Annotated in this window: 50 protein-coding genes (2 of these 50 cut by a window edge); 13 read left to right on the top strand and 37 right to left on the bottom strand. The window is 63.0% G+C overall.

Annotated elements, in window-relative coordinates; translation table 11 throughout:
* Positions 1–500 carry the 3' portion of a hypothetical protein gene (locus tag G365_RS0109510; RefSeq protein ID WP_019645292.1) on the top strand. The gene continues 550 nt to the left of window position 1, outside the view, so the window shows 500 of its 1,050 coding nt (coding positions 551–1,050); the start codon falls outside the window, past its left edge; the stop codon is at positions 498–500.
* Positions 501–585: 85 nt separating this feature from the next.
* Here the strand turns inward: G365_RS0109510 and G365_RS0109505 are convergent, their stop codons facing one another.
* Entirely contained in the window at positions 586–1,545 is a 960-nt protein-coding gene (locus G365_RS0109505) for an NAD(P)H-dependent flavin oxidoreductase (RefSeq protein ID WP_019645291.1), read from the bottom strand.
* Positions 1,546–1,747: 202 nt separating this feature from the next.
* Between G365_RS0109505 and G365_RS0109500 the strand changes: the two genes are divergently transcribed.
* Entirely contained in the window at positions 1,748–3,388 is a 1,641-nt protein-coding gene (locus tag G365_RS0109500) for an acyl-CoA synthetase (protein WP_019645290.1), read from the top strand.
* A gap of 54 nt (positions 3,389–3,442) precedes the next feature.
* Here G365_RS0109500 and der read toward each other — a convergent pair whose 3' ends face one another.
* The 3 genes from der to G365_RS20960 form a co-directional block, all read right to left on the bottom strand.
* Complete coding sequence (gene der / locus G365_RS0109495) at positions 3,443–4,990, bottom strand: ribosome biogenesis GTPase Der (RefSeq protein ID WP_019645289.1); 1,548 nt, start codon at positions 4,988–4,990, stop codon at positions 3,443–3,445.
* 117 nt (positions 4,991–5,107) lie between these two features.
* Entirely contained in the window at positions 5,108–6,517 is a 1,410-nt protein-coding gene (locus G365_RS0109490; protein WP_019645288.1) for an outer membrane protein assembly factor BamB family protein, read from the bottom strand.
* A gap of 55 nt (positions 6,518–6,572) precedes the next feature.
* Complete coding sequence (locus G365_RS20960; protein WP_043741936.1) at positions 6,573–7,259, bottom strand: tetratricopeptide repeat protein; 687 nt, start codon at positions 7,257–7,259, stop codon at positions 6,573–6,575.
* Positions 7,260–7,636: 377 nt separating this feature from the next.
* Between G365_RS20960 and G365_RS22870 the strand changes: the two genes are divergently transcribed.
* Positions 7,637–8,038 (top strand): hypothetical protein, encoded by a 402-nt coding sequence (locus tag G365_RS22870; RefSeq protein WP_019645286.1) that lies wholly within the window; start codon positions 7,637–7,639, stop codon positions 8,036–8,038.
* Between the two features lie 73 nt (positions 8,039–8,111).
* Here G365_RS22870 and G365_RS0109475 read toward each other — a convergent pair whose 3' ends face one another.
* A complete protein-coding gene (locus G365_RS0109475) occupies positions 8,112–8,618 on the bottom strand; it encodes a bacteriohemerythrin (protein ID WP_019645285.1) in 507 nt (168 codons plus the stop codon).
* Between the two features lie 398 nt (positions 8,619–9,016).
* Between G365_RS0109475 and G365_RS0109470 the strand changes: the two genes are divergently transcribed.
* Together G365_RS0109470 and G365_RS0109465 are read left to right on the top strand one after the other, a co-directional pair.
* A complete protein-coding gene (locus tag G365_RS0109470; RefSeq protein WP_019645284.1) occupies positions 9,017–9,202 on the top strand; it encodes a hypothetical protein in 186 nt (61 codons plus the stop codon).
* A 407-nt stretch (positions 9,203–9,609) separates the two neighbouring features.
* Positions 9,610–12,069, top strand: a complete 2,460-nt coding sequence (locus G365_RS0109465; RefSeq protein WP_043741934.1) for a sensor domain-containing protein — start codon at positions 9,610–9,612, stop codon at positions 12,067–12,069.
* Between the two features lie 2 nt (positions 12,070–12,071).
* On the opposite strand, the gene G365_RS0109460 is transcribed toward G365_RS0109465, so the two are convergent.
* Genes G365_RS0109460 through G365_RS0109450 form a run of 3 tightly spaced genes read right to left on the bottom strand, consistent with a single transcriptional unit; the run spans position 12,072 to position 13,581 of the window.
* Positions 12,072–12,824, bottom strand: coding sequence for an SDR family NAD(P)-dependent oxidoreductase (locus G365_RS0109460; RefSeq protein WP_019645282.1), 753 nt, complete (start codon positions 12,822–12,824; stop codon positions 12,072–12,074).
* 12 nt (positions 12,825–12,836) lie between these two features.
* Complete coding sequence (locus tag G365_RS0109455; protein ID WP_019645281.1) at positions 12,837–13,208, bottom strand: HepT-like ribonuclease domain-containing protein; 372 nt, start codon at positions 13,206–13,208, stop codon at positions 12,837–12,839.
* Positions 13,198–13,581: a nucleotidyltransferase family protein gene (locus tag G365_RS0109450; RefSeq protein WP_019645280.1), complete on the bottom strand. Its 384-nt coding sequence runs from the start codon at positions 13,579–13,581 to the stop codon at positions 13,198–13,200. Before G365_RS0109450 ends, G365_RS0109455 begins: the two co-directional genes overlap by 11 nt.
* Positions 13,582–13,784: 203 nt before the next feature.
* Between G365_RS0109450 and G365_RS0109445 the strand changes: the two genes are divergently transcribed.
* Positions 13,785–14,684 carry a YicC/YloC family endoribonuclease gene (locus G365_RS0109445; RefSeq protein WP_019645279.1) on the top strand — a complete coding sequence of 300 codons (900 nt, stop codon included), beginning with the start codon at positions 13,785–13,787 and terminating at the stop codon, positions 14,682–14,684.
* A gap of 16 nt (positions 14,685–14,700) precedes the next feature.
* A complete protein-coding gene (gmk, locus tag G365_RS0109440) occupies positions 14,701–15,345 on the top strand; it encodes a guanylate kinase (RefSeq protein WP_019645278.1) in 645 nt (214 codons plus the stop codon).
* A gap of 58 nt (positions 15,346–15,403) precedes the next feature.
* Here the strand turns inward: gmk and G365_RS0109435 are convergent, their stop codons facing one another.
* From G365_RS0109435 to lptF, 6 genes are all read right to left on the bottom strand, one after another.
* Positions 15,404–16,351, bottom strand: coding sequence for a hypothetical protein (locus G365_RS0109435; protein WP_155976208.1), 948 nt, complete (start codon positions 16,349–16,351; stop codon positions 15,404–15,406).
* A gap of 279 nt (positions 16,352–16,630) precedes the next feature.
* Positions 16,631–17,506 (bottom strand): 16S rRNA (adenine(1518)-N(6)/adenine(1519)-N(6))-dimethyltransferase RsmA, encoded by an 876-nt coding sequence (rsmA, locus tag G365_RS0109430; protein WP_019645276.1) that lies wholly within the window; start codon positions 17,504–17,506, stop codon positions 16,631–16,633.
* Between the two features lie 57 nt (positions 17,507–17,563).
* The gene (gene pdxA, locus G365_RS0109425; RefSeq protein WP_019645275.1) at positions 17,564–18,571 is read right to left on the bottom strand and encodes a 4-hydroxythreonine-4-phosphate dehydrogenase PdxA; all 1,008 of its coding nucleotides are present in this window, start codon (positions 18,569–18,571) and stop codon (positions 17,564–17,566) included.
* Between the two features lie 6 nt (positions 18,572–18,577).
* Positions 18,578–19,864 (bottom strand): peptidylprolyl isomerase, encoded by a 1,287-nt coding sequence (locus G365_RS0109420; protein ID WP_169545104.1) that lies wholly within the window; start codon positions 19,862–19,864, stop codon positions 18,578–18,580.
* An 87-nt stretch (positions 19,865–19,951) separates the two neighbouring features.
* Positions 19,952–22,204 (bottom strand): LPS-assembly protein LptD, encoded by a 2,253-nt coding sequence (locus G365_RS20950; protein ID WP_019645273.1) that lies wholly within the window; start codon positions 22,202–22,204, stop codon positions 19,952–19,954.
* Positions 22,204–23,340, bottom strand: coding sequence for an LPS export ABC transporter permease LptF (lptF, locus tag G365_RS0109410; protein ID WP_245554730.1), 1,137 nt, complete (start codon positions 23,338–23,340; stop codon positions 22,204–22,206). Before lptF ends, G365_RS20950 begins: the two co-directional genes overlap by 1 nt.
* Positions 23,341–23,706: 366 nt before the next feature.
* On the opposite strand from lptF, the gene G365_RS23800 reads away from it, so the two are divergent.
* A complete protein-coding gene (locus G365_RS23800) occupies positions 23,707–23,937 on the top strand; it encodes a hypothetical protein (protein WP_155976207.1) in 231 nt (76 codons plus the stop codon).
* The gene (locus G365_RS23795) at positions 23,937–24,281 is read left to right on the top strand and encodes a hypothetical protein (protein WP_155976206.1); all 345 of its coding nucleotides are present in this window, start codon (positions 23,937–23,939) and stop codon (positions 24,279–24,281) included. The genes G365_RS23800 and G365_RS23795 overlap by 1 nt, the downstream gene beginning before the upstream one ends.
* An 88-nt stretch (positions 24,282–24,369) precedes the next feature.
* Here G365_RS23795 and rpoH read toward each other — a convergent pair whose 3' ends face one another.
* Together rpoH and G365_RS0109395 are read right to left on the bottom strand one after the other, a co-directional pair.
* Complete coding sequence (gene rpoH / locus G365_RS0109400) at positions 24,370–25,329, bottom strand: RNA polymerase sigma factor RpoH (protein ID WP_019645271.1); 960 nt, start codon at positions 25,327–25,329, stop codon at positions 24,370–24,372.
* Positions 25,330–25,446: 117 nt separating this feature from the next.
* A complete protein-coding gene (locus G365_RS0109395; protein WP_019645270.1) occupies positions 25,447–25,962 on the bottom strand; it encodes an Hsp20 family protein in 516 nt (171 codons plus the stop codon).
* 699 nt (positions 25,963–26,661) lie between these two features.
* Here G365_RS0109395 and G365_RS0109390 point away from each other — a divergent pair.
* From G365_RS0109390 to G365_RS20945, 3 genes are all read left to right on the top strand, one after another.
* The gene (locus G365_RS0109390) at positions 26,662–27,369 is read left to right on the top strand and encodes a cytochrome b/b6 domain-containing protein (RefSeq protein WP_019645269.1); all 708 of its coding nucleotides are present in this window, start codon (positions 26,662–26,664) and stop codon (positions 27,367–27,369) included.
* 129 nt (positions 27,370–27,498) lie between these two features.
* A complete protein-coding gene (locus tag G365_RS0109385) occupies positions 27,499–28,548 on the top strand; it encodes a GlxA family transcriptional regulator (RefSeq protein ID WP_019645268.1) in 1,050 nt (349 codons plus the stop codon).
* A 70-nt stretch (positions 28,549–28,618) separates the two neighbouring features.
* On the top strand, positions 28,619–29,803 hold the full coding sequence (locus G365_RS20945; RefSeq protein WP_245554729.1) for an MFS transporter: 1,185 nt from the start codon (positions 28,619–28,621) through the stop codon (positions 29,801–29,803).
* A gap of 14 nt (positions 29,804–29,817) precedes the next feature.
* Here the strand turns inward: G365_RS20945 and G365_RS0109375 are convergent, their stop codons facing one another.
* The 21 genes from G365_RS0109375 to mraZ all read right to left on the bottom strand — a co-directional run bounded on the left by G365_RS0109375 (position 29,818) and on the right by mraZ (position 56,191).
* Positions 29,818–30,552, bottom strand: coding sequence for a DUF599 domain-containing protein (locus G365_RS0109375; protein ID WP_019645266.1), 735 nt, complete (start codon positions 30,550–30,552; stop codon positions 29,818–29,820).
* Between the two features lie 4 nt (positions 30,553–30,556).
* Positions 30,557–32,665, bottom strand: coding sequence for an NAD-dependent DNA ligase LigA (gene ligA / locus G365_RS0109370; RefSeq protein WP_019645265.1), 2,109 nt, complete (start codon positions 32,663–32,665; stop codon positions 30,557–30,559).
* Positions 32,666–32,714: 49 nt separating this feature from the next.
* On the bottom strand, positions 32,715–34,376 hold the full coding sequence (gene recN, locus G365_RS0109365; RefSeq protein WP_019645264.1) for a DNA repair protein RecN: 1,662 nt from the start codon (positions 34,374–34,376) through the stop codon (positions 32,715–32,717).
* 56 nt (positions 34,377–34,432) lie between these two features.
* Positions 34,433–35,281 carry an outer membrane protein assembly factor BamD gene (locus G365_RS0109360; protein WP_019645263.1) on the bottom strand — a complete coding sequence of 283 codons (849 nt, stop codon included), beginning with the start codon at positions 35,279–35,281 and terminating at the stop codon, positions 34,433–34,435.
* 162 nt (positions 35,282–35,443) lie between these two features.
* Positions 35,444–36,463 (bottom strand): UDP-3-O-acyl-N-acetylglucosamine deacetylase, encoded by a 1,020-nt coding sequence (gene lpxC / locus G365_RS0109355; RefSeq protein WP_019645262.1) that lies wholly within the window; start codon positions 36,461–36,463, stop codon positions 35,444–35,446.
* Positions 36,464–37,017: 554 nt separating this feature from the next.
* The gene (ftsZ, locus tag G365_RS0109350) at positions 37,018–38,829 is read right to left on the bottom strand and encodes a cell division protein FtsZ (protein WP_019645261.1); all 1,812 of its coding nucleotides are present in this window, start codon (positions 38,827–38,829) and stop codon (positions 37,018–37,020) included.
* 173 nt (positions 38,830–39,002) lie between these two features.
* Complete coding sequence (gene ftsA / locus G365_RS0109345; protein WP_019645260.1) at positions 39,003–40,277, bottom strand: cell division protein FtsA; 1,275 nt, start codon at positions 40,275–40,277, stop codon at positions 39,003–39,005.
* 23 nt (positions 40,278–40,300) lie between these two features.
* Positions 40,301–41,212, bottom strand: a complete 912-nt coding sequence (locus G365_RS20940; protein ID WP_019645259.1) for a cell division protein FtsQ/DivIB — start codon at positions 41,210–41,212, stop codon at positions 40,301–40,303.
* Positions 41,200–42,081 carry a D-alanine--D-alanine ligase gene (locus G365_RS0109335; protein WP_043741987.1) on the bottom strand — a complete coding sequence of 294 codons (882 nt, stop codon included), beginning with the start codon at positions 42,079–42,081 and terminating at the stop codon, positions 41,200–41,202. Before G365_RS0109335 ends, G365_RS20940 begins: the two co-directional genes overlap by 13 nt.
* A gap of 110 nt (positions 42,082–42,191) precedes the next feature.
* Entirely contained in the window at positions 42,192–43,148 is a 957-nt protein-coding gene (gene murB, locus G365_RS0109330) for a UDP-N-acetylmuramate dehydrogenase (RefSeq protein WP_019645257.1), read from the bottom strand.
* Positions 43,145–44,605, bottom strand: a complete 1,461-nt coding sequence (gene murC / locus G365_RS0109325) for a UDP-N-acetylmuramate--L-alanine ligase (protein WP_019645256.1) — start codon at positions 44,603–44,605, stop codon at positions 43,145–43,147. The genes murB and murC overlap by 4 nt, the downstream gene beginning before the upstream one ends.
* Before the next feature lie 15 nt (positions 44,606–44,620).
* Complete coding sequence (gene murG, locus G365_RS0109320; protein WP_026345219.1) at positions 44,621–45,715, bottom strand: undecaprenyldiphospho-muramoylpentapeptide beta-N-acetylglucosaminyltransferase; 1,095 nt, start codon at positions 45,713–45,715, stop codon at positions 44,621–44,623.
* 1 nt (position 45,716) lies between these two features.
* Positions 45,717–46,853, bottom strand: a complete 1,137-nt coding sequence (locus G365_RS0109315) for an FtsW/RodA/SpoVE family cell cycle protein (RefSeq protein WP_019645254.1) — start codon at positions 46,851–46,853, stop codon at positions 45,717–45,719.
* Positions 46,850–48,268: a UDP-N-acetylmuramoyl-L-alanine--D-glutamate ligase gene (gene murD, locus G365_RS20935; RefSeq protein WP_019645253.1), complete on the bottom strand. Its 1,419-nt coding sequence runs from the start codon at positions 48,266–48,268 to the stop codon at positions 46,850–46,852. The genes G365_RS0109315 and murD overlap by 4 nt, the downstream gene beginning before the upstream one ends.
* 93 nt (positions 48,269–48,361) lie before the next feature.
* Positions 48,362–49,447 (bottom strand): phospho-N-acetylmuramoyl-pentapeptide-transferase, encoded by a 1,086-nt coding sequence (gene mraY, locus G365_RS0109305; RefSeq protein WP_019645252.1) that lies wholly within the window; start codon positions 49,445–49,447, stop codon positions 48,362–48,364.
* Between the two features lie 156 nt (positions 49,448–49,603).
* The gene (locus tag G365_RS20930; RefSeq protein ID WP_019645251.1) at positions 49,604–51,022 is read right to left on the bottom strand and encodes a UDP-N-acetylmuramoyl-tripeptide--D-alanyl-D-alanine ligase; all 1,419 of its coding nucleotides are present in this window, start codon (positions 51,020–51,022) and stop codon (positions 49,604–49,606) included.
* Positions 51,019–52,482, bottom strand: coding sequence for a UDP-N-acetylmuramoyl-L-alanyl-D-glutamate--2,6-diaminopimelate ligase (locus G365_RS0109295; protein ID WP_019645250.1), 1,464 nt, complete (start codon positions 52,480–52,482; stop codon positions 51,019–51,021). Before G365_RS0109295 ends, G365_RS20930 begins: the two co-directional genes overlap by 4 nt.
* Positions 52,469–54,331 (bottom strand): peptidoglycan D,D-transpeptidase FtsI family protein, encoded by a 1,863-nt coding sequence (locus tag G365_RS0109290; protein ID WP_019645249.1) that lies wholly within the window; start codon positions 54,329–54,331, stop codon positions 52,469–52,471. Before G365_RS0109290 ends, G365_RS0109295 begins: the two co-directional genes overlap by 14 nt.
* Entirely contained in the window at positions 54,331–54,735 is a 405-nt protein-coding gene (ftsL, locus tag G365_RS22865; RefSeq protein WP_019645248.1) for a cell division protein FtsL, read from the bottom strand. Before ftsL ends, G365_RS0109290 begins: the two co-directional genes overlap by 1 nt.
* A complete protein-coding gene (gene rsmH / locus G365_RS20920; protein WP_019645247.1) occupies positions 54,732–55,736 on the bottom strand; it encodes a 16S rRNA (cytosine(1402)-N(4))-methyltransferase RsmH in 1,005 nt (334 codons plus the stop codon). Before rsmH ends, ftsL begins: the two co-directional genes overlap by 4 nt.
* A complete protein-coding gene (gene mraZ / locus G365_RS0109275) occupies positions 55,736–56,191 on the bottom strand; it encodes a division/cell wall cluster transcriptional repressor MraZ (RefSeq protein ID WP_019645246.1) in 456 nt (151 codons plus the stop codon). Before mraZ ends, rsmH begins: the two co-directional genes overlap by 1 nt.
* Positions 56,192–56,778: 587 nt before the next feature.
* On the opposite strand from mraZ, the gene G365_RS0109270 reads away from it, so the two are divergent.
* Positions 56,779–57,671: the 5' portion of a metallophosphoesterase gene (locus tag G365_RS0109270; protein WP_019645245.1), read on the top strand. The gene runs 112 nt beyond the window's last position; only the first 893 of its 1,005 coding nucleotides appear in the window; it begins with the start codon at positions 56,779–56,781; its stop codon lies off the right edge, out of view.

Genomic DNA, 57,671 nt, shown 5'->3' with positions numbered 1-57,671 from the left:
TGTCGATGGCGGCGGTGATCAACGAAAACGCTGATAACGTGGTCACGCTGGCCGATGGCCGCAACTTCCTGCTGCTGGACAGCAACAGCGGGGCCCCGAGCAAGAAGCATTGGCTCGATCAACTGCAGGCCACCAATTTCGACATCATCGCCATTGATCCTTTCTACCGGGATGTCGAGCCGTTGACCCCGGCAGAGGTGCGGGCGCTGAAGTTCAAGAAGCTGGGGGCCCGGCGTCTGGTTCTGGCGCGGATGGACATTACCCACGCCTTTGATACCAAATATTACTGGAAGAGTGACTGGAAGGTCGGAGAGCCGCGTTGGCTGGAGCTGCCGATTCTGTCGCAGCCCGGTGCCTTTGAGGTTCAGTACTGGAATCCTGAGTGGCAGGCGATCCTCGGGAAAACGTTTGCCGGGATCATGGATCTCGGCTTTGACGGGGTGGTGCTGGAAGGACTGGATGTCTACCGGGCGCGCGAGGCGGCCGCCCCGATCAAATAAAACGCCAGCAGGTCATACCGTGTGCAGGGCAACCGGGCCGGAGAGGGGATCTCCGGCCCGGTTTTTTGTGTAGAGGGGGAACAGGTCAGGCCGGAACCGCTGTTTCTTCCAGCAGGGTGGCTGCCCTGCCAAGGGTTGAGCGGTATTCCCGTTCCAGCCGCGTGACCAGATCGGCAACGGTGGGCTGATCGTGGATGGCGGCGACCCCCTGACCGGCAGACCAGATGGTCTTCCAGGCCTTGGCTTCACTGTTCAGCTCGGTATGCAGGTCAATATCGGGGCGCTCGGCCAGACGGGCGGCGTCGATCCCGGCATTCTCAAGGCTCTGGCGCAGGAAGCTGGCGGGAATGCCGGAAATCGCCGGGGTATAAACGATGTCAGACGCCCCGGCGCTGATCAGCATGTCTTTGTAATCCTGCTGGGCCGCACATTCCTGCGTGGCGATGAAGCGGGTGCCCATATAGGCCAGATCTGCCCCCAGCAGTCGGGCAGCGGCAATCTGATCCCCGGTGGACAGGGTGCCCGCCAGCAGGATCGTGCCGTCGAATTCCGCCCGGATTTCACTGAGCAGAGCGAAGGGATTCAGGGTTCCGGCATGGCCCCCGGCTCCGGCACACACCAGAATCAGTCCATCCACTCCGGCGGCGATGGCTTTGCGGGCATGCTTCAGATTGGTTACGTCATGAAACACCGCCCCCCCGTAGGAGTGGACCGCATCCACCACGTCCTTCACCGCCCCAAGGCTGGTGATCACCAGCGGTACCCGGTGGCGCACGATCACTTCCAGATCCGCCTGAACACGGGGATTGGTCTTATGGACGATCAGGTTGACGCCAAAGGGGGCATCCTGCGGGGTCAGCGCCGCTTCAATCGTCTTCAGCCAGTCTTCAAAGCCGTCCGTGGTCCGCTGGTTCAGGGCCGGAAAGGTGCCGACCACCCCGGCCCGGCAACAGGCGGTGACCAGATCGGGGCCCGAGGCAAGAAACATCGGGGCGACAACAACGGGCAGGCGCAGACGGCCATCAAGGGCTTTGGGCAGCGGCATCGGATCCCTCTGGGTTTGAGTGACTGGGGGCATTGTTTCAGGACGCTTGGTGGTCCTCCCTGTTCTGCCGTACTTTACTGTATGCGGTCACCTGCCGCCAATCTGATTTACCTATAGGTCACCAAAATAACGAAAAGGTAATGTGGCGGGCTTCCCGCTGCAGGCACCGGCTCCCCCACAAAAAGAAACCGAGGAAACGTCAATGCTTGAACGGGTTGAGACCTGGGCCGCCGGGCGGGCAGGGTTCCGCTGGGCCATTCCACACCGCTATAACATCGGTGTCGATATCTGCGACCGCCACGCGCTGGTGCGGCCGCAGGCCCCGGCCGTGATTATTGAAGAGGCCGACGGCACGGTCCGGGTCCATGATTTTGCCAGTCTGAAGGCTGACTCTGACCGGCTGGCCGCCGTGCTGCGGGGTAAGGGGATACAGGCCGGGGACCGGATCGGTATTTTTCTGCCACAGTCTTACGAAACGGTGGTCAGTCATATCGCGACCTACAAGCTTGGGGCGATTGCGGTTCCGCTGTTTACGCTTTTCGGCCCGGAAGCCCTGTCTTACCGGCTGAACGACTGCGGAGCAGCGGCGCTGATCACTGATGCCGCAAACCGTGACCGGGTACTTGATCTGCGGGCGGATCTGCCGGGTCTGCGCAGTGTTCTCTGTGTCGGCGGCGGGGCTGGCACCACAGATTTCTGGGATGCCGTCGGACAGGCTGCCGGTGGTTTTGTGCCGGTGGAGACGCTGGCGGATGATCCGGCGATCATCATCTATACCTCAGGGACCACCGGCAAGCCGAAGGGGGCGCTGCACGCCCATCGGGTGTTGCTGGGGCATCTGCCGGGGGTGGAGCTGCCGCACGAGTTCTTCCCGCAGCCGGATGATCTGTTCTGGACCCCGGCAGACTGGGCATGGATCGGCGGCCTGATTGATGTTCTGCTGCCGAGTCTGCATCACGGGGTACCGGTGCTGGCACACCGGGCCCGCAAGTTTGACCCGGAAGAGGCCTTTGCCCTGATGGCCCGCCACCGGGTGCGCAATGTCTTTATGCCGCCGACCGCCCTGAAACTGATGCGGCAGGTGGAGGCTCCGCGCGGGCGGTTTGGTTATCATCTGCGTTCGATCGGCTCAGGTGGGGAAACTCTGGGGGCGGAACTGATCGACTGGGCACAGGATACCTTCGGCCTGACACTCAACGAGTTCTACGGCCAGACCGAATGCAATCTGATTGTCGGCAACTGTGCCTCTGTGGCGCCGGTCAAACCGGGCTCAATGGGGCAGCCGATCTTTGGTCATGAGGTGGCGGTGATTGATGCCGGCGGGACTCCGCTGCCCGCCGGGCAGACCGGCAGTATTGCCGTGCAGGCACCGGACCCGGTGATGTTCCTGCGGTACTGGAACAATCCGCAGGCGACCGAGGACAAGTTCGTCACCGCTGCTGACGGGCGCCGCTGGCTGCTGACCGGTGATCTGGGGCAGCAGGATGGCGACGGCTATCTGTGGTTTCTGGGCCGGGATGATGATGTCATCACCTCTGCCGGATACCGCATCGGCCCGGGCGAGGTGGAGGATGCCCTGATGAAGCACCCGGCTGTGGCGATGGCTGCGGCGGTCGGGGTGCCCGACCCGGTCCGGACTGAAATCGTGAAGGCCTTTATTGTTCTGAAGGACGGACTGCAGGGGGATCCGGCGCTGGCGGAAGAGATCCAGATGTTTGTGAAAACTCGGATGGCGGCCCATGCCTATCCCCGGGCCGTTGAGTTCATGGACAGTCTGCCGATGACGCCGACCGGGAAAATCCGCCGTAAGGATCTGCGGGAGCGGGAAACCGCCCCCCTCTGAGCCGGGCACGGACAGCAGAACGGGGAAGACCCTGCGATCTTCCCCGTTCAGACCTTACTTATTGGCGTAAGGATTCTTCGGCTTGCGGATGTAGATGCGGATCGGCACCCCATCCATGCTGAAGGTATCGCGCAGGCCGTTGACCAGATAGCGCATATAGCTGTCCGGCAGCTCATCGGGCTTAGATGCGAAGATGGCGAATGTCGGCGGACGGGTCTTGACCTGCGTCATGTAACGCAGACGGATCCGGCGGCCCAGCTTCGACAGCGGGGTCGGGTGCCGCTCGGTCATTTCGTTCAGCCAGCGGTTCAGCTTGCTGGTCCCGACGCGGCTGTTCCAGACGCGATGAATGGCAAAGGTGCTTTCCAGCAGCCGGTCCAGTCCGTGGCCCTTCAGGCCGGAAATGGTAACGGTCGGAATCCCGCGCACCTGCGGCAGCGAGGTTTGCAGACGGTCGTTCAGGCGCTGGATGGTTTCGCCCCGGTTGTCGGCTGCATCCCACTTGTTGACGGCGATCACCAGCGCGCGCCCTTCGTCGATCACCATGCGGGCGATGGTCAGGTCCTGCTTTTCCATCACCATATTGGCGTCAAGCATCAGGACCACCACTTCCGCCATGCGGATGGCGTTCAGGGTCTCGGCGACCATCAGCTTTTCAAGGCTGTCATCAATGCGGGCACGGCGGCGCAGACCGGCGGTGTCAACCAGACGGATCCGCCGGCCCCGCCATTCCCAGTCCACTTCAATGGCATCGCGGGTGATCCCGGCCTCGGGGCCGGTCAGCAGGCGGTCTTCGCCCAGCAGGCGGTTGATCAGCGTCGATTTCCCGGTGTTCGGGCGACCGACGATCGCCAGCTGCAGCGGGCGTTCCGGGCGGCCGGGCTCTTCATAAGGCGGGAACTCTTCGTCCTCCTCCTCATAGTCGCCGGGGCCTTCCCAGTCGTCATCGTCATCATCATCGCTGCTTCCGGCCGCCGCGACCGGGCGGTCGTCATCGGCACCGTCGCCGGTTTCCCGCACCACCGAAGCGCCGACCGGGGCGTCTTCCCCGTCATCGGGGAAGGGCTCGAACTCTTGCTTTTCCTGCTCTTCTTCTTCCACGCCAGCGGCGCGGGCAAACGGGAGCAGAGCCTGAAACAGGTCCATCATCCCTTCGCCGTGTTCGGCAGAAATCGGGACCGGCTCGCCCAGACCCAGACCATAGGATTCAAACAGCCCCGGTGCCCCGGCCCGGCCTTCGCACTTGTTGGCGCACAGGATCACCGGGGTCGGGTGGCGGCGCAGCAGGTCTGCGAAGTGGGCGTCCAGCGGGGTGACCCCGGCACGGGCGTCGATCAGGAACAGGACGACGTCAGCTTCATCCAGTGCCGCTTCCGTCTGCTGGCGCATCCGGCCTTCCAGCGAGTCGTCCAGCGTGTCTTCCAGACCAGCCGTATCGATCACGGTGAACTCCATGCCAGCCAGAACGGCCTTGTGGGTCTTACGGTCCCGCGTCACGCCCGGCATATCGTGAACGATGGCCAGACGCCGCCCGACCAGACGGTTGAACAGCGTGGATTTGCCGACATTGGGACGGCCGATGATGGCGACGGTGAAACTCATGGGAGGCGATACTCTGGAAAAAAGAACAGCCCCCCGGGCAGGGCGCACCGGGAGGAACAGGGGGGTATCAGGAGCAGACCTGCGGCGGCAGGGAAACCCCGCCGCCGCCAGCCGCAGTTAACGCAACGAGACGATATCGCCGTTGTTGCTGAGGAAGTAAAGGGCTTTCCCGGCGATGGCCGGTGGCAGGTTGATGCCATCGGGCATATCCATGCGGCCGATGACCTTGCCGGTATAGGGATCGACCGACATCGCTTCCCCATGGGATCCGGTGACAATCAGCCGGTCAGAGGCAAGGACAGGGCCGGTCCACAGGATGCGGCCGGTTTTGTCTTCGTCGTCCTGCCACAGGGGCAGGGCGGTCACCCACAGAATTTTGCCATTGCGGGCATCAACCGCCACCAGCTGGGCATCGACGGAGACAGCGAACAGATAGTCCCCGGCAATCCACGGCTGGGACAGGCCCGACAGCTCCAGATCCCACGACCGGTCGCCGGTCCGCATATCAATCCCGACCATCAGGCCGGAGTGACCGATGACGAACAGCCGGTTGTTGTCGATCACCGGGCGGGCGGCAATAGAGGCCAGCGTGCCGGTCGCATCGGTGCGGCGGGCGGCGATGATGCTGTCGTTCCACAGGGGTGCCCCGGTATCGACCCGCAGGGCGACCACTTCGCCGGAGGAGAACGGGAACACCACCACGCCGTTGTCAACCGCCGGGGCTGCGGCGGCAAGAACGGTCGCGCCTTCTTCGTTCCCGGAGTAGGTCCACAGGATGCGCCCGTCATCGGCAGCCAGTGCCAGCCCCTTGTTATCAAGGGTGGCAACGAACACGCGCCCGCCATTGATTGTCGGGGCGGCGCGGACCGGGGCGGTCACTTTCTGCCGCCACTGTTCTTTGCCGGTGGCGGCATCCAGCGCGACGACCTCGGCATAGGCAGTGGTGACAAAGACCCGGCCATCGTCATAGGCGATGCCGCCGCCGATGATGGCGTTGTCGTCCTCGTCATCCGGGGCCAGATCGACGGACCACAGGGTGGATCCGCGTTTGGCGTCCAGCGCCGTTGCCCGGCCCTGGGCGTCAACCGCGTAGACCCGGCCCTCACCGACCACCGGTTCGGCCATGACGGCGCTGCGCTTGGCATTGCCGGTTCCGACACTGGTGGTCCAGTCCTCACGGGGGGCGGCGCCGATTTCCATGTGCTGCATGGAATGGTGGCTGTATCCACCGGCCTGCGGCCAGTCCTCGTTGGGTTCCGGGGCAGGAAGGCGGATTTCCACCGGGCCACCGCCCTGTGTCGGCTTCAGGCTGTTTTCATGCTGAAGGACAGAGATCCGGTTGCCCGGCAGGGGCGGCTTGGTGTCTCCACCTAACCACGAATCGCCACAGGCAGACAGGATGAGCGGGGCAACAAGGGCAACCGCAGCGGCGGACAGGCGGCGGCCCCGGTGCGGGGCCACCCCATGCCGGGTTTCTCCCGAAAGCCGGGTCTGACCGGAAACAGGCAGCAAACGACGGACCGTCATTCTTCTACTCCACATACCCGTGACGGGTGCCCCAGACCATATCAACCGAGATGACTTAACCCTGCGCCGGTTCCGCACCAAGTGCGGACAGCAGGTCGCGGGCCCGGCTGCGGACCCCCGCCGGGGTGGTGCGGTCAGCGAACAGGGCATTCAGCTGGGTTTTGGCATCCTCAACGCGCTTGTCCTGCAGCGCCAGCAGGGCCTTGGCTTCCGCGGCCAGATGACGGAACGGGCTGGCGGGATCCAGCAGCGGAGTCAGCACCGATTCCAGTGCCTTCACATCAGCCCCCGGCAGGTCCATGCCATGCTGTACGGCCAGAATGCGGGACAGATCGGCAAAGACCTTATCCGTCTTGCTGTCAGCATACAGTGCCTGATAGGCGGCGACAGCCTCAGTCCCTTTGCCCTGTTTCAGGAGCAGGGCCGCTTCCTGCAGGCGGGCCAGATCACGGTGGCCGGTGGTGCCGGTCTTGCCGATGGCGGTAAGGGCGGCAGAGGCATCTTCCCCGGCCTGAAGTCTGCTCAGGGCCTGTTCATAGGTGCGGGCCTCGTCATTGCGGACTGACCGCTGCCACGCCTGCCAGCCTTCGTGTCCCGCGACGACCGCGACAATAAGAACCGCAGCGGTGATGATCCACGACCCATAAGCCTTCCACAGCTTATTGATCTGCTCATGCCGCAGATCATCATCCACTTCGCGGAAGAGGGCGTCTTGCTGGTGATCGGGAGTCCTGTCAGCCACGGATCGGGGTCCTCATCAATGGTCAGTCTTCAAAACACAGGGGTGTGCGTTGCATGCGGGGGTCTGCGTCGGGTCAGGCTTCTGGCAATCAGGGCCAGCCCTGCAGCCCGCAGCGGTTCCTCCGCACGGAAGGTGCCCACCATAGTGCGTGTGGGCAGAGGAGGCAATCTGTAGTGTATCAGCGGTTCATGCCGAGGCTGCGGGAGTTTCAGGGTTCCTTAACTTTACCGTGCCAGACTGTGGTTGCTTACACTGCTTAAAGCGCCCGGTTGCGGTGCTGAACGCATAAGGCTCTTGTATAGGTCCCCCGCCCGGCTTTCCGGGCAGGCTGCCACAGCGGCACGGGGCCGGACGCAGTTTACGGAGAACGGCAGGCAATGCAGGACCGTCCGCAGAAGATCATGAGCATCGGGCCGGGATCCTTCCCGGGGGGGCGCCATTCCGCCCCGGTTCTGGGTCTTCTGGCGCTGCTGGTATTGTCCGGCTGTGCATCGCACATTCCTCCGGGGGTGGCGGCGATTGATCCGGTGACGGTGATTGCCACTGATAAAACCGTGATTGACCATGTGACCGGCTGGGCGACCGGCGAGGACTGTTCCAGTGTCCGCGCCGAACAGGGCGGTCACTGGTGTGTTCAGCCTTACGAGAACGATCCGGTCACGCAGCCGCTGTATTGTTACCGGACTTTGGGGAATGTCTCCTGCTATGCCCAGCCCAGCAATCACCCGGCTGATAAGCTGATCGGCGTGCAGGACGGGGGCCGTCAGCGCACCTGGTAACAGGCTGTCGCAGTCTGTTCTCCGCCGGACATTACCTGTTCGGCCAATGCCGGGAACTTGATGGGTGCGGGGATCAGAACGACAGCTTCAGATCCGGCCCGCCTCGGCACAGAAACAAGGCCAGTTCAGCATCCTGATGGCGTGAATGCGCGATCAGCCAGCTCTGCAGTGTCTGACACAGGGGATCGCCCTGTACTGGCTTGCCCCGCAGCAGGGCATCCATTTCCATCTGGATCAGCGTCAGGAAAAAGCGGTGGGTCTGCCGGTGTTCATCGGTCTGATCGAAGCCGGTGTCTTCCATCAGTTTTTCTTCGTGTGCAAAGTGTTCGGCTGCGGCTTCTTTCACGCCGGACAGGGCGCTGATCAGGTCGGGTGCCGGGAGATCCGGCCCCTCTGCCGATTCGCTGCAGAACGTCAGGCTGGCCTGCTGCAGATAATGCAGGGCCCGGTCAATCTGCTGGTGATGACCGATAAAAGAGGCATCCGCCAGAGGTGCCGGAGATGAAAGGTGCGAGGTCCCGCCGGTCGGCTGTGCCTGCGGAAGGCTGCTCTGTCGGTCCGGGTGCGGGGGGCGGGTCATACAGGATAATCCGGTGGCGTTGAGGGGGGCAGGTGTTCCTAAGTTAGCCATGCCGGGATGTTCCGGGTCAAAGCCTCCTCTTGCGGAAAAGGGTGGTGGATCGATACTTCGGCCTAAATCAAGGGGTTTAGCTTCAGGGTGTATGTCGGGCTAGACACACGGTGCCTCTCTGTGCCCCGGGTGCTGTAATATTCTGGAGTCCTTCCAGTCTGTGCCCGGTAATGATGGACAGTGTGTCGCGATTCCACTAAAAATTTACGGGTAATGCTGGCGCGGCTTTTAAAGCTGTGTTGCAGCACATGGCATGTCACGCAGGACTGCGTCATAAGGGGTGCCGGGGGCTGGGCCGAGGGGGCTGAGCGGCCTGCGGCAGACAGACTTCAAAGGAGAATGTCGTCATGTCGGTTACCGGGAAGACATTTGGAATCGTCCTGATCGGTCTGGTCGGGCTTCTGGTGTATCTGTCGATCTATATCGGCTCTGTTTATGGTGTGGGCATTGCTCATGCCGTTATTTACTTCGGCCTGTTCATGACGGCTGTCATGCTGCTGGTGACCACCGCGCTGGCCAGCGGCCGGGACTGACGGCCTGCCGTCTTTAGCGATCCAGATGATGGGCTGAAAAAAGGCGCCTGCCGGTTGGGAGGCGCCTTTTTGTCTTTCTATCATGCCTTCCGGGATAGCCCGGAGGGGTGCGCGAATGAGAAGTGCGGGATTCTTAGCCGGATGATCACCTAAGGGGTGTTTTGTCTGCGAAGGTGCCGAGAAACTGCTGTTTTGAAATTATTATTATATATCAATAAAATGATGTTGATTTCTTCCGGTTTCGGCGATGACGGAAGATTTAAGACTTAGCTTTGTATAATATACCTATTCTCAGGTGCGATATGCGCTCTTTACGTTGCGTACGGGGAAAGGCTTGCCGTAAACTCTCCTTCTAATACGCATCCCGGAGAGGGTGCGGGCGCAAAGACGCGTGGGGGACAAGTGGGGTGAGCGTTTACGGAGACTCCTCCGGGAGGCTGCTGTCAGACCTCCTGTTGAATGTGCTCCCCGATGGAATGATGATTCTGTCGGGGGCCGTTGTCGTTCAGGCCAATGCGTCCTGCTGCGAGCTGCTCGGCTTTCCCCTGACGGATCTGATTGGGCAGAATGCGGAAAGTCTGTTTGAGGCATTCCCGGATCTGACCGCCGTCGAGGGAGACAGCCTGCCGCCGGAAACCGGCAAAAGTCTGGCCTTGCGGGTGGCCTCCGGCCCCAAGGTGGGGCAAATCCTGTGCCTGTCGCTGCGCCTGCTGGCGGGGGAAGACTGCACCACAAAGCAGGGATGCGGGCAGTATATCGTTTCCCTGCGGGCGGCTTCCTCGCTGACGGCCTATCTGTCGGAGCAGCTGCGGGAGTCTGAGGCCCAGTACCGCAGTATCTTCGAGAATGCGCAGGAAGGGATCTATCAGACCACACCGGACGGGCGCTATCTGCGGGTTAACCCGGCGCTGGCGCGGATCTATGGGTATCCATCGGTCAATGCATTGATGGCGGGGCTGACGGATATTGCCAGCCAGCTCTATGTGGACCCTCACCGCCGCGCGGTTTTTCTCGAGCTGATGGAACGCAACGGGGTCGTCCACAATTTCGAGGCCCAGATTTTCCGCCAGGACGGATCGCAGATCTGGATTACCGAAAATGCCCGCTGTGTCCGCGATTCCAGCGGGCAGATCCGGTATTACGAAGGAACCGTTGAGGATATTTCCGACCGCCGCCGCCGGGAGGAAGAGATCCGCCTTCTGGCCAAGGTGTTTGACAGCACGGCGGAAGGGATTGCCGTACTGGATACCGAAGGGCGGGTCTATGCCGTTAACCCGGCCTTTGCGGCAGTCACCGGGCAGGATGCCGCAGCCCTGACCGGGCAACCGCTGCCGCTGGTCGCCGACGGGCTGCATGAACGCAGTTATCTGACCACGATTCTGGAGCGGGTCAGTCAGTCCGGTACCTATAACGGTGAGATTTTTGCCACCCGCCGCGGGGGTGAGGTGTTTCCGGCAGAGCTTTCAGTGGCCCCGGTCCGCCTGCCGGACGGACAGATCAGCCATTTTGTGCTGCACGTCGCCGATATCACCAGCCGGAAGAGTGACGAGGCCTACGTCCGCTTCCATGCCAATTATGATATGCTGACCCGGTTGCCGAACCGGCGTCTGGTGATCGAGCGTCTGGAGCAGGCCCTGGAAAAATGTCTGGCAGAGGGCCGGAAGGGCTGTGTTCTGTTCCTCGATCTCGACCGTTTCAAGGTTATTAACGATACCTACGGCCACGCTGTCGGGGATGAGCTGCTGCGGATGGTGGCCAAGCGTCTGCGCCATTGCACCAAGCCCGATGATACCATTGGCCGTCTGGGGGGGGATGAGTTTCTGATCCTGATGACGGATGTGGCGCAGGATCAGGACGGCATTGATATGGCCGATAAGGTCCTCTACAGCCTGTCAGAGCCGTTTTCCCTGCTGGGGACAGAGCAGTTCTGTCTGCCGTCGATCGGGATTTCTTACTTCCCTGATCATGGCACCACGGTCAGCGATGTGCTGCGCACGGCTGATATCGCCATGTATCAGTCCAAGAAGAACGCGGTCCGCCGCTACACCATTTATGATCCGTCGCTGTCGCAGGCGACTCCGGAGCTGCTGAGCCTCGAAAACGATCTGCGGCTGGCGGCGGCGCGCGGAGAGCTGGAGCTGTTCTATCAGCCGAAGGTCTGCGCCCATTCAATGGATGTGCAGGGGGCCGAGGCTCTGGTGCGCTGGCGCCATCCGGTGATGGGGATGGTCAGCCCGGCGGAGTTTATACCGATTGCCGAAGAAACCGGCCTGATCGTGCCGATTGGCCGCTGGGTGTTGCGGCGTGCCTGTCTGCAGATGGTCCGCTGGCTGCGCAATGGCATGGATATTCCCAGCGTTTCGGTCAACGTTTCGGTCCGCCAGTTTCAGGATCCGGCTTTTGTGGTCAGTGTGGCGCAGATTCTTGAAGAGACCGATCTGCCGCCGTCACGGCTGGATCTTGAGATCACCGAAAGTGTCATGTCCGGCGATGTGACGCGGGCCGTTGCAATCCTGCATGAGCTGAAAGAGCTGGGGGTCACCCTGTCGATGGATGACTTCGGGACGGGGTATTCTTCGCTCAATTATCTCAAGACCTTCCCGATTGATACCCTGAAGATCGACCAGACCTTTGTGCGTGATGCCGCCCGGAACCCCAAGGATGCGGCCATTGTCACCACGATTGTCACGCTGGCTCAGAATCTGGGCTTCAGCGTGGTCGCGGAAGGGGTGGAGACGCTGGATCATGCCACCCTGCTGCGCGAAATGGGCTGCAATACTTTTCAGGGGTACTGGATTGCCAAGCCGCTGCCCGCCGCTGATTTCAGCGGCTTCTGGAATGACCGGCTGACCCTGAAGGGAAAGTGACCTCAGGTCTCTTTGGCGGGCAGGCGGCGGACCAGACGGTCGCACAGCCAGCCGGGCAGGGCTGACAGCAGCCAGCCCGCAAGTGCCATTTGCCACGGGAAAGCAATGCGTGCCCGGTTGCGGCCCAGCCGCCTGCGGATCAGGGCGGCAGCCTTGTCTGCGGGCATCAGGAAGGGCATCGGAAACGTGTTGCGGTCGGTGATCCGGCTGACGACGAAGCCCGGCAGAATGGTGGACACTCCGATTCCATAGGGGGCAAGGCTGCCACGCAAGGCTTCCCCCCATGCCCTGACGGCGGCTTTGCTGGCGCTGTAGGCAGCGGCCCCCGGCAGGCCACGGTATCCGGCAAGTGACGACACCAGTGCAATCTGGCCGCTGCGCCGCTGTTTCATCCGTTCAATCACGGGCAGAACGGTGTTCACCACCCCAAGAACATTCACCTCGAACACCCGGCGCGGATCGGCGGCGCTTTCGGCAATGCCAGCGTTGGCAATCACCAGATCCAGCGGCTGTAAGTCGTCGGCGGCAGTCAGCAGAACTGCCATAGCGTCGGTATCGGTGACATCGACAATCACGCTTTCCACGATTGCCCCGCGCTGACGGCAGGCCTCGGCGATGGCTTTGCAGCGGATCTGGTTCTGGCCGGTCAGCAGCAGCCGGACCCCCGGTTCGGCATAGGTCAGGGCCAAGGCTTCCCCGATGCCGGACGACGCACCGGTGATACAGATATGGCGGGGGGCGGGCAGGGGGGCCATCGGGATCTCCCGTCAGGGGGCAGCGGGGGGATGCGGATGTTCCGGCCCCAATACAGCCATCAGCAGCGGCTGCAGCGGGGGCAGGTCATTGCGCACCGTGCGGTACAGCAGCGACGCATCGACTGAATGGTATTCATGAATCAGAATGTGGCGAATTTCCGCCAGAGCAGCCCACGGGATCATCGGATGGGCCGCAGTGATATCATCGGGGACCTTATTCGCCGCTTCGCCGATGATTTCCAGATTGCGGGCGACGGCATCAATGGTGCGTGAGTCCGCGATAAAACTCAGTTCGTTCATCCCCTCGGTATAGCGCTGACACCGGCTCAGGGCTTCCAGCATGTCATCAATTCTGACCCGCCAGTCCTTGTCCTTAAAAGACATGAATGGCCTCCTGCAGGATGCGGTCGCGGATCCGGGGCTTGATATTGTCCGGGGTGATCAGGTCGACCGGCCGGTCGAGCAGGCTTTCCAGCCAGCCCTTCAGGGCGACGAATTCCAGCATGCCGTCAGGGCGGCCGGGCAGAAACTCGACCAGCAGATCGACATCGCTCTCGCGGCGGCTTTCATTGTGGGCCACGCTGCCGAACAGGGCGAGAGAGCGGACCCCAAACCTAGCCTGAAACTCCCGCGCATGGTGTCGCAGCTGTTGCAGCACCTCTTCCCGCCGGGCCGGACGGTTGCGGCTGATGCGCTGGGCGTAGTGCTTGACCTGCCCCGCCCGGTCACGGGGAACCAGAACCGTCAGAGAGACCATATCCGGTCTGTCTGGATGCTTATGGTCTGGCCTGCGGGGACCATTGCGGGTCGGTTTGGCGGAATGTCTGGTCATGTCATGAGTTTAGCCGGGATTTCCGGCGGCGGCTCGGCTTTTTTGGTGGACTGGCCTTTGCGGTCGTCCGGCGGTATAACTCGCTCCGGCGACAGAACCACAGCCCCTGTGGACAGGAGACCTGACAGATGAAGACGATTGCCAGCATGACCGGCTTTGCCCGTTCCGGGGGGCAGCGGCCCGAGATGGGCCTGTCGTGGACCTGGGAGGCCCGTAGTGTCAACGGCAAGGGGCTTGATGTCCGTGTCCGCTGGCCGAACGGGTTCGACGCGCTGGAGGCCCCGGCGAAGGAACTGGTCGCCAGACATCTGACCCGTGGCAGTGTGACCGTCAGCCTGCAGACCCGGACCGATGCTGCTGCCGGAGGCGGGCAGGTGCGGATCAATCAGGCCCTGCTGGCCCAGCTGATGGATCTGGCCCGCGATCTGCCGCTGCATGTGCAGCCGCCGAGCTTTGATGGCCTGTTGCAGGTGCGCGGTGTGCTGGAAACCGTCGAGGCGGAGGAGCCTGATGACGAGGCCCGTAAGGCACTGGAAACAGAGATGCTGGCGAGCCTCGATCAGGCGCTGACCGGGCTGAAGGCCGCCCGTCACGAGGAAGGGGCGCGCCTGAACACCATTTTGCGGGCGCATCTGGCGACGATCGCTGATCTGGTCAGCCGTGCCGGGCAGACGGCATCGGCCCGCCCTGACGCGATGCAGGACCGCCTGCGGGCTGCCCTCAGTCAACTTCTTGAGGCGAAGGTGCCAGTCAGTGAAGACCGTCTGGCGCAGGAGCTGGCCCTGATTGCCACCCGGCAGGACGTGCGGGAAGAGCTGGACCGTCTGGTTGCGCATATTGCGCAGGCGATGGAGCTTCTCGATGCCGGTGGGCCGGTGGGGCGGCGGCTCGATTTCCTCTGTCAGGAATTCAACCGCGAGGCCAACACCCTGTGCTCCAAGGCGCAGGACACGGCCCTGACGCGGATCGGGCTGGAGCTGAAGACGGTGATCGATCAACTCCGGGAGCAGGTGCAGAATGTCGAATAAACAAGGGGGACAGGACATGAACGGGCAGGCTGTGCCGGTGCGGAGCCGTGGGGTGATGCTGGTGCTGTCATCGCCGTCGGGGGCTGGTAAGTCGACCATTTCCCGGGCTCTGCTGGAACGGGACCCGCGTTTGTCGATGTCAGTGTCGATGACCACCCGCCCGCCGCGCCCCGGCGAAGTTGATGGCGTTGATTATTTCTTCCGGTCGATCCCCGATGTACAGGCGATGGTCGCGCAGGGCGGCATGCTGGAGCATGCCAAGGTGTTTGACAATTATTACGGTACGCCCCGCCAGCCGGTTGAAGAGGCCCTGCGGGACGGGCGTGACGTTCTGTTTGATATCGACTGGCAGGGGACCCAGCAGCTGGCCCAGAACGCGCGGGAAGATCTCGTCAGCGTCTTTATCCTGCCGCCGTCTCTTGAGGAGCTGGAGCGCCGCCTGCGTGGCCGCGCGCAGGACCCGGAAGAGGTGGTGCGTAAGCGTATGTCGAAGGCCAGCGATGAGATGAGTCACTGGCCGGAATACGACTACGTGGTGGTTAATGTCGATATTGAAGACAGTATTCTGGCGGTGCAGGCAATTCTGCGGGCGGAGCGCCTGAAGCGGACCCGGCAGATGGGGCTGGCGCAGTTCGTTAACGGGATGCGGCAGGATGGTTGAAGGCAGAACGGGGGCGATCCTGTCGCCCCCGTCTGTCTGTCAGGTTTGCCCCGTGCCCTTAGTTCTGTAAGGCAGTGGTATCTGCGGTGGAGCCAAAGCGGTTCAGGTACTGGCGTGCTGCCACCTGCAGCGCTTTCGGGTCGGGATGTTCCGTCCCTTCATGCGACAGGGCCATCACCAGCCGGGCCAGCCGGATGGTTTCATTAGCGGCTGAAGCGCTCCAGCGGGCCGGACCGTCAAGGCGGCTGGCAAGGCTGTTGATAGTGGTTGAGGCTGCGATGATGCGCTTATCGTCCTGCGTCAGCGGCATCACCATGCCATCGCGCGGGGCCAGGGTTGTCTCGCGGATATCCATGACACAGCGGGCCAGATAGAGGCCGAGGCGGCCCATCCGTTCTGCCAGCATCTGGTCGCGGGCAACCTCGATCTGCGCAATCAGGTCATCGGTGCTGATGCCGTCAACCGCTTTGGCTTTGACCGGATTGGGCACATCGAACAACGGCTCCGGCTGATCCCCGGGGCGTGGGGTGCGGCGACGGTCCGGACCGACATAGGCGGATGTGATAACGAATTTTTTCCGTTTTAAGGCCAGATGGACCAGCCGTTCCCGCACATAATGCTGGGGCCAGTGGTAGGGCAGGATATCATCCGCCCCGGCATCGACCATGGTCTCAAGAACCGGCGACTGCGGATAGCGTGTGACGACGTCCAGCGCCAGAAACGGATTGCTGCCGACATCCCCGGTACGGATGGCGCGGAACAGCTCAGCAATCTGCGGCAGTGTTGCCGGGCTGACCAGTGCATACAGCACATCCGGGTGGCCTGTTGACAGGATTGTCTGCAGATGGGCCCAGCTTTGCGGCTTTATCGGGGCGGTCACCCCTTCCGCAGTCAGGGATGCCATCAGGGCTTCCTCCACCAGCGGATCCGGACACCAGACGCAGACCGTCAGCAACGACAGGTCGGCGGCTTCTACTGTTTCAGTCGACTGAACCGACGGCATCATCGTGCTCCTCGAATGCCATCAACGCTATCGGCGGCAGACCCTTCTGTTCCTTATGGGGAAAAAGTGTCCGCAATCCACACTGCGGACGCAGATCAGATCCTGCCCGCCTGATCCCTCCCCGGATCTTCTTTATGTGTACACCAGGCAGCGTAATGTTGCAGCGCTTTGCGAGCGGTTATCCCCAAAAAAACCGCTTTACCCTATAGATTTTATAAGAACTTCATCAAATTTTATGAAGGCATCCATGGGGGCCGCTGGTAATGGCCCGAAAAGGCACTCTCAGGTCCCGGGGGCGTTGCACAGGCGGGCAAGGGTGCAGAACTGCTCGACGCTCAGTTCTTCCGCCCGTGCTGTCGGCGGAATGTCGGCAGCAGCGCACAGGGCTTCAGCATCCATGCCGTCGGGCAGCATGCGGCCCAGCCCTTTCAGGCTGGCCCGCAGCATTTTGCGCCGCTGGTTGAAGGCTGCGGCCGTCACGGCTTCCAGCGCTTTGAAGTCGCAGGGGGCCAGGGGGGCAGGGCGGGGCGTCAGCCGCACCACCGTCGATGTCACTTTCGGCGGGGGAACAAAGGCCCGGGGATTGACGTCAAACAGCGGCTCCACCGTACACAGCCACTGGGTGATGACGGACAGTCTGCCGTAGTCTTTGGTGCGGGGTGCCGCCGCCAGACGGTCTACGACTTCTTTCTGGAGCATGACCACAATACAGGCGAAGCTGTTGATGGAGGCCAGCCAGCGCAGGATCAGCGGGGTGGCGACATTATAAGGCAGGTTGGCGACAATCCGGCGCGGGGCCTCACCCAGCGTGGTCAGATCGATTTCCAGAGCATCGGCCTGCACGACGGTCAGCCGGTCCGGATAGGCGGCGGCGATTTCGGCCTGAATCGGCAGCATGCGCGGATCACGCTCAATCGCGATCACCTGCCGGGCCCCTTCTTCCAGCAGGGCCCGTGTCAGTCCACCCGGGCCGGGCCCGATCTCAAAGGTCGTGCCGGTTCCCAGATCCCCGCCGCCACGGGCAATCCGGCCGGTCAGGTTCAGGTCAAACAGAAAGTTTTGCCCAAGGCTCTTCTTCGCCTGCAGATCATGCTGAGCGATCACCTCGCGCAGCGGCGGCAGGGGATGGACCGGGTGATCCGGGAAAGCGGAGGGCATGGGCAGTTCTTTCGGCAGGGTGATGATCGGGGGGGGAGGGATACGGGGGCGGTCGGTTCAGCAACGATGGCTGGCCATGGCCGCCGCCAGCGTCAGGGCTGCAAAAAAGCTGGATGGGTTGGCAGACCCCGTTCCGGCCAGAGCATAGGCCGTGCCATGATCCGGCGAGGTGCGGATGAAGGGCAGGCCAAGGGTGACGTTGACGCCCCCATGGAAATCCAGCGTTTTGATCGGAATCAGGGCCTGATCGTGATACATGCACAGGGCCGCATCATAGGTTGCCCTGGCCTCGGCATGAAACATCGTGTCGGCAGGCAGCGGGCCGATGGCTTTGATCCCCATCGCCTGCAGCCGGGCAACTGCCGGGGCGACAATCGCCTGATCCTCGTGTCCCATCGCCCCGTTTTCGCCGGCATGGGGGTTTAGCCCGGCAACGCCAAGCCGGGGCGCGGGGATGCCGAACTGATGGCGCAGGGCTTCCGCAGTGATCTGGCCACGGGCAACGATCAGATCCGTTGTCAGACTGTCGGGCACGCTGCGCAGGGATTGATGAATGGTCACCGGAACCACCCGCAGGGCCGGGCAGGCCAGCATCATCACCGGCAGCGGATCCGGTTCGCCGGGGGCAGCCGCCAGATGGGCCAGATATTCGGTATGGCCGGGGAAGCTGAAGCCGCCGTCCTGCAGGACCTTTTTATTGATGGGTTGCGTCACCACCGCACCGGCGGCTCCGCTGCGGCTGAAGGCGACAGCCTGTTGAATGGAAGACAGGACTGCCGCTGTGTGTCCGGGGGCGGGATTACCCGGCCGGGCTGGCGTCGGCAGGTGCACCGGCAGCACCGGCAGGGCGGTCGGGAAAACGGCTGGTGCCTGTTCCGGGCTGCTGACCTCAATCACCGGCACCGCAACGCCCAGCCGTGTAGCAAGGGATCGCAGACGGTCAGGATCGTCCAGCGCGACAAAGGCGGGCAGGGCGGCAGTGGTCCGCTGCTGCCACGCCATCAGGGTCAGATCACCCCCGACCCCGGCCGGGTCGCCCATAGTGACGGCAAGCGGAGCAGTCATGGCCGGTCAGATCCGGATATCGATCAGGGCTTTACGGCGCAGATCCCGCAGGGTCCGCTGTGCCAGCCGTTCCAGCTTTTCGGCTTCCAGTTTCCGTTCGATGTCCTCACGGCTGGGCATGCCATCGGCATCCTTCCGTTCGCAGACCATCGCCACCACGGTCCCGGAAGGCAGCTCAATCGGAGCACTGAGTGTATTTTCCTTCAGGGTGGCAACCACCGATCCGACGGCAGGGGGCAGATCTGCGGGCTTCATGGTCCCGATACTGCCGGAGTTTGGCAGGCGGACCTGATCGGCCAGCCGGTCGACATCCTCGCAGCCTTTGGCGGTTTCAGCGAGGGTGGCGATGATGTCGTCGCGGCTTTCTGCCGGGATCGCCGCACCACCCTTCGAGGGGAAAAACAGCTGGCTCAGCCGGACCGGGGTGGCTTCCGGCGGCAGGCGCTTGGTTTCCCGCACATCACGCAGAACAATCAGATGCAGACTGCCACCGCTGACCACCGGGCCAGCCATCATCCCGGGTTTCAGGGTGCTGACGGCCTCTTCCAGTTCCGGATCAAGCTGTCCTTCCGTGACCCAGCCCAGATCGCCGCCGACGGCAGCGGTCGATGAGCCGGAGAACTGGCGGGCCAGTGCTGAAAACGCCGCACCCTGCTTCAGCTGCTCGCCAAGGCGGTCTGCAAGGGCCCGGGCCTGCTGTTCTTCAGCCTCATCATTGAAAGGCAGAACAATTTCACCCAGCAGGCGCTGGGGTTTGCCAAGATTTTCCCGCAGGGTGGAAAGGACGGCTGCGACTTCCTCCTGCTCGACGGAGACCTGACGGCGCAGCGAATTCTGGACCACTTTTGCCCAGGCAATGTCAGACCGCAGCTGTTTGTCCAGCGATGCCGGGTCAACGCCTTTCTGACGCATGCTGGCGGCCAGAGACCCCGGAGGCATACGGTTGTTGGTCTCAATCTGGCGGCGTGCTGAGTCCAGATCCGCTTCGGTGATGGCGATGTTGAGCCTCTTGGCTTCCTGCAGCTTCAGCCGCTCTTCGATCAGAATTTGCAGGACACGCGGCATCAGACGCCGACGGGTGTCGGGAGAGTCGGGCAGGCTGGACGTGCCGATCAGCATATTCATGCGGTCTTCGACATCCCGCACGGTGACTGCATCATCGTTGACGACGGCGGCAATCCGCTGCACCTGCATCTGCTGGGCCTGCGCCACCGGCGACAGCGTGCCGTAGACCGGCAGAGCCAGTGCGGTCAGCCCGACAGACAGCAGGGCAGACCGCGTGGTGGCCTTCAACCGGTCTGCACCGCGATGGCGGGGAAAGAGGCGCTTGCACTGCATTGTGTCTGGTCCCTTATCTGGCAGCCTAATCATCAGGTGCTGTTAAAATCCAAGCCCGCTTGATGATGTCGAAAAGTCACCCAGTGTCTTGAAGGCAAAGCGCAGGCCGACACTAAAGCTGCCATCATAGTCAACATCATAGGTATAACTGCGGTTGACAGACAGAGCGAGCCCGAAGCATTCGTCTTCATAGGCAAGAGTTCCGCCGACTTCGAGCGGGCCGCCGTTATCCGCCAGATCATAGCGAAGGCCAACCTGACTGAGCCAATATTGACTGAACTGTGATTGCACGGTGACCGACGCTTCCTGACGCTTCTGTAGGATAGCGGAGGAATCTTCTGCCCGGTCGAGCTGGGCGTAGGCGGTATAGAGGCTGAGGGCCCGCGGACCGACCCGCACGGCTGCTTCACTGCGGTGCAGATCAAGGGTTTCGCCGTCTGCACGGAAGCGATAGATCAGATCCAGATTTGATGACGGTCGAAGCACCATGCGGCCGACAACGTCTGACAGGTCTTTATCAAGCCCTGAGTTGACCGGAAAAGCGGAGTGACCGGTACCGCTAAGACGGTAAGATTGACCGACCAAGGCGTTGATCGCTCCGACCCGGGCATGGGACGCAGTGTATTCCATGCCGTAACTGACCCGAGTGCCCGACTCAATACGATCCCGTCCGCCGAAACGGTTGGGGGAAAACAGATTTGTATCGTCAAATTCAACAGCATAGCTGTCTTCATTCGGGATTTCAGAGGGATTTGTTGAGCCCTGTGTGCTGACGCCCTGTACAATCGGGCGGATGACCTCTGTCCACTGTCCGTTTCGGCGTTCGAGCGGCAGGCTCCAGGTCAGGGCCGCCAGAGGTGTAACCCTGCCCTTGGCCCCGGTGTAATATTCACCACTGCCGGTCATCACATCTTCGACGTGATAGGCATCGCCGCTCATGCCGACATCAAGGCGGTACACGTCGCCGATCGGCCCGATGTAGGGCAGATGCCAGCCATATTCAGCGCTGACGCGACGGCTGCTTGTCCCGCTCATCCGGGTGACGGCCGCCGATGTTATATCGACGGTCGTATAGGCTCCGCGGGTACCGGGTTCGCTGGAATAGTTCCAGCTGGCAACCGGGGCTGCAATCGGCAGGTCGCCCCGGGTGGTGGCCAGTGAACTGAGATTCTGAAAATACAGGGCCTCGGCAGAGGCGTAAGAACGCCGGCTGAAGCCCTCGATATAGCCGCGACTGGTCAGATAGCTTTGATTGCCAAAGCGGTAACGTCGCATATAGGTGCGGTCTGAGGTGAGGTTGACATCGGCGCCGACTCGATAAGCATTATCCAGATTCGCAACGGCTTTGCCTTTGAAGTGATTGCGGATCTGGTCGTCTTTATCCTGTGTGACAGACCCGGACATTGCCAGTGAGGCTTTCCGGCTGACCCCACGGTATTCACCGCTCAGTACCGGATTTTCATTGGTACTGGGCATGATTGCCAGCGTGGCATCCTGCTGGTCATCAATCACGAAGAAGTAGGGGATGTTGACGCCGACCCCTAACTGATTATTGACCCGGTAAGACGGTGGCAGAAAACCGGAGCGCCGCTTAACGCTGGGGTCTGGGTGAGACATGTACGGGGTGTAGGCCACCGGCATCCCGAACAGTTCAAACCACATGTCGTTATAGGTGATATCTCCTGCCTTCTGGTCATGGACCACCCGTTTGGATTTGATCTGCCAGATGCGGGTATCGCTGCCCGGGGTGTCGGAGCAGACATCGCAGGGAGAATAGATGGCATTTTCCATCTCGGTGATGGCGTTACCACTGGCATCGGTCTTCCGGGTGGCGGTCCTGGCTGCTGCCCGCGACCCGTCAGTCAGCAGGAACTTGACTTCCCGGACGAAACCTTCCTTGAGGTCCCCGCTCAGCTCGGCAAAGTCGGCAAAGGTGGTGGTGCCGTCAAGTTCGGTGATGATGACGTTGCCGGTGGCACTGGCCCGGTCGGCGGTTACCTGATAGTTGACCGTGTCTGCCAGCAGGATCCGCCCCTGATACTGCACTTCGACCTTGCCGCGTGCGGTAACGGTATCAAGGTTCTTGTCGTGGGACAGTTCGTCGGCGGTGATGACCGCCCGGCCTTCGGTGGACGGCTCGTCAGCTGTGCCTGCCCCAGAGGGCGCCCCGGTCTGAGCGGCAGGCTGGGTGGCAGCCCCGGCAGGAAAGGCAACGGTTGCCAGACAGCTGGCAAGGAAGGAGGCATAGGCCAGAGATGCGGGAGAAAACGGGATCAGGCGGCGTGTCCGGCGCATCAGCTGGGCTCCTGAGGGGTCGGGCGTCTTGGCCGCATCAAAAGAGAAGAAAAGAAATCCGGTTTCAACAGGGCAAAAAATGCCACCGGAATAGGTAACAGGACAACGGCATAAATCAGCGGCACCATCGTTTCGGATTTTGCTGCGAGATTCCCGGCACTGACGATCAGGGCCTGAATCACAACCATGGCTGAGACTGCCAGAATGAGCCGGGGCCCGTTACCGCGACGGTTGAACGATCCCCCCAGCAGAATGGCAAGGGCCAGTAAGGTATACGCAACGGCGCTGATCGGGTTTGCGATCCGTTGGTGGGCCTCTGACCGGAAGCGCAGGATCTGGGTTTCTCCGATGGCGCCGTTGTCATCACCGACCTTGGCTGAAAAAAGCTCCGTCAGAGAGCGTTCCGGCGCTTCAGCTACCCGGGTTCCGCCTGTTCCTTCGTCTTTGCTTATGTCCATTGTGTACGTCTGAAAGTGCAGCAGGGACATAATTCCGGTGCCGCGTTCGACTTCCTGGCGGTTGCCGTTGACAAGAACGACCCGGGGGCCGTTGGGGCCATCCACCAGAGCTCCACGTTCTGCCATCATGGTTGAGACCACTTTTTCCCGCCGTTCGTCATGCAGCATGATGTTCAGAAGCTCACCGTCAGGGGTGCGGGAGCGCACATAAAGAGTCAGGCCCCGTCCCATCTGGGTGAACGTGCCTTCCTGAATCAGCAGACGGGACATGTCATGCCGGAACGACCACTGCATGTCCTTGAAGGCCCGGGCTGACAGTGGCCCCAGATATAAGGTGATGCTGTAGACGACTGCCGTGACCGCCAGTGCCAGCAGCAGTGCGGCCCGCGACAGGGCGACCGGCCCTATCCCGGCAGCCCTTAGGACCACCAGCTCCCTGTCCACGGAAAGGCGGTTGTATGTGAACAGGACCACCCCGAAGAGGGCAATCGGCAGCACGACCACCAGAAAGTTCGGCAGCAGCAGACCGGTCAGGGCCAGGAAGTTGCCCACTGACAGGCCTTGCGTCACGATCATCTCGACGAAGCGCAAAGACTGTGTCAGCCACAGAATGCACAAAAGGCCGGCAGTGACCAGCACGGTCCCGGCAATAAGATGACGTAAGAGATAACGGGTCATTTTCAGCATTGCGGGCGCAGTATAGTGCGGGGCAAGGTCCGGAAACCAGCAGGAATTCTCACTTGATACGCTTTCGTGGTATCTTTGTCGTAAGGGGCAGTGATTGATCGGGAAACCTGACCTGTGGCGCGGTTTTCCGCCTGCAGCGGGTCAACCGCCGGAGGGGCGCAGGGAGAGACAGAATGTCTACGTTTCATGCATCAGGCCACGGGCCTGTCCCGACTGGGACACCGGTTCATCACAGTCAGCCCGATGCCATTTCTCATCCTGTCAGGCCGGATGCCGCCGGCCCTGAAGGTAAGGCACCGGCCCTGCCGCCGGGGGCTCTTCCCCCCGACTGGAACCCCTATACCGGACCATATCATCATGATGATGCGAAACCCGGTGCGCGGCCCCCGGCTGGCGATGGGCCGTTGCGGCATGACGGATCAGGATTCGGGACCGCGGGGCGTGCTGACGGCGGCGGACATGCCGGGGGCTCTGCCGGGCACCATGGCGGCCCCGCTGCCACCCGCAGGCCGGGGCTGCGCCACCGGGTCCGGCGGCGGCTGCACCCGTTCCGTTCGGCAATCAAAGGATTTGCCGCCGGTCTGTTGATGGGACTGATTTTTCTGGGTGGTGCGTGGATGACCGGTCTGCTGGATCCAGCTCCGGTCTGGCAGGCCCTGCGGAGCGAGGCAGATCCGGCAGCCGGAATCGAGGATGATATTGGCCGCGAGGTGATCACCGCCTGTGCCGCCACGTTCACCCGCACGGATTGTCGCTGTTTCTGGGGACAGACCCGGCCAGTCTGGACGAAAGGCAATATTAACGAGGTCATGCAAGCCCTGACAGAACGGAACCGTTACGCCGGACAGCTGACCCGGATGAAGCTGGACCGTCTGATTGGGGAAGATGCCAACCGGCAGGTGATGCAGGCCCTGATCCAATGTCTGCAATAGGGGCAAGGCCGACCGGCGTGCAATGCAACAGGCCGCACCGGGGGAAACCGGCTGCGGCCTGTTCAGGGAATTTAATATTCAGTCAGGATCAGCCGTAGGCCGGGGTCATGTTGGTGCTGGCAAACGCGGACTGAAGCGGCTTGCGGAAGGTATCCAGTGCCCGGCGGATTCCCTGCTTCTCGCGGTTCACCAGTTCACGGATTTTGCCTTCCAGCTTTTCCATGGCGCGGACTTCGATCTGCCGGACCCGCTCACGGGACAGACCGTAATGTTCGCCCAGACTTTCCAGCGTTGCCGGGTCATCCTGCAGACGCCGGGCGGTGATGATCTGCTTCTCGCGGTCGTTCAGCACTTCCATCGCGGTATGGACCAACGTATGCGACCGGCTGCGTTCCTGCAGGGAGACGAACGTTTCTTCCTGATTCGGGCTGTCATCCATCAGCAGGTCGATCCGTTCACTGTCGCCATCTTCGCCGATCAGGGCGTTGAGGGAGCTGTCGCGGCCACTGAGGCGGGCGTCCATTGCCAGCACATCATCTTTCCGCACATCAAGGATGGCGGCGATGCGGCTGGCCTGCTCATCTCTCAGCGGACCGTCCTCATAGGCACCGAGCTGGGCTTTCAGCTTGCGCAGGTTATAGAAAATCCGTTTCTGGGTGGAGACGGTGCCGATCTTCACCAGCGACCACGAATTGAGGATGTATTCATTGATCGAGGCCCGGATCCACCACATGGCATAGGTCGCCAGACGGAAGCCGCGGCTGGGCTCAAACTTCTGAACAGCCTTGATCAGGCCAAGATTACCTTCGGCGATGATGTCGGCCATCGGCAGACCATAACGGCGGTACTGCATCGCCATTTTGACCACCAGACGCAGATGGCTGGTGATCAGGCGGTTTGCCAGATGTTCATCCTTGGTCTCAGCGTATCGGGTGGCCAGATCCATTTCCTCTTCCGGGGTCAGCAGAGGGTAGCTGCGGATCCGGGCCATGTAGCCGGGCAGATTGCCATCCTGAGAAAAGGCGGGAAGGGCGGAGATAAAGCTCATCGGGGCACCCTGTAAACCGGAGAGAAGGGGGAGAACAGCCGGGGAGTCAGGCTGCCGGTTTTGACGGTGTCATTCCGGGGCGACGGCCAGCGTGCCCCGGAGCGACGGGTGGAAAGGTCAGGCCGCGTGGGGCAGCGCCGGGGCGCTGACGGTGCGGGCGATCGGGATGTGGCGCGGCTTGGCCGCTTCCGGCACCTCACGCAGCAGGGTGACGGTCAGCAGACCGTTTTCAAGTGCAGCCCCGGTGACACGCATGTGGTCCGCCAGCTGGAAGCGCCGGACAAAGTCGCGTTCGGCGATGCCTCGGTGCAGAACCTGACGGGCGGGACGGGCAGGGGCAGCAGACTCCGCCGCCGGGCTTTCTGGGGAGTCAGCCTGAGCGGTTTCGGCGGTCTTGCGGCTGCCGCGCACGGTCAGCATTTCGCCGGTGATTTCAATGTCGAGGTCGCTTTCGGCAAACCCGGCCACGGCCAGAGTGATTGCGTAAGCGTCTTCGCCATGCTTTTCAATATTGTACGGGGGGTAAGCCGTGGACTGCTCACCGGCCTGTTGCAGGGCGGTTTCCGCCAGACGGGCCAGCCGGTCAAAACCGACGCCAGCACGGAACAGCGGAGCAAAATCGAACTGAGACATGATACATCCTCCGAAAAGCGATGTCAGAGCCAGACCTGCCCAATCATCGGGGCCAGGGCGGCAGGGTTTATGATCACAGTCTCCGGGGGTCTGTCCGATCATCGGCACATCAGCCCGAAAACAACGAAACCCGTCTGAAGGTCAGACGGGTGGCAACGCAATCGGTGGATGTCTGGGCAGATATGGATTTTCAGGGGCCGGAACACACTGTTTCGGCGTCAGGTCCTGTACCCGTCCGGCTTTATATAACAGTCTTCCTTGACGGAATGCCTGCCGGAACGGAAAATCCACACCCATGGTCCTCCGGTTGAGCTACCACGGTAACAGCGGTCTGTACGGGTCTGCACCCGGTCAGGCCGGTCCTCTGGTCCCGTCCGGAAGGGTCGGCCCAGTTCTCTGGCGCGCAACCTGTTCTTCCCGGTGCGGGAGCGAACCCACATCTGCGGCGTTCACGGGTAAAAGTATGGGGAGGGGGTGCGCCATCGTCAAGGGGGTGGACCGGGCATGGAACGAAAGAGGCACGGAATGCGGTTACCAGCCGGTAACCATGACTTTACCCCGCGACATGCTGCGCTGCGGCAATTTAAGGTTCCGTTCAGGCAGGTGCCGCCATACCCTTACCGGAGTGACATTGCGTGCGGGCGCAGAGGCTGACCGCTGGACAGGCCGCTGTCTGTGAAAAGCAGGAGGAGCAGGAAAATGGTGAAGGTGTGGGATCTGCCGACTCGGCTGTTTCACTGGATTTTGGTGTTGCTGTTTGCCGTACTGTGGCTGTCGGGCACAGTCGGGGGGATTGATCTGCCGCTGCCGGGCGGCAAGACCATCATGAACACCGATCTGCACATGCTGCTGGGGCAGGTGGTGCTGGCGATGGTGCTCTATCGCGTCCTGTGGGGACTGCTGGGGTCTTCGACCGCCCGTTTTTCATCATTCGTGCGGGGGCCGGCGGCTGTGATTGCTTATCTGAAGGCGGTCCGGTCCGGTCAGCACCCGCTGTTTGCCGGGCATAATCCGGCCGGGGCGCTGATGATTCTGGCGGTGTTGAGTCTGCTGCTGTTGCAGGCGGGCACCGGTCTGTTTTCTAATGACGATATTCTGTCGGAAGGTCCGCTGGCGGCCACTGTCGGTAAGGATCTGTCCGATACTCTCACCGGGTTTCACGGTCTGATCGCCGATGGCCTGATCGCGTTGGTGATCGTGCATGTCTGCGCCGTGGTCGTCTATCGCCTGAAGGGGGAGAATCTGGTGAAGCCGATGGTCACCGGCTACAAAGACCGCGCCAGCCTGCCGCCGGGGGAACCGGCACCGCGGATGGTGTCGCCGCTGCTGGCGCTGGTTCTGCTGGCGGTATCGGTGGGGGCTGTGTTCTGGGGGGTGCCGCTGCTGGCGGCGCACTTCGGCGGCTGACCGCTGTGATCTGATGACGTTTTGGCAAAATAGGCGGGGTGCCTGTCATTGATGACAGGGGTCTTCCCGCCGATACTGACGGCTCCCGGATCTGTTGTCCGGGGGCCGTTTCTGTCTGCGGAGCCTGCGATGACCCTGCCATCTCCTGTTCCCCGCCGGATTGCCTGCTTCCTGTTTCCGCAGGTGATGATGCTGGATGTAACCGGCCCGATGCAGGTTTTTGCCAGTGCCAATGAAGTTCTGGCCCGTCAGGGCATGCCGCCGTTGTACCGGCTGGAGACGGTCGGCCCGCAGGCGGGGGTGGTTGAGACATCCTCGGGGCTGCGGATGGTGGCGGATCATGCCATGGCCGACTGGGATGCCACCGGTGTTGATACCCTTCTGATCGCCGGGGGCAACGGGGTTGATGCCCTGCGACGGGACCCGGCCTGTCTGGACTGGCTGCGCCGGGTGGAACCGCAGGTACGGCGGCTGGGGTCGGTCTGTTCCGGGGCGTTGCTGCTGGCCGAGGCCGGGTTGCTGACCGGGAGGGCAGTGACCACCCACTGGTGCCGGGGCGACGACATTGCGGCCTATCCGGGGCTGGCCCTCGATATCTGTCGCTTACATACCTATGCCCCCGATGGCCGCGATGGTGACCCGCATGTGTTTACGTCTGCCGGGGTGACGGCGGGGATTGATCTGGCAATGGCTCTGGTGGAGGCGGACGCCGGGCCGGTGGTGGCATTGGCCGTCGCCCGCTATCTGGTGCTGTTTTTGCGCCGTCCGGGAGATCAGGCTCAGTTTTCTGCCCATCTCGGTCCGTCGGCCCGCCCTGCGGATGCCGACGCCCGGCTGCTGGCCCTGCTGGATTGGCTGCCTGCGAATCTGTCGTCGGACCTGACGGTTGAAGCGCTGGCCGGGCGCTGTGGGCTGGCACCCCGCACGTTTATCCGCCGTTTTGTACAGGCCACCGGCCAGCCGCCGGGCCGCTATGTGGAAAGTCTGCGGCTGGAAGCGGCACGGGGATTGCTGCATACTGGATCCATTCCGGTGGCGGAGGTGGCGCGGCGGTGTGGCTATGACCACCCCGAGGCGCTGCGCCGGGCCTTTCAGAAAACCCTCAGACTCAGCCCGGCTGACTATGCCCGCCGCTTCGGCGGCGGGACGGTGACGGCGGGCACCGGTGCCCCGTCCTGATTTCCTTTTCCTGTGTCCGTTTTCCCCCTGTCCGCTTCCCCCCTGTCTGCCCCTCCTGCTGAAAGTGCTGATGATGCTTCTGCTGTCCAACCCCACCATCCGCCTGCTGTTTGTGGCGCAGGTGCTGTATATGAGCTGTATCATCATCGGCTTTACGCTGCTGTCGCTGATCGGGTTGCAGCTGTCACCGTTTGCCGGGGCGGCAACGGCACCGCTGGCCCTGATGCTGCTGGCCACATTGCTGGTGGTGCAGCCGTTGTCGCGGTTCATGCAGGGGCGTGGGCGGCGGGCCGGGCTGCTGGCCGGGGCGGTCAGCGGCACAGTCGGGTCTCTGGTGATCTTCGCCGGGGTTATGCTGGCGTCGTTCTGGCTGGTCTGTCTGGGGTCTGCCCTGATCGGACCCTTTGCGGCGTCGTCCAATTTTTTCCGCTTTACGGCACAGGATGCGGTTGGACTTGGGGACAAGGGTAAGGCTGCCTCTTACGTTCTGGGCGGCGGCGTGGTGGCGGCCCTGATCGGACCGTCTCTTGGACTGTGGAGCCGTAACACTCTGCCGGTGCCCTTCGCCGGATCCTTCCTGATGATGGCTTTTCTGGCCTTTCTGGTGCTGGCCGCCCTGCTGTGGCTGAAGACTCCGGCTTCGGCGGTGGCGGCGACCCGGCAGCCGGGGCTGACCGGCACCCTGCTGAAGCGGCCGCTGGTGCGTGCAGCGATGGCGATCACCGCCGCCGGGCACGGCATCATGGTGTTGGTGATGAACGCCACACCGCTGGCGATGCAGTTCTGCTCTTTTGGGGTCGATGACACGGCCACGGTGATCCAGTGGCATGTGCTGGGCATGTTTTTGCCGGGGTTTCTGTCCGGGCCGCTGGTGGACCGTTTCGGCAGCCGCCGGGTGGCACTGGCCGGGGTTGCGCTGCTGCTGATCAGCATGGGGCTGGCGCTGTCCGGGGTCGGGTTTATCAACTTCCTGACCGCCTCGGTGCTGCTGGGGGCGGGCTGGAACCTGATGATGGTCGCCGGAACCACCCTGCTGGGCGAAGCCCATGCCCCGGAAGAGCGTGGGGCGGCGCAGGGATTGATGGAACTGGGGAATGGCTCGGTCGGCGCTTTTGGGGCACTGGCCTCCGGGGCCTTGCTGACCGGCACCGGCTGGGGGGCGGTCAATCTGGGCATTGTGCCGGTACTGGCAGTGTCCCTGCTGATTCTCGCGTCGGCCTCGCTGCCGAAGGTGCGGAATGCCGAGGAAGGGTAAGAAGGCTGCCGCCCCTACGCCTGCGGCGTTGGGGCAGCGGAGTCTTCGGTGATGATCGCGTCCAGTTCCTGCAGGGCGGTCACAGCCTGAGAGGTGAATTCCCGCCGGTACAGAACAATCACCACTCCGGCGGTGATCAGGGCGAAAAAGCCGGGATGAACCAGCCATGCCATTGCCCCGAGGGCGAAGAAATAAGCCCGCAGGCCCCGGTTGAAGTGATGCCCTGACCGGCTGGACAGCACGGCGGCCGCCTTCGACAGCGCGGCGGAGCGGGCACTGTCACGCTCTGCCGCCGGGGGCAACCCTCCGACGGTGATCGAGCAGTAGTTTGCCAGCCGGAAGGCCCAGCCGAATTTGAAAAAGGCGTAGATGAAGATCATCAGCAGCACAGCAATCTTCGCTTCCAGCGCCGAAACAGACCCGGCAGACGCAAACGGCAGGCGGTTGAGGGCATCCTGTACCTGTGATGTCACCCCCATCATCGCCATCAGGCCACCGATCACCAGAATGGTGGTGGAAGCAAAAAAGCCGACCCCGGTGATCAGATTGCCAAGGATGTTGGTGTCGATCATCCGCAGGTCGCGCCGTCCGGCCTCGCGCAGCCAGTCGGCCCGGCGACGGTTGACGGCGGCGGAAATGGTCCGGTCCCGCGCCGGGGTATGATCGGTATAGACCGTGTAGCCGATCCAGGCTGCCAGAAACCAGGCAAAGGCCAGCGCATCGCCCAGTGTCACCCACTGCAGACCCATCGCCTCACTCCCCGATCAGCGTGAAGAATTCGTCTTCCGTCAGCACCGTCACCCCCAGATCAGCCGCGGTCTTCAGCTTGGATCCGGCGCCCGGACCGGCAATCAGATAATCGGTCTTGGCGGAAATCGATCCGGCAACTTTGGCCCCCAGATCCTGCGCCCGGGCTTTGGCTTCTGACCGGCCCATCCGTTCCAGTGTGCCGGTGAACACCACGGTTTTCCCGGCGATCGGGGATCCGGCGGTATCCCGCCGGGCAAAGGCTTCAATGGTCAGGGCTTCTGACAGGGCATCGAGGACGGCGCGGTTGTGTGGCTCCCGCAGGAAGGCCAACAGTTCCCCTGCCACCGCCGGGCCGATGGTCTCGATATTGATCAGGTCCTTATACGGCCCGTCAGCCTTGGGGTCTTCACTGCCGTCCGGAATGGCATCAAGGGCGGCCCGCAGGGCGGGCAGGGTTTCGTAATGCTGCGCCAGCAGACGGGCGGTGGCCTGCCCGACCTGCGGAATGCCAAGGGCAAACAGAAACCGTTCCAGCGGAATGGTGCGGCGGGCCTCAATGGCCTCAAACAGTTTTTTGGCGCTGGCGGCCCCCCAGCCTTCGCGGTTTTTCAGTTTGATCAGGCTGGTGGCATCACGGGCCTGCAGGGTGAAGATATCCTGCGGGCTGCGGATCAGCCCGTCGGTATAAAAGCTTTCAATCCGTTGCCCGCCAAAGCCTTCAATGTCAAAAGCATTGCGGGAGACGAAGTGCTTCAGCCGTTCCACCGCCTGCGCCGGGCATACCAGCCCGCCGGAACAGCGCCATGCCACCTCGCCTTCTTCGCGCACGGCAGCGGAGTCACATTCCGGGCAGGTATGAGGAAAGAGGAACGGCACCGAGGTCTCCGGCCGCTGCTCCAGCATCACCGAGACCACCTGCGGGATGACATCCCCGGCCCGCTGCACTGTTACCAGATCGCCGATCCGCACGCCGAGGCGGCCGATTTCGTCTTCATTGTGCAGGGTGGCGCGGCTGACCACCACGCCGCCGACCGTCACCGGCTCCAGTATCGCCACCGGGGTCAGCACCCCGGTGCGACCGACCTGAATTTCGATATTCAACAGGCGGGTCTGGGCCTGCTCCGCCGGGAATTTGTGAGCGATGGCCCAGCGGGGGGCGCGGGAGACAAAGCCGAGGCGCCGCTGCAGATCAACGCTGTTGATTTTGTAGACCATGCCGTCGATGTCGTAGGGCAACTCGGCCCGCCGGCTGTAAATGTCCTGATAAAAGGCCATGACCTCGGCCTCGTCCCGGCACAGGCGGCGTTCCGGATTAACGGCGAACCCCCAGTCTGCAAGCTGTTCCAGCCATCCGGCATGGGTTTCCGGCTCGTAGCCGTCGAGTTCCCCCCACGCGTAGCAGAACATCCGCAAAGGGCGGCTGGCGGTGATTTTGGGGTCAAGCTGGCGCAGTGATCCGGCGGCTGCATTGCGCGGATTGGCAAAGGTCTTGCCGCCGGTCTGCGCGAAGCGGGCATTCATTGCCGCAAATTCATCACGCCGCATGTACACTTCGCCGCGGACTTCCAGCACGGCTGGCGGGGCCAGTGTGCGCAGGCGTTGCGGCAATTCGCTGAGGGTGCGCAGATTGTCGGTAATGTCCTCGCCTTCCTGACCGTCGCCACGGGTGGCGGCACGGACAAACACCCCGTGCTCATAGCGAGCAGAAAAACTGAGGCCGTCAATCTTCAGTTCCGCCAAGACCGGCAGGGCGGCATCAGCCTCCCTCTTCAGAAAGCGGCGGGCCCGGCCAAGGAAGTCGGCGACATCGTCTTCTGAGAAAGCATTGTCCAGCGACAGCATCGGCACGCTGTGGCGCACCTTGCCAAACCCTGCCGCCGGAGTGGCGCCGACCGTCTGGCTTGGGCTGTCAGCGGTGATCAGGGCCGGATGGGCCGCCTCCAGCGCCAAAAGAGCCCGCTTCAGGGCATCATAGTCCGCGTCGGACAGTTCCGGGGTATCCTGCTGATGGTACAGGATATCATGGCGGCGGAGTTCGGCGGCCAGCCGGGCATGCTGTTCGGCGGCCTGCTCCGGGGTCAGCAGGGTCGGATCAAGGGGGGCGGGAGTCACAGGGGCCTCTTTCCCAAAAACAGAAAAAACAGGACAGGGCGGGCGGCGGTCAGGCCATCAGGCTGGCCGCCGCAGCGCGGGCATGATCGGTGATCGATTCGCCGGACAGCATGCGGGCCACTTCTTCCAGCCGGTCGTCTTCCGACAGCGGGCTGACAGTGGTGACCGTCTGACCATCGGTGACAAACTTTGCGACCTTCCAGTGGCGGCGGGCTTTGGCGGCCACCTGCGGGGAATGGGTGACGACCAGCACCTGCACATCATCGGCCAGCCGGGCCAGCCGTTCGCCGACTGCTGCTGCGGTGGCCCCGCCGATCCCGGCGTCCACTTCGTCGAACACCAGTGTCGGGACTGACGACACCCGGGCCAGAACCACTTTGAGGGCGAGCATGAAGCGCGCCAGCTCACCGCCCGAGGCGATCTTGCCCAGCGGGCCGGGGGCGGCACCGGGATTGGTTGCCACCTCGAAAGCAACCCGGTCGAGTCCTTCCGGCCCCCACTGATCCTCCGGCAGGTCGCTGATGGTGGTGACAAAGCGGGCACGATCGAGTTTCAGCGGCGGCAGTTCCGTCGCAACAAGGCCGTCAAGGCGACCGGCGGCAGCCTGCCGGGCGCGGGAGATGGCGCGGGCGGCTTCGATATAGCTCAGGCGGGCACCCTGTTCTTCTTTCGCCAGCCGGGCCAGATCGCTGCCGCCGTCCTCCAGAGCCGCCAGCCGGCGGCGGATGGTATCAAGCAGCGATGGCAGATCCCCCACTTCGCAGCCGTGTTTACGGGCAACGGCCCGCAGGGCGAACAGCCGTTCCTCGACTTCCTCCAGACGGCGGGGGTCAAGGTCGATATCCGCGACCGTACGTTCCAGAAGCTCATGGGCTTCAGCGGCCTCGATGGCTGCCCGCTCAAGTGCATCAATGATGGTGGAGACAGCCGGACCGGCCATTCCGGCGATCCGTTCCAGATGGCGCTGGGCACCGCGCAGGGCGGTGGCGATATCAGCCCCGCCGGGGGTGAGGGAGGCCAGAGCGCCATTCAGGCCATCGGCCAGCTTTTCGCCGTTCATCAGGGTCTGGCGGCGTTCCGCCAGATCGGCCTCTTCCCCGCGCTGGGGCTTCAGGGCCGACAGTTCTTTCTCGGCATGCCGCAGGGTGTCTTCTTCATCCCGTGCGGCTTTCATATCGCGTTCGGCCATGTCGCGGGCAGCCCGTGCCGCCTGCCACAGTTTCCACGCCGCCCGGCAGCCGGTCAGGCCAAGGGACGGCCCGGCATAGGCATCCAGAACGCTGCGGTGGGTTGCCGGATCCAGCAGGCCATGAGTGTCAAACTGGCCGTGGACCTCAACCAGCGTTTCTCCGATCCGCCGCAGCAGGCCCACACTGGCCGACTGGTCATTGATTGACGCGCGGGATCGGCCATCGCGGGTGACCGTCCGGCGGACAATCAGCATATCCTCTTCCGCAATGCCCTGATCTTTCAGGATATCGCGGGCCGGATGGGCTTTGGGAAGATCAAACTCCGCCGTCACCGACAGTTGGTCGGCCCCGGAGCGGACCAGACCGGCGTCGGCGCGGTCGCCAAGGGCCAGCCCGAGGCTGTCCAACAGAATGGATTTTCCGGCGCCGGTCTCCCCGGTCAGAACCCCCAGACCGTCAGCAAAGCTCAGGTCCAGACGGTCAATCAGGACGACGTCACGGATGGAAAGGCGAACCAGCATACCGTTTGCCTCGATTTTTCGTTCCGGTGGCGACAGGGGCCGTCAGCAGGGGCGCGTCAGAACCAGCTGGTGGCCTTGGACAGCCAGCTTTTGCTGTTTTCGGAATTGTCGATGCTGTCGTTGTTGGACGCGGGATCAGTGATGCCGCGTTCCACAAGATCATAGGCATCGTCGTACCAGTCACTGCCGGGGTAGTTGTAGCCCAGAACGGCGGCGGTCTTTTTGGCCTCTGGCTTCAGACCGATCACCGTATAGGCTTCGGTCAGGCGGTAGAGGGCTTCGGGCACGTGGCTGGTGTGATCATATTTTTCGACCACTATCCGGAAGCGGTTGATCGCCGCCAGATACTGCCCGGCTTTCAGGTAATAGCGCCCGACTTCCATTTCCTTCCCGGCAAGGTGATCCTGCGTCAGGTCCAGCTTCAGGCGGGCATCGCGGGCGTACTCGGTGTTGGGGAAGCGGGTGACGATTTCTTCCAGCGCCTGTTGCGCCAGCCGGGTCATCTTCTGGTCACGGCCAACGTCGCTGATCTGCTCGTAGAAGCACAGGGCTTTCAGATAATAGGCGTAAGGGGTGTCCGGGCTGCCTGGGTGCAGCTGGATAAAGCGGTCAAGGGCGATGATGGTGTCGTCATATTTGCCTTCCTGATAATAGGAAAAGGCAGCCATCAACTGGGCCTTGGTCGCCCATTTGGAATAGGGGTGCTGACGTTCCACTTCGTCAAACGCCTTTGCGGCGTCTGAGTATTCGCCTTCATTCATCAGATCAACAGCCTGATTGTACAGGTCTGTCACCGGCTTTTCGACGTATTCCGGTTCCTTATCGCCTGAGCAGGCAGCAAGGGTTCCTGCCACGGCGAGGGCGGCGAGGGTCGGCAGCAGGCGGCGCAAACTGAACAGGGGCATCGTCGGATCCGAAGTCGCCATCACGGGAAAGAACTAAGCTGTGGGACTATATCACGCGGAAGGCGGCAAAGGGCAAGTCTCTGCGGAACAGATCATGAAAAAATGCGGCAACCCGTTTGGGATTGCCGCATTTCTCGCTGTTTTCTGCTGTCTGCCGGGGCCTTACTGGGCGGCAACCCGGGCCAGAGAGGGCAGGCCCGCCGCCGGAATTTCTTCCGGGAGCATGTCAACGATGGTCCATGCTGAAGGGTCGGCCAGCAGGGTCTTGACCAGCGTCGTGTTCAGGGCGTGGCTGGACCGCTTGCCGATGTAGTGACCAAGGATCGGCTTACCGGCCAGGGCCAGATCACCGATGGCATCCAGCACCTTGTGGCGGACGAATTCGTTGCTGTAGCGCAGGCCGTCTTCGTTGAGGATTTCGGCACCGTTGACCACGATGGCGTTGTCGAGAGATCCGCCAAGGGCCAGACCGGCTTCGCGCATCTTGGCGATGTCGTCGATCAGGCAGAAGGTGCGGGCGCGGGCAATTTCAGCCACGAACGCCGAGGAAGAGACCGAGAAGGTCATCGCCTGCTGACCGATGGCCGCCACCGGGAAGTCGATTTCGAAGTCGATCCGCGGGGTGGCGGACGGCAGCAGGGTCGCTTCAGCCATCCCGTGCGACACGGTGACCGGCTTCAGCACTTTCAGGGCCTTGCGGGTGGCGGACTGGGCGACCAGACCGGCGCATTCAATCAGGAACACGAACGGAGCAGCCGATCCGTCCATGATCGGCAGTTCCGGGGCATTCACCTCGACCACCACGTTATCGACGCCCATGGCAACCAGAGCGGACATCAGGTGTTCGATCGTGCCGATCGACTGCTGGGCATTCAGCCCGATCACGGTGCACAGCCGGGAGTCAAGCACATGGGTCGCCAGAGCCGGGATCTCGGCATTGCCACCGGCAATATCGGTGCGGCGGAAGATCACCCCGGTGTTTTCCGCAGCCGGATGCAGGGTCATCGACACTTTTTTACCGGTGTGGAGACCGATGCCGGTGCAGGAAATGGACGTCTTCAGGGTGGTCTGGGACATGGGAACCGGAGTGCTGGAGGAGGTGGAAAGATGCGACAGGGCACGGACGGCGGCGAGGGATGTCACGTCGGCGGCAGAAACAGCAGAGAGACCGTCGAAAGCCATAATCGTCATCCTTACCTTCTGACTCCGCCGGGGCTGTCCCTTTTAACAGGGGTGAAGCCGGTGGAGGAGTGTCTTGCCCGGGAACCGCCCGGCGGCCCCCCGATGATGCCGCAGCAGATCCCTGCTTCGACAGGCTAAGGTTTAAGGGGTCGGGCGTCTCAGGACAAATCAATCATTGTTTCGGATTGTTACGCTGTGTGACGGGAACTGTAAGAAGGCACAGCCCTTTAGACTCAGGGGCTGCCGTATCACTGCAGGACCAGATCCTAGGGCATTGAAAAACAAAAAAAGAGGAGAACCGGCACGGAGGCACCCCTCCGGTTCTCCCCAAATCAGGGCTTTAATCACAAGGTGGTCAGACAGATGCTGAAACCAACACATCGCGTTGGGGCACCTGTCATCAACAGGCAGCTCGACCCGGTCAACGACACACACAGCTGGCCGGACTCTGCCCCCGGTCTGCCCGGCCGGCCCCGGTTGGGGCTGGTGGCCGGGCGGGCCAGTCCTCAGGCTACGGAACCGCAGCCTTAAACCTTAACCTTACGACACAGGCTTCAGTTGGCCTGACGGCGCAGGAATGCCGGGATTTCCAGCTCGTCTTCGTCCTTACGGGACAGCGGCTGACGTTCCGGCTGCGGCGGGGCCACCGGCTCGCTGTGGTAGGACGGCTGACGGTGATCCACCGGGGCAGCCTGATGCTGGTGTCCTTCGTCCGCATGATCGCGGCTGGCGAGGCGGGTCAGGCGGGAGAACAGGTTGCCTGCCCCCTGACGGGCCGCCGGGGCGGCATGCTGCTGCGGGGCCGGGCGGTCGGCGACCATCGGCTGGTGCTGCGGGGCATGCTGGACGGCAGCCTGACTGTTGCCCATCTGCGGGCCACCCAGCTGTGCCCCCAGAGTCGGATGCGACGGCTGAGCCATGGTCCGCGGTTCCGACGCAAAGGCGCGCGGGGCGGGCATGCCCATCGGGTTCTGGCCGACCGGCTGGCCGCCGGACAGGTCACGGGTTGCCGCCGGGGCCGGAATGAACGATTCACCGGCCCGTACCATCTGCGGGGCCTGCTGCGGCGCCACCGGCTGCTGCCAGGCGGCTTCCGCCGCGCGCGGCTGCGGGGCATACAGGGCGTCCAGATCGGATGCCATCGGGGCCTGCTGCGGGGCCTGCGGGGCGCTGTAGGCGGCAGGGGCCTGCTTAACCGGCTGCTGCGGCGCGACCGGAGCCGCCTGCTGGTAAACCGGCTGCTGATAGGTCTGCTGCGGGGCAGCGGCCTGCGGGGCCTGTGCCATGGTGGGCGGGGCGGTGATGCCGACGCCGCGCGGCGCCGGGATCGGGGCATGACGCGGGGCCTGCTGCTGCGGGGCCGCCTGCTGCGGGCGCGGCACCGGCATCTGCACGGCCTGGGTCTGGATGCCGGTGGCGACCACCGACACGCGCATCTTACCTTCCATTTCCGGGTCGAAGCACGACCCGAAGATGATGTGGGCTTCGCCTTCCACTTCGTCGCGGATGCGGTTGGCGGCTTCATCGACCTCGAAGAGGGTGACGTCCATGCCGCCGGTGATGTTGATGAGAACGCCCTTAGCGCCCTTCATGCAGGTATCTTCCAGCAGCGGGTTGCTGATCGCGGCTTCGGCGGCATCCAGCGCCCGGCGGTCGCCGGTGGCGGTGCCGGTGCCCATCATGGCACGGCCCATGTCGGACATGACGGTCCGCACGTCGGCGAAGTCGAGGTTGATCAGGCCGGGCATGATCATCAGATCGGTGATGGAGCGCACGCCCTGATGCAGAACATCATCCGCCATCTTAAAAGCGTCGGCGAAGGTGGTCTTTTCGTTGGCAACGCGGAAGAGATTCTGGTTCGGGATGATGATCAGGGTGTCGACGTACTGTGACAGTTCCTCGATGCCCGATTCGGCGAGGCGCATACGGTGAGCGCCTTCAAACTGAAACGGCTTGGTCACGACGCCAACGGTCAGGATCCCCATTTCGCGGGCGACGCGGGCGATCACCGGTGCGGCGCCGGTCCCGGTGCCACCGCCCATTCCGGCGGTGATGAACACCATGTTGGCGCCCTGGATTTCCTTGGCGATGGTTTCGTAGGTTTCTTCGGCGGCGGCCCGCCCGATTTCGGGACGCGCCCCGGCGCCCAGACCCTGCGTGGTGTCAGCACCCAGCTGGATCCGGCGGTTGGTGCGGGCCATCGAAAGGGCCTGCGCATCGGTGTTGGCGACAACAAAATCAACACCCTGCAGGTTGTCGTTGATCATGTTGTTGACGGCGTTACCGCCGGCGCCACCGACGCCGATGACGGTGATGCAAGGCTTCAGGGTCGGTTCTGCTGCCTGCGGAACGGACAGGTTGATCATGGTGTGCCTCCGGTTTCATCACTGTCCCGGGCGGGACAGAGGGGGGGATGTCTCTGTGTCAGGGGTTGCCCTTGGTCGGTACTGCGGCGCGATGGCAATTCTTGCTCTGGCCGTTCTTGCTTTTCATCCGGGCCTGTTCCGGTCCGGTTTGCTGTGTGTGTTGTAGAGAAATATCAGAAATTGTCCTTTAGCCAACTGAACATTCGTCCTAATGCACCGCTTTTTCTACGCGATTCATCCTCAGCTAACTCTTCCGGGGGAACCTGCCCCGGTTGTGCTACCTGATCCTGTACCGCATAACGGAGTAAACCGGCGCAGGTCGCGAAGGCAGGGCCCCCGGCACTTTCCGGCAGGCCCTTCAGGCGACGGGGACGCCCGAGACGGACCTGTTTATCGAGTATTTTTTCCGCGCTTTCCCGCAAACCCTGCAACTGACTGGCCCCGCCGGTCAAAACCAGACGGCGCCCGGCGGCATGCAGCATACCGGCGGCGGACAGACGGTCCCGCACCAGCTCGAAGGTTTCTTCGATCCGGGGACGGATGATGCGGATCAGTTCCGACCGGGGCACTTCCTGTGCCTCGATCTCCTCATCTTCACCAACCTGCGGGACTTTGATGATTTCACGGCTGTCGGTGGCGGTCGGCAGCACCGTCCCCCACATGGTCTTAAGCCGCTCGGCATGGACGGTGGGGGACGACAGGCCCTTGGCCAGATCGTTGGTCACGTGGTTGCCGCCGATGGGGATCACGTCGGCAAACATCGGGTGCCCTTCGACAAAGACCGAAACGGATGTGGTTCCGCCGCCCATGTCCAGTACTGTAACTCCCATTTCTTTTTCGTCGTCGACCGTGCAGGCCAGCGCCGATGCGTGGGGCGATGCGACCTTTTCCACCACGCTCAGGTGGCAGCGGTCGATCACCGTCAGAAGATTGCGCAGCGGGCCGTGCGACGCCGCCACCATATGGATCCGGACTCCCAGACGTTCGCCGTACATCCCGCGCGGATCAATGATCCCGTCGCCGCCGTCGATCGAATACCCGGTGGACAGACAATGGATCAGTTCACGATCACCGCCTTCCGAGGCCAGAATATGACGACCATGATCCACAATTCGGCTTATATCTGTGTCGCGGATCACATTTCCGCCCACTTGGATCTCTGCATTCACATTTCTGCTGTGCAGATTTCCGCCGGTGACATTCAGATAGACGCTGTCAACCCGCAGATTGGCCATCTGCTCTGCCGCATCAACTGCGGCGCGGACCGATTCTTCCAGCTGCGCCATGTCAGAGACCATGCCGTTGCGCATACCGCGTGACCGGTGATGCCCGACGCCCTGCACGCGCAGGGTACCGTCTTCATCGGGCTGGGCGATGAAGCAGGCCACCTTGGTGGTGCCGACATCAAGGGCGGTGATCGGGCCGGTCTTTTGCCTCGGTCGTGCCACGGTTCTGCATCCTCCCCTTTCCGTCAGGCGTCACGGCCGCCGCTCATCGGCAGCGGTGCGGTTTTTACGGCCGGGGGTTTGGCCCCCGATCCATTCTGCGCCGGAAGTTTTAGGTTTCCCTTACTTTTTGGCCCAGGGGTGTCCTCCGCATCACGGCTGGAGCGCACGATGAGGCGGTCAGGAACCCGCATGTCGATCATTACCAGATCCCGCTCCAGAAGGGACTGGGTTTTTTCCAGTGTTGCCAGACGGTTAAAAGCACTTTCCATACCGACTTCCGGCAGTTTGACCTGCAGGCCGTTTCCGGCGTAGCCATCCAGCCACAGATCCCAGCGGCGGGATCCAACGCGAATCGCTGCCTTCACCCGTGCTGCCAGCGCCGGTTCGGTAGAAAACATCATCAGCAGGTCACTGGCGGCTTCGGGTGCGCCTTTGCCACTGACCAGCGGCAGGGTCAGATGTTCCGAGCTGATCTCGCCCAGAACCATGCCCTGGGCGTCAATCAGCAGATTGTCATCACCGTTCTGCCAGATGGCGATCGGCGTGCGTTCAATCAGGGTGACAAACACCTGATCGGGCAGGCGGCGTTCGACGGTGGCGGATTTGACGGTCGGCAGGCTTTCCAGCCGTTCGCGTGCCTCTTCGGGGCTGAACCCCATCAAGGGGGCACCCTGCGGCAGATCCAGTGCATCCAGCACGTCAACCGCCGGTGTGCGTTTGCGCCCGGCCACTGCGACCTGACGCAAACGGACACCGGCGATGGCCGAGTAATCGGTAACGGACATAAAGACGGTCTGCCGGGTTTCTGCATAGTACGCCTGCGGAATCCCGCTGAACCACAGCGCAGCCCCGGCGGCGCCGAGGACGGAAGCCGTCCCCAGCGCGCCGAGGGCTGTTCTCACCAGCCGGTTCTGCAGAAAGGCTAGACGTCGCATTGTGCGGTTTCCACCATCCACGTGCACAGGTCAGGGAAGGGAATGCCCGCCAGCGCCGCCTGTTCCGGCACCAGCGATGTCGCGGTCATCCCCGGTTGGGTATTGGTTTCCAGAATCACCAGCCGGGTGCCGTCGTACCGGAAATCCGACCGCGACACCCCCCGGCACCCCAGTGCCTGATGCGCCCGGACCGCCAGTTCCTGCACCGTGCGGTACACCGCTTCCGGCAGGTCAGCGGGCAGGGTATGGGCAGATCCGCCGGAGGCGTACTTAGCATCATAGTCATAAAAGCCGCGATGGGTGCTGATTTCCGTCACGCCCAGCGCATGGCGGTCCATCACCGCAACGGTCAGTTCGCGCCCGGGGATGTATTCCTCCACCATCACCTGCGGGCCATAGGGCCAGTGGCGGGCGAACGGGCGGTCGTTATCGCCTTCCCGCACGATGGTGACACCGACGGAGGACCCTTCGTTATGCGGCTTGACCACATAGGGCAGGGGCACCGGATCCCCGGCGATCAGAATATCGCGGGTCACCAGCCGGTCCTGTGCCACGGTCAGCCCGGCTGAGGCAAACACCCGCTTGGCCATCGGTTTGTCCATCGCCAGGCTGCTGGCCAGCAGGCCGGAATGGGTGTAGGGCACCTCAAGGATGTTCAGCATACCCTGTACGCAGCCATCCTCGCCGTAACGGCCATGCAGGGCGTTGAACACCACGTCGGGCTTTGTGTGTTCCAGATGGTGCAGCAGGCTGCCGACATCGCGGGAGACGTCAATCGCCTGCACCGCATACCCGGCGGTTTCCAGTGCCCGCACTGCATTGGCCCCGGAGTTCAGCGACACCTCACGCTCTGCCGAGAAGCCGCCCATCAGCACGGTCACTTTACGGTGGCGGCGGCTGCGCACCGCTTCGGCCACCGTCGCGATGGCGTCCAGGTTATGCGGGGATACGGCCGTGGTTACGGTGATTGCGGCAGCCATCAGAACTCTCCTGTCGGCGGGGTGGAGGCAGCCCGCAGGCCGATCCGGCGGATTTCCCAGCGCAGCTCAATGCCACTGGTGTCACGGACCCGGCGGCGGACATCCTCGCCCAGATCTTCGATATCGGCGGCGGTGGCGGTGCCGGTATTGATCAGGAAGTTGCAGTGCTTTTCCGACACCTGCGCTCCGCCCCGGGTCAGGCCCCGGCATCCGGCCCGGTCAATCAGTTCCCACGCCTTGGCACCGACCGGATTGGCGAAGGTGGATCCCCCGGTGCGGCTGCGGACCGGCTGGCTGTCCTCACGGCTGCTGCGGATTTCGTCCATCCGGGCGGTGATGGCGGCAGTGTCGGCCTTTTCACCGCGCAGGATCGCCCCGGTGAACAGCCAGTCGTTGGGCACAGAACAGTGGCGGTACGTCAGCCCCATCTGATCGGCGGACAGGGTGTGGATCTGCCCGCTGCGGTCAACAGCGGTGGCGCTGACCAGCACATCACGGATCTCCCGGCCATAGGCCCCGGCGTTCATCCGCAGGGCGCCACCCAGGGTTCCGGGGATTCCGCACAGGAATTCCAGTCCGCCAAGCCCGGCATCGCGGGCGGCCTGCGCAATATTCACATCCAGCACGGCCCCGCCGACGTGCAGCAGGTTGTTGCGCACGCTGATGTCGGCGAAGGCCCGGCCCAGCCGCACCACCACCCCGGGGACACCGCCGTCACGGACCAGCAGGTTGGACCCGACGCCGATCACCGTCACCGGGATATCGGCCGGGGTTCCCGCCAGAAACGCCGCGAGATCATCGGTATCCTCGGGCTTGAACAACACTTCGGCCGGGCCCCCGACACGGAACCACGTCACCTTGGCCAGTTCATAGCCTTCGCTGTAGCGGCCCCGCACAGCAGGCAGGCGGGGCAGCAGTCCGGCCCCGTCTGCGGGAGAGAAGGCGGCGGCGGTCATGCCGACACTCCTTCCGCCGCCAGCGCGTCCAGCTCGGCGGGCAGGGCGTGGGCCCAGGCCGTGATATTGCCCGCCCCAAGGCAGACCACCAGATCCCCCGGACCGGCCAGCCCCTTCACCACACCGGCCAGCGCAGCCTGACCGTCCAGCGGGGTGACGGAGCGGTGACCGTGATCGCGCAGGCCCTTGACCAGCGCATCGCGGTTGCGGCCTTCAATCGGGTTTTCCCCGGCGGCATACACGTCGGCGACCACCACATGGTCGGCATCGTTAAAGCAGGTGCAGAATTCCTCGAACAGGTCGTTCAGGCGGCTGTACCGATGCGGCTGCACCACTGCCACCACCTTGCCTTTGCTGGCATGGCGGGCTGCCCGCAGCACGGCGGCGATTTCCACCGGGTGATGGCCGTAATCGTCGATGACGGTGATGCCGTTGCTTTCCCCGGTCTTGGTGAAGCGGCGCTTGACCCCGCCGAATCCGGCCAGAGCCTTGGCAATCACCGCGTCGGAAAAGCCCATGTTGACACCGATGGCGATGGTGGCCAGCGCGTTCTGGACGTTGTGTTCCCCGAACATCGGCAGGCGCAGCCCTTCGATGGTGCGGTCCGCCTCGCCGTTGGCACCGCGGATCCGGGCATCAAAGCGCGCCCCGTCAACGCCGATCTCGACATTGACGCCGCGCACATCCGCCTGCGGACTGAAGCCGTAGGTGACGATCCGGCGGTCAGAGACGCGGGCGATCAGGGTCTGTACTTCCGGGTGGTCGATGCACAGGGTGGCAAAGCCATAAAACGGGATGTTGGTGACGAAGGTATGGAAGGCATCCCGCAGCTTATCGAAGCTGCCGTAATGATCCATATGCTCCGGGTCGATGTTGGTCACCACGCAGATGGTGGCGGGCAGCTTGGTAAACGTGCCGTCGGATTCGTCGGCCTCCACCACCATCCAGTCGCCGTCGCCAAGGCGGGCATTGGTGCCATAGGCATTGATGATCCCACCGTTGATGACGGTCGGATCGGTCTCTGCCGCTTCGAACAGGGTGGCAATCAGGCTGGTGGTGGTGGTCTTGCCATGGGTGCCGCCGATGGCGACCGCCCACTTCAGGCGCATCAGTTCCGCCAGCATTTCGGCCCGGCGCACCACCGGGATCAACCGCGCCCGGGCGGCTTCCACTTCCGGATTGGTCGGCTTGACGGCGGAGGAAATCACCAGCACCCGGGCGTCACCGATATTGTCGGCGCTGTGCCCGACAAACACCGGGATCCCCTTGGCGCGCAGGCGCTGGGCATTGGCGTTGTCGGTCAGGTCAGAGCCCTGCACCGAATAGCCGAGGTTATGCAGGATTTCCGCGATGCCGGACATGCCGATGCCGCCGATCCCGACAAAATGCAGGGTGCCGATATCCAGCGGAATGCTGCCAGTGGTTTTTCCGGTGCGGGCGTCTACAGAGCGGTTCATGGCGTCAGGGTGTCCTTATGGCAGCAGGGTTTCAACGGCATCGGCAAGATTGGTGGCGGCATCAGGCATTGACCACGCGCGGGCGGCGGCGGCGGCCCCGGCGAGAGTGTCGGGTGAGCCAAGCAGTGCCTTCAGCTTTTCCGCCAGAACGGTCGGGGTCAGCTCCGGCTGGGGCAGCACCCATGCCCCGCCCGCGTCCTCCACCGCCTCGGCATTGGCGGTCTGGTGGTCATCGGCGGCATGCATGTAGGGCACCAGCAGGGCCGGGCGCCCGGCGGTGGTCGCTTCGGCCACGGTCGAGGCCCCGGAGCGGGCGATCAGCAGATGGCATCCGGCCAGACGGTCGGGCACATCATGGAAGAAGGATTGCACGTCAGCCGTCAGGCCGTGACTGGTGTAGCCAGCGGTTGCCCGCTCCACGTCTTCAGGCCGGGCCTGCTGGGCGATTTTAACCCGCTGACGCAGTCCGGTCGGCAGCAGAGCAAGCGCTTCCGGGACCACGGTGGAGAAAATCTGCGCCCCCTGACTGCCCCCCAGCACCAGCAGCGATACGGTGTCGCCATTGACCGGCGGCGTGTATGGCGCGGTGGACAGGGCGCGGATCGCTTCCCGCACCGGCATGCCGACCCGGCGGACCGGGCGGTTGGCGGGCAGATGCTCGACATCCTCATAGGCGGTGGCGATCAGGCTGACCCGGCGGGCGAACAGGCGGTTGGCCCGGCCCAGAACGGCGTTCTGCTCGTGGATCACCGTCGGCACCTTCAGGGTGACCGCCGCGGCCACAGCCGGGACCGAGGCGTAGCCCCCGAAGCCGACCACTGCCGCCGGGGTCAGGGTTTTCAGCAGTTTACGGGCCTGCATGACGCCGGATGCCAGCGCCAGCGCACCCCGGGCCTTGCCGACCAGACCCCGGCCGAGCATCTGGGCAGAGCTGACGCGCCACGTTTCCAGTGTGCCAAGGGTGCCGGTATAGGCGGTGCCCCGGCTGTCGGTGATGAAGCCGACGCGGAAACCCCGTGACAGCAGAACCTGTGCCAGCGCTTCCGCCGGGAACACATGGCCGCCGGTGCCACCGGCCGTCAGCAGGATAAGAGGCGAGGATGCGGACATTTTATGACGGACTCCCGGGTACACCGCCGACATGGCGGCGTGTCAGGGCGAGGATCATCCCCACCCCCAGCGCCAGCCCCAGCATGGACGAACCGCCATAGGATACGAACGGCATGGTCATACCCTTGGTCGGCATCATATGCAGGCTGGAGGCCATGTTAACCAGCGCCTGCATGCCGAACTGCACGGTCAGCCCACCGACGGCGATAATGATGAACAGGTTGTTTTCCTGCGTGGACCGGCTCATCGCCCGTGTCACCACAAAGGCGAACAGGCCAACCACCAGCAGGCACAGGATCAGGCCGAATTCTTCTCCGGCAACGGCGAAGATGAAATCGGTATGGCTGTCAGGCAGCAGTTCCTTCACCCGGCCCTCGCCGGGGCCGCGACCGAGAAAACCGCCATCGCGGAACGCCTGCATCGCTTTTTCGATCTGGTAGGTATCCCCGGATTCCGGGTTCAGGAAGCGGTCCACGCGGCTTTGCACGTGGGGCAGCAGCATATAGGCCCCGACGGCCCCGACCAGAGACAGCGCAAACAGCACCACCACCAGAATCAGCGGCAGACCGGCCAGAAAGAACTGCACGCCCCACATGGCCGAGACCACCATGGTCTGCCCGAAGTCCGGCTGAATGATCAGCAGCCCGGCGGTCACGGCATACAGGGCCATGCAGACCCTGAACCCGGGGAAATTGGGATTCAGCCGCCCTTCAGAGAACATCCACGCCGAAACCACGGCGAAGGTCGGCTTGACGAACTCCGACGGCTGGATCGACAGGCCACCGATATACACCCAGCGGGTTGCCCCCTTGATCGCCGGGCCGGTCAGCGGGGCGATCATCATCAGCAGCAGGGCAATTACATAGGCAACCAGCGCCACCCGCCGCACCCCCTGCGGGGACAGCAGCGAGACAGCAAAGATCACCAGCAGGGCAGGGGGCAGGAACACGAACTGACGCCGCACGAAGTGCAGCGGATCGGCGTTGATGCGCCCGGCGGCAGCCGGGCCGGCAGCCATCAGCAGGATGATGCCGATCACGATCAGCAGCAGAATGGCAGTCAGCAGCATCCGGTCAACGGTCCACCACCAGCGACCGACAATTGATGTATCCGTCCGTCCGAAGGTGATGGGCTTCATGCCGTTCCCTCCGTAACACCCTCGTCCTCGTCCTCGTCCTCGTCCGGCTCGTCTTCGGCCAGATCGCGGACGATGGCGGCGAAGTCTTCGCCCCGGTGTTCAAAGCTGCGGAACTGATCCCACGAGGCACAGGCCGGGGACAGCAGGACCGTATCGCCGTGATCGGCGATTTCGTCCGCTTTCTCCACCGCGTTCTGCAGGGTCCGGCTGAGGGTGAAGGGAACCTTGCCGCGCAGTGTTTCGGCAAAAGCCTCCATCGCTTCGCCGATCAGGAAGGCGTGTTTGATGCGCGGGAAGAAGGGCTCAAGGCTGGCAATCCCGCCTTCCTTCGCCTGCCCGCCGGCAATCCACAGAATGTTGTCGTAGCAGGCCAGAGCCCGGGCGGCAGCATCGGCATTGGTGGCCTTGCTGTCGTTGATGAAGGCGACGCCTTCGATCACCTCAATCAGCTGCTGGCGGTGGGCCAGTCCCGGAAAACTGTGCAGGGCGGCGACAATCGCATCCACCGGCACATTGCGGGCGCGGGCGGCGGCATAGGCGCAGGCGGCATTCTGCCAGTTATGACTGCCGGGCAGGGCTTTCATCCCTTTCAGGTCACAGATATCACGGGCCCGGCCATCAGTCGCGTCGATCAGACGGCCGTCGATAACGTAAACTCCCTTGGGAACGGCCCGACCGATCCGCACCGGGATGACTGTCCCCAGATCGGAACGGATCAGCTGGTCATAAACCTGTGCGCTTTCCAGATCGTCGACGCCGATGATGGCGGTGGACGGCTGGCGCTGATTCCTGAAAATCCGGGTCTTGGCGGCGACGTATCCATCCAGCCCGCCATGACGGCCCAGATGGTCGGCGCTGATGTTCAGCCAGACGGAAACCGCAGCCTGAAGGGACGGCACCAGCTCCAGCTGATAGCTTGACAGCTCCAGAACATAAGAGCCGGTAAAGTCCAGCGCCGGAAGATCCAGCGCCGGGATCCCCAGATTGCCCCCGGCAGCCGTCTTATGCCCGGCAGAGGCCAGAATATGGTGGATCAGGGTGGTGGTGGTTGATTTGCCGTTGGTGCCGGTGATGGCGACGTAAAACGGATCGACCCGGCTTTCGCACAGCAGATCGACGTCGCAGACCAGCGGGATGCCCATCGACCGGGCCAGATCCGCAGCCGAATGGGGGGACGGATGCGTGTGGGGGATGCCGGGGCTCCACACCACTTTCCGGACCAGCCGCCAGTTCTCGCGGTTCGGCTCGGCGACGGTGTATCCGGCCTTCGCGGCCTGTTCCCGGGCTTCGGGCTTATCATCCCAGACCAGTACCTTGGCCCCGCCCGCCGTCAGGGCACGTGCCGCCGACAGCCCGGATTTCCCCAGACCGACAATGGCAAGCGTGTTCTGAAAATGACGGTGGACGGGGATCATGACGGTTTCTCCGGGCGGGTGAGAACGTTCTAATGCTTTGAGAAGAAGAGCATTTTGTATGGGGAGACCGGTCCTGACTGAAACGGGGGCGGGTCAGCGCAGTTTCAGGGTGGACAGGCCGACGATGGCGAGAATGGTGGCAATGATCCAGAAGCGGATGACGATGGTCGGTTCCGCCCATCCCTTCTTTTCAAAGTGATGGTGCAGCGGGGCCATGCGGAACACCCGCTTGCCGGTCAGCTTGAAACTGGCCACCTGCACAATCACCGAAACCGTTTCCAGCACGAACAGGCCGCCGGTGATCGCCAGCACGATTTCGTGGCGGGTGGCGACCGCCACCGCCCCCAGCGCGCCGCCAAGGGCCAGCGACCCGGTGTCGCCCATGAAAACCATGGCCGGGGGAGCGTTGAACCACAGGAAGCCAAGGCAGGCACCGATCAGCGCGGCGAGAAAAACCGCCAGTTCCCCGGTCCCTGCCACGTAATGGATACCAAGATAGTTTGAATACACGGCGGAGCCGACAAAATAGGCAATCAGCGCAAACACCCCGGCGGCAATCATCACCGGCACGGTCGCCAGCCCGTCGAGGCCGTCGGTCAGGTTGACGGCATTGGAAGCCCCGACCATCACCACCATCCCGAACGGGATGTAGAACAGGCCGAGATGCAGCATTACGGTCTTGAAGAAGGGAAACGCCAGCCCGTCAGCAACGGCGGGATCGGACAGATGGACGATCCACGCCGTGGCAATCGCCCCGACGCCAAACTGCACCAGCAGCTTGACCTTGCCCGACACACCTTTCGTGTTGCGCTTGGTCACCTTCAGCAGATCGTCGGCCATGCCGAGCAGGCCGTAGGACAGGGTGACCAGCAGCACGGCCCAGACGAACCCGTTGCCAAGGTCAGCCCATAGCAGGGTAGAGACCAGACAGCCGATCAGGATCATCATCCCGCCCATGGTCGGGGTGCCTTTTTTGGTCAGCAGGTGGTTTTCCGGCCCCTCGGCGCGGATCGGCTGCCCTTCTTTCTGCTTGCGCTTCAGCCAGCGGATCACCCCCGGCCCGATCAGGAAGGCGACCAGCAGTGCCGTCAGAATGGCCCCCCCGGCCCGGAAGGTCAGGTACCGGAACAGATTCAGCACACTGAGGTCGCCGGAAAGCTGCGACAGATAGTAAAGCATCGGGGGGAGGGGCCTTTCTTAATCTGATTAACGAACTTTTTACTGTAACTATGTGATTTACATCGTGACGATGGTTTTCAGAGTCTTGGGATTAGCCCCGGTATCCCCCGCTCCGGTCGCCTTGGGGAAGGCGTTTGGGGGGATCCGGGACCTGTCCTAACCGGTCTGGTGTGTGTGTGTGGATCCGGAACCGGTCAGAGTTTTGAGTGTGGTCACAATTGTAGCCATGCGCATACCGAGCGACCCTTTGACCATCACCACGTCGCCGTCGGAAAGGTGTGAACCGATCCATGCGGCGAGTGCGGAGCTGTCGGCGGCGTGCTCAGCACGTACCGCCGACGGCAACGCACTGTGCAGATGCGCCATCAGGGGGCCAGCGGTATAGACCCGCTCGATCCCCGATGCCACAACTTCCTGTGCCAATCCGCTGTGCAGGGCCGGGCTGTCCGGCCCAAGTTCCCGCATGTCGCCCAGAATGGCGATCCGTCGGCCCCCGCGTTCTGCCGTCTGGGCCCCCAGAGTGCGCAGGGCTGCGGTGACAGATGCCGGATTGGCATTATAGCTTTCATCAATCAGGATAAATGTGCCGCCCTGCGGCAGCGGGTGTACGCTGCGGGCACCGCGCCCTTTCGGGGGGCCGACCTCACGCATGGCCTGTGCGGCCTGTGCGTAATCCAGCCCCAGCACGTCGATCAGGGCCATCACGGCCAGAGAGTTGCTGGCCCAGTGCTGACCGGCAGCCCCAACCGTATAGGCGAGGCTGCGGGCACCGATCTGTGCATGGACGGTTGTATGGTCTGCGGCAATCTGCACGGAGTCCATGCGGACATCGGCGGAGGCGTCAGCCCCAAAGCTGCGGACCGGCAGGGCAAGCGCTGCGGCGTGCCCGCACAGACGGTCAAAGTATTCACTGTCACGCGGCAGGATGGCGACGCCGCCGGGTTGAACCCCTTCCAGCATTTCCGCCTTGGCGTCGGCAATGTCGGCGATGCTGTCGAAGAATTCCAGATGCGCCCCGGCAATCCAAGTGATGATGCCGTGATGCGGGCGGGCAATTGCCGTCAGGGCCCGCAGTTCCCCGGCATGGTTCATCCCCATTTCGATCACCGCATAACGGGCGTCCTGCGGCATCCGTGCCAGTGTCAGCGGCACCCCCCAGTGATTGTTGAAGCTGCCGACGGCGGCATGGGTGGGGGCAAATGTGCCCAGCACATGCGCCAGCGCCTCCTTGGTGGAGGTTTTGCCAACGCTGCCGGTGACGCCGATCACGATACCGGTGAAACGGTCACGTCCGGCCCGCCCGAGGGCGGTCAGCCCGTCCAGCGTATCGGCACAGACAATCAGGCAGGACGGATCGACCCCGTCAGGGATCCGGTGGACCAGTGCGCCGCTGGCCCCGGCGGCAAGGGCGGCGGCGACATGGTCATGGCCGTCATGGGTCGGTCCGGCGAGAGCAATGAACAGGTCCCCGGCAGCAACCGTGCGGCTGTCGATTGACAGGCCGGTGACGGAAAAGTCGGTCGGGCAGGTGCCGGAAACCGCTTGGGCAATGGTGCGGGCGGTCCACAGGCTCATTGCGTGATCTCCAGATGGTTCAGGGCCTCACGGGCGACAACGCGGTCGTCGAAGGGCAGGGTGGTCGAGCCGACGATCTGGCCGTCTTCGTGCCCCTTACCGGCGATGACCAGCACGTCACCGGCCTGCAGCATCTCAACCGCAGCAAAAATGGCGGCGCGGCGGTCACCGATTTCGATCGCATCCGGGCATCCCGGTCGGGCCGCAGCCCGGATCTCTGCCGGGTTTTCGCTGCGGGGATTGTCGTCGGTCAGAATCTGGATATCGGCATAGCGGGCGGCGGCCTCGCCCATCAACGGGCGCTTGCCGGGGTCGCGGTCTCCGCCACAGCCGAAAATCACAATCACCCGGCCACTGGCGTGGGGGCGGACTGCGGTCAGCACATTAATCAGGCTGTCCGGCGTATGGGCGTAATCGACATACACTCCGGCCCCGTTGCGCCGCTGTCCGGCTTTTTCCAGCCGTCCGGGCACTCCGCCAAGGTGATTCAGGGCTTCGGTGGCGGCAGCGGCCTCACCGCCGGTCGCCAGGACCAGACCCAGTGCGGTCAGGGCATTCATCGCCTGAAACTCACCGACCAGAGGCAGGTCGATGGTGTAGGTGACGCCCATCACCTCGAGCGTCAGGGTCTGCCCTCCGGTGTGGATCGACCGGTCTATCATTCTGATGGTGGTGCCTGCGCGGCCAAAGCTCCAGACCCGCTTTCCGGCGTCTTCACTCAGGCGCTTCAGGGGCGCGAATTCCGGGATGTCAGCGTTCAGAACCGCAATGCCACCGGCTTTCAGAACACGGGTGAACAGCCCGGCCTTGGCCGTGAAATAGGCATCAATGGTCTTGTGATAATCCAGATGGTCACGGGTCAGGTTGGTGAAGGCCGCCGCCTCGACCGGCACCGCATCCAGCCGGAACTGGTCCAGCCCATGGCTGGAGGCTTCCATACAGGTATAGTCACAGCCCTGACGGGCTGCGTCCGCCAGATAGCGGTGCAGCGTTACCGGATCCGGGGTGGTCAACCCTTCATAGGTTTCAAAGTCCGGGCCGGTGAGGCCAAGGGTGCCGATGCTGGCCGCCCGCTGGCCCAGCAGACCCCAGATATGCCGGAAGAAGACCGCAGTGGATGTTTTGCCGTTGGTGCCGGTGACGGCAGCAATATGGGCAGGCATGACCGGATGGAAGGCGGCGGCGATCTTTGCCAGCGCCAGCCGTGGTTCGGCAGAGCGGATCACCGGCACGTCAGCCGTACCGGCCCAGTCTGCCCTGACCAGCAGGGCACTGGCCCCGGCAGCCAGCGCGGCAGGAATAAAGCCGTGCCCGTCCGCCTTGACGCCGGGCAGAGCGGCAAACAGGGTGCCCGGGCGTACGGCGCGCGAGTCTGCGGTCAGGGCAGAAATGGCGACCCCGGCATCCCCTGTGAGGATGCCGGGAAAATCGGGTGCGGACATCAGGTCAGCGAGGTGCATCAGGGCCTCCCGTGGTCCGGGGTGGAGCTGGCGGGCGGGGCTTGTTGTAGGTCGCCTGTGTCACCGAGGCGACCGCTGCCGCCACTTTCGAGGTCAGGCTGACGGTCTGGGTTCCGTTCTGTCGCGGCTGCTCGGGCTCCGGCACCGGCTGCACCCCCAGAATTGGCCCGATCTCGGCGATCAGGGCCCCGGCGGTGGGGGCCGAGTTCCAGCCTGCGGTGGCGAAGCCGTAGGTCGACTTCAGAGGTTTTGGTTCATCCAACGACACGATCACCAGATACTTGGGGTCACTGATCGGGAACGCCCCGGCAAAGGTTGTCAGCAGGCGTTTGGTATCATAGCCGCCGACCGCGGCCTTATCGGCCGTACCGGTTTTGCCGCCGACTTCATATCCGGCGACGTCAGCCTTGCGCGCAGTGCCATCCGTCACAACCATGCGCATCAGTTTGCGCACGGTGGCCGATGTTTCTTCACGGATGACCCGTTTGCCTTCCTTCACATTGCCCAGCAGCAGTGTCGGCTGGCGCAGGGTGCCGCCGTTGACCATGGCTGACAGGGCCTTGGCCAGATGCACCGGGGTAACGGCGATACCATGACCGTAGGAAATGGTCATAGTGGCGATCTCTTTCCAGTTCTGCACCGGCGGAGACAGCGGGAAACCGTTTTCCGGCACCTCAATCTTGGCGCTTTCCAGAAGGCCGAGATCACTGAGGAACTTGCGCTGGGCCACCGGCCCGAGCTGCACTGCCATGCGGGCAGACCCGATGTTCGACGACTTGATCAGGATTTCGCCGACATTCAGGTTATAGCGGGCCGGGTGGTCATCATTGATGGTGAAGCGGGCGATCTTCAGCGGGTTGGTGGTGTCATAGACATCCGTGGCACGGATCTGCCCCGATTCCAGCGCCATCGCGGTGTTAAACACCTTGAAGGTCGAGCCCATTTCGTAAACGCCGAGCGTTGCCCGGTTGAAGCGGGTGTTCGGGTCGGAGTTACCGAAGGATTCCGGGTCAAAGTCCGGCAGGGATACCATCGAGATGATTTCCCCGGTCCGGACGTCGAGCACCAGCCCCATGGCCCCGATCGCCTGGAAGGTTTCCACCGCCTTCATCAGGGTATTCCGGACGGCAAACTGGACGCGGGCATCAATGGATAGCCGCAGCGGCTCCGAATTTTCTTTCAGGCGCTGGTCAAAGCTCAGTTCCAGACCGCCGATCCCGTTGTTTTCCGGATCGGTGGCACCAAGAACGTGGCTGAGCAGCGGCCCCTGCAGATAGGCCCGCCGTTCGGAGTTTTCAAAGAAGACCCCGGGGACGCCCTCGGCGTTGACGGCGGCCTGCTCTTTCGGGGTCAGGTTGCGGTCAAGGTAAACAAAGCGTTTGCCCGACGACAGCTTCGCCAGCACATCATGCCGGTTGAGGTGTGGCAGGGCGGATGCCAGCTTGTCAGCACCTTCCGCCGGATCAATCACCTTGGTGCTGTCGACGTACAGGTTAACCGTCGGCAGGTTGGTGGCCAGCACCACGCCGTTCCGGTCAACAATGTCGGCCCGCCGGGGTTTGACCTCGGTGGTGGCGGCAATCCGTTCAGCGATCGGACGGTCTTCCGCCTTCAGCACCATCACGTCAATCAGGCGGATGGCGACAGCGGCGTAGGCCAGTACAAAAAGCCCGCCGGTGACAATCAGGCGGGCGCGGCCGGTTTCCAGCGATTTGTGGGCAGCCCCGGCCTGTACGGCTTTCTGGGATGCCTTGATGTGACTCGCCGTGGCCCCGGGGGTCCGCAGGGACCGGATCTCTTCACCCGGATAAAAGAAGGTGTTCGGTTTACGACGCAGGAAAGAGAACATCACTGATCCCCTTCCAGACTCGCCAGCTCCGCCTGCGGGTCAGCCGCAGCGGCGCGCCCGCGCGGTTTGGCTGCTGCCGGGGTGCTGCTGCCGGGGGCCGCATTGCGGGCCATGGCGGTCCCGGTCTTGCCGCGCAGCGGCAGAGCGGACAGGGCGACAATGGTTTCCGCATCCAGCGGTTCCATCGCCAGCAGACGCCGGCTCTGTTCCGACAGCCGGACCGGGGTGTTCAGGTAGGCCCATTCCGCCTCAAGCACGCGGATGGCCTCCCGGTCCTGCCGGGTCGCACGGTTGATCTTGGCCAGACTGTCTTCAAGGGTCTGAACCTGCATTTTCATCAGGAACATCGCGGTGCTGACCAGCAGCACCAGAATGCCCCATAGAATGGTCGTACCACGGATCATGACGGCTCTCCCCGCCGGAAACCGGCGTGTGCTGCGGCATGGAGTGGGGAGTCACTGTCCCGGGGCGGGGCGTCGGTGCGTTCTGCCACCCGCAGGCGGGATGACCGGGCGCGGGGATTGCGCCGGCACTCCTCATCCCCCGGGCGGATGGCTTTTCTGGACACCAGCTGGAAGGTTGCCGGGGGGGGCACCTTCTCGCCCGGCAGGGGCCGGGATTTCATTTCGGCGGTGCGATCGGCGAGGAAGGTTTTCACCTCCCGGTCTTCCAGAGAATGGAAAGACACCACCGCCAATCGTCCGCCGGGGCGCAACAACGCTTCTGCTCCGGTTAAGCCGCGTTGCAGTTCCCCGATCTCGTCATTCACATAAATACGCAGACCCTGAAAGGTCCGGGTGGCCGGATCAATCGCGTCATGGCTCTTTTTGGGCACCACCCGGCGGACGATCTCGGCCAGACGTCCGGTGGTCTCAATCGGGCCGTTAATCCGACGGTCCTCAACAATCGCACGGGCAATCCGGCGGGACAGCCGCTCTTCCCCGTACTGATAAATGATATCGGCGAGGTCGCTTTCCTCGGTCTCGTTCACCACATCGGCGGCGGTGCGTCCGGCCTGTTCCATCCGCATATCCAGCGGACCGGCCTTCATAAACGAGAAGCCTCGGGCGGCGGTGTCGATCTGCATCGACGACACGCCGACATCCAGCGTCACGCCGTCAACCGGGCCAAGCCCGGCGGCGTCAATAAGGGCCTGCATGTCGCCGAAGCGGCCGGGCAGGAAAAACAGGCGGCCCGGAAACAGGGCAGACAGGGCTTCGGCGCGCGGGCGGGCGTCGGGGTCGCGGTCGATGGCGATCACGCGGGTGTCGGCTGCGGCTTCAAGGATGGCGCGGGTGTAGCCGCCAGCACCGAACGTGCCATCGACATAGGTGCCACCGGGGCCGACGGCAAGGCCATCAAGCACTTCAGCCAGCAGAACGGGAATGTGCGGGGCAGCGGTCATCATGCACCCCCGTCAAGCTTCAGGGTGGGGCGCTGGGCAGAGGCCCGGCGCATGCTGTCGGCAAGGGCGGCGCGCTGGGCTTCGGGCTCCCAGATCTGAAAAGTGCGGCCCCGGCCGACAAAGGCGGCGCTGTCAGAAATTCCGGCGTGGGCGATAAAGTCTTCGGGCAGCATGATCCGACCTTCGGTATCGAAGGACAGTTGACGGGCGGCGGCAAAAATCAGCTGGGTCATGTCATCCTGCTCGACTGAGAACATGTCGAGCCGGTCCAGACTTTCCGCCATTTTCTCCAGCCGTTCCATATCCATGCCTTCCAGACATGGGTGTGTGAACGACGGGAAGCAGACGATCCCGGCAAACGACTGTGATGCAAGTGCCGCACGCCATGGGGCGGGGACGGAAACCCGTCCTTTGCGGTCAACTTTGTTCACGATGGTCGAAACGAAAAGCGCCATCGCTTTACCGTCTGCCTCTCGCCTTTAGAAAATGACGGATCGGGACCCGCCGACTGCCCACTGAAAGAGGAAAGAGCCCACCCGATTTTTCCGCGCCCCGTGCTCCGCTGAGAAATCGGTTTGAACTGGGTCTCCGTAGGTTCCCCTTGGTACACCATGGTATGTCATGGGACAGGATGGGTGTCAACGACACCTACCGGGAAAGGCCAGTGAATTCGTACCCTTGGCCTTTTTATTTAAGGTTGTGGATAGAGTGTAAGGTTGCTTCGCAAGTCCTTGCAGGTGTGCCGGAAAGTATAGTTATCCACAGATTGCGTCGAGGAACTGTTCTTTTTATGTTCTCGATGCTGCAACCGCAAAAACACCGGTCAGTCAGCGGCAGGAAAGTAGGTTGGAAACGAAAACAAATCATGAACATTTTGTGTCTCTGGGGATAAAATCCAGATCTGATCCATCAATGCCCATGCCGACTCCCGGTGGAGCCGGAAATGATTCGGGGGAGAGGCATAACAGCACTGTCACCGGACGGTCATCCCCTTGACATGGCTGCGGGATTACAGTCCGGTACCTTTAAACAGGAGTGTCTGATGCGACGTTCTTTTCACCATGCCATTCGGTCCTTGATGGCCGGAGCGCTGCTGGCCGCAGGTGCCCTTGCGGCAGTTCCCGCCGGGGCTGCGGAGCGGTTCAGTTTTGTGGCGATCGGTGACATGCCGTATGGTAAGCCGGAAGAGGCTTATCCACCCTACGAGCGTCTGATTGCTGCAATCAATGCGGCGGGCCCTGATTTTACGGTGCATGTCGGCGATATTAAGAGCGGCTCAACGGTCTGTTCTGATGACGAGTTCCGGGCTCAGCTTGCCTATCTCAACAGTTTCAAAACCGCGCTGCTTTATACCCCGGGGGATAATGAGTGGACAGACTGCCACCGGAAGAAGGCAGGCAGCATGGATCCGCTGGAGCGTCTGGACACTGTGCGCCGGATGTTTTTCCCCCGTGGGCTGACGCTCGGCAAGGCGCCGCTGCCGGTCGAACGGCAGGCTGACGGATCAGAACACCGGCAGATGGTGGAGAATGCCCGCTTCCTCCACAAAGGGGTGATGGTGGCCACGGCCCATGTGGTTGGCAGCAACAACAACTTCGAAACCCGGGACCCGGCGGCAGTGGCTGAGTTTTTCGCCCGCGATGCCGCCAATGCTGACTGGATCCGGTCCAGTTTTGCCAAAGCGAAGGCCGAGAATGCGCGGGTGCTGATTCTCGCGATGCAGGCGAACCCGTTTGAAAGCGATCAGGACGGCCAGACGCCGGGGCATTCCGGTTTTGCCCGCACACTCGATGTGTTCGCGGAAGAAGCGGCGGCGTTTGGGCGGCCAGTGCTGTTTATCCATGGGGATACGCACACCTTCCGGATCGATCACCCGTTCAGGACCCGGGATAAAGACCGGATTGTTCTCGACAACGTCACCCGTCTTGAGGTGTA

This window comes from Novispirillum itersonii subsp. itersonii ATCC 12639, assembly GCF_000381985.1.
In the GTDB taxonomy this organism is placed as follows: domain Bacteria; phylum Pseudomonadota; class Alphaproteobacteria; order Rhodospirillales; family Rhodospirillaceae; genus Novispirillum; species Novispirillum itersonii.
Note: the sequence above shows the minus strand (reverse complement) of the source record. Positions and strands in the feature narration are given on the sequence as shown.

What these genes read in the sequence shown, in the direction of transcription:
- G365_RS23800 (WP_155976207.1), top strand. Translation starts at nt 23,707, where the DNA reads ATGATGATGCGAAACCCGGTGCGCGGCCCCCGGCTGGCGATGGGCCGT.
- G365_RS0109500 (WP_019645290.1), top strand. Translation starts at nt 1,748, where the DNA reads ATGCTTGAACGGGTTGAGACCTGGGCCGCCGGGCGGGCAGGGTTCCGC.
- G365_RS0109395 (WP_019645270.1), bottom strand. Translation starts at nt 25,962, where the DNA reads ATGTCTCAGTTCGATTTTGCTCCGCTGTTCCGTGCTGGCGTCGGTTTT.
- G365_RS0109360 (WP_019645263.1), bottom strand. Translation starts at nt 35,281, where the DNA reads ATGCCCCTGTTCAGTTTGCGCCGCCTGCTGCCGACCCTCGCCGCCCTC.
- gmk (WP_019645278.1), top strand. Translation starts at nt 14,701, where the DNA reads ATGAACGGGCAGGCTGTGCCGGTGCGGAGCCGTGGGGTGATGCTGGTG.
- rsmA (WP_019645276.1), bottom strand. Translation starts at nt 17,506, where the DNA reads ATGCCCTCCGCTTTCCCGGATCACCCGGTCCATCCCCTGCCGCCGCTG.
- mraY (WP_019645252.1), bottom strand. Translation starts at nt 49,447, where the DNA reads ATGCTTTACTATCTGTCGCAGCTTTCCGGCGACCTCAGTGTGCTGAAT.
- G365_RS23795 (WP_155976206.1), top strand. Translation starts at nt 23,937, where the DNA reads ATGGGACTGATTTTTCTGGGTGGTGCGTGGATGACCGGTCTGCTGGAT.
- G365_RS0109375 (WP_019645266.1), bottom strand. Translation starts at nt 30,552, where the DNA reads ATGGGTCTGCAGTGGGTGACACTGGGCGATGCGCTGGCCTTTGCCTGG.
- rpoH (WP_019645271.1), bottom strand. Translation starts at nt 25,329, where the DNA reads ATGAGCTTTATCTCCGCCCTTCCCGCCTTTTCTCAGGATGGCAATCTG.
- G365_RS0109470 (WP_019645284.1), top strand. Translation starts at nt 9,017, where the DNA reads ATGTCGGTTACCGGGAAGACATTTGGAATCGTCCTGATCGGTCTGGTC.
- G365_RS0109385 (WP_019645268.1), top strand. Translation starts at nt 27,499, where the DNA reads ATGACCCTGCCATCTCCTGTTCCCCGCCGGATTGCCTGCTTCCTGTTT.
- murD (WP_019645253.1), bottom strand. Translation starts at nt 48,268, where the DNA reads ATGATCCCCGTCCACCGTCATTTTCAGAACACGCTTGCCATTGTCGGT.
- murG (WP_026345219.1), bottom strand. Translation starts at nt 45,715, where the DNA reads ATGTCCGCATCCTCGCCTCTTATCCTGCTGACGGCCGGTGGCACCGGC.
- G365_RS20950 (WP_019645273.1), bottom strand. Translation starts at nt 22,204, where the DNA reads ATGCGCCGGACACGCCGCCTGATCCCGTTTTCTCCCGCATCTCTGGCC.
- G365_RS20930 (WP_019645251.1), bottom strand. Translation starts at nt 51,022, where the DNA reads ATGAGCCTGTGGACCGCCCGCACCATTGCCCAAGCGGTTTCCGGCACC.
- lptF (WP_245554730.1), bottom strand. Translation starts at nt 23,340, where the DNA reads ATGACCCGTTATCTCTTACGTCATCTTATTGCCGGGACCGTGCTGGTC.
- G365_RS20940 (WP_019645259.1), bottom strand. Translation starts at nt 41,212, where the DNA reads ATGCGACGTCTAGCCTTTCTGCAGAACCGGCTGGTGAGAACAGCCCTC.
- G365_RS0109475 (WP_019645285.1), bottom strand. Translation starts at nt 8,618, where the DNA reads ATGACCCGCCCCCCGCACCCGGACCGACAGAGCAGCCTTCCGCAGGCA.
- mraZ (WP_019645246.1), bottom strand. Translation starts at nt 56,191, where the DNA reads ATGGCGCTTTTCGTTTCGACCATCGTGAACAAAGTTGACCGCAAAGGA.
- ftsZ (WP_019645261.1), bottom strand. Translation starts at nt 38,829, where the DNA reads ATGATCAACCTGTCCGTTCCGCAGGCAGCAGAACCGACCCTGAAGCCT.
- G365_RS0109450 (WP_019645280.1), bottom strand. Translation starts at nt 13,581, where the DNA reads ATGGTCTCTCTGACGGTTCTGGTTCCCCGTGACCGGGCGGGGCAGGTC.
- der (WP_019645289.1), bottom strand. Translation starts at nt 4,990, where the DNA reads ATGAGTTTCACCGTCGCCATCATCGGCCGTCCCAATGTCGGCAAATCC.
- recN (WP_019645264.1), bottom strand. Translation starts at nt 34,376, where the DNA reads ATGCTGGTTCGCCTTTCCATCCGTGACGTCGTCCTGATTGACCGTCTG.
- murB (WP_019645257.1), bottom strand. Translation starts at nt 43,148, where the DNA reads ATGACCGCCGCCGCCTTCTCTCCCGCAGACGGGGCCGGACTGCTGCCC.
- G365_RS0109290 (WP_019645249.1), bottom strand. Translation starts at nt 54,331, where the DNA reads ATGTTCTCTTTCCTGCGTCGTAAACCGAACACCTTCTTTTATCCGGGT.
- G365_RS0109390 (WP_019645269.1), top strand. Translation starts at nt 26,662, where the DNA reads ATGGTGAAGGTGTGGGATCTGCCGACTCGGCTGTTTCACTGGATTTTG.
- G365_RS0109295 (WP_019645250.1), bottom strand. Translation starts at nt 52,482, where the DNA reads ATGCACCTCGCTGACCTGATGTCCGCACCCGATTTTCCCGGCATCCTC.
- G365_RS22870 (WP_019645286.1), top strand. Translation starts at nt 7,637, where the DNA reads ATGCAGGACCGTCCGCAGAAGATCATGAGCATCGGGCCGGGATCCTTC.
- pdxA (WP_019645275.1), bottom strand. Translation starts at nt 18,571, where the DNA reads ATGACTGCTCCGCTTGCCGTCACTATGGGCGACCCGGCCGGGGTCGGG.
- murC (WP_019645256.1), bottom strand. Translation starts at nt 44,605, where the DNA reads ATGAACCGCTCTGTAGACGCCCGCACCGGAAAAACCACTGGCAGCATT.
- G365_RS0109435 (WP_155976208.1), bottom strand. Translation starts at nt 16,351, where the DNA reads ATGATGCCGTCGGTTCAGTCGACTGAAACAGTAGAAGCCGCCGACCTG.
- G365_RS0109455 (WP_019645281.1), bottom strand. Translation starts at nt 13,208, where the DNA reads ATGTCTTTTAAGGACAAGGACTGGCGGGTCAGAATTGATGACATGCTG.
- G365_RS0109505 (WP_019645291.1), bottom strand. Translation starts at nt 1,545, where the DNA reads ATGCCGCTGCCCAAAGCCCTTGATGGCCGTCTGCGCCTGCCCGTTGTT.
- G365_RS0109315 (WP_019645254.1), bottom strand. Translation starts at nt 46,853, where the DNA reads ATGAAGCCCATCACCTTCGGACGGACGGATACATCAATTGTCGGTCGC.
- G365_RS0109445 (WP_019645279.1), top strand. Translation starts at nt 13,785, where the DNA reads ATGAAGACGATTGCCAGCATGACCGGCTTTGCCCGTTCCGGGGGGCAG.
- G365_RS0109460 (WP_019645282.1), bottom strand. Translation starts at nt 12,824, where the DNA reads ATGGCCCCCCTGCCCGCCCCCCGCCATATCTGTATCACCGGTGCGTCG.
- G365_RS20945 (WP_245554729.1), top strand. Translation starts at nt 28,619, where the DNA reads ATGATGCTTCTGCTGTCCAACCCCACCATCCGCCTGCTGTTTGTGGCG.
- ftsL (WP_019645248.1), bottom strand. Translation starts at nt 54,735, where the DNA reads ATGATCCGTGGTACGACCATTCTATGGGGCATTCTGGTGCTGCTGGTC.
- G365_RS0109335 (WP_043741987.1), bottom strand. Translation starts at nt 42,081, where the DNA reads ATGGGCGGCTTCTCGGCAGAGCGTGAGGTGTCGCTGAACTCCGGGGCC.
- lpxC (WP_019645262.1), bottom strand. Translation starts at nt 36,463, where the DNA reads ATGGCTTTCGACGGTCTCTCTGCTGTTTCTGCCGCCGACGTGACATCC.
- rsmH (WP_019645247.1), bottom strand. Translation starts at nt 55,736, where the DNA reads ATGACCGCTGCCCCGCACATTCCCGTTCTGCTGGCTGAAGTGCTTGAT.
- G365_RS0109490 (WP_019645288.1), bottom strand. Translation starts at nt 6,517, where the DNA reads ATGACGGTCCGTCGTTTGCTGCCTGTTTCCGGTCAGACCCGGCTTTCG.